This is a genomic window from Chryseobacterium contaminans, assembly GCF_001684955.1.
Classification (GTDB): Bacteria; Bacteroidota; Bacteroidia; order Flavobacteriales; family Weeksellaceae; genus Chryseobacterium; species Chryseobacterium contaminans.
In genome coordinates this window covers 1-57,671 of record NZ_MAYF01000035.1, presented here as the reverse complement: position 1 = coordinate 57,671, position 57,671 = coordinate 1, and the positions used below count along the sequence as shown (strand labels likewise).

The 57,671-nt window shown below is 36.6% G+C and carries 49 protein-coding genes (1 of these 49 running past the window's edge); 17 read left to right on the top strand and 32 right to left on the bottom strand.

Going from position 1 to position 57,671, the window contains the following annotated elements; all coding sequences use genetic code 11:
* Positions 1 to 413 carry the 3' end of a tRNA (adenosine(37)-N6)-dimethylallyltransferase MiaA gene (gene miaA, locus BBH99_RS03660; protein WP_066692116.1) on the top strand. Its footprint begins 502 nt before the window's first position, so 413 of the gene's 915 nt are visible here — the last part of the coding sequence; its start codon lies beyond the left edge, outside the window; the stop codon is at positions 411 to 413.
* A 118-nt stretch (positions 414 to 531) separates the two neighbouring features.
* Here miaA and BBH99_RS22245 read toward each other — a convergent pair whose 3' ends face one another.
* The 5 genes from BBH99_RS22245 to BBH99_RS03640 form a co-directional block, all read right to left on the bottom strand.
* Positions 532 to 708, bottom strand: a complete 177-nt coding sequence (locus BBH99_RS22245; RefSeq protein ID WP_165601874.1) for a bacteriocin-like protein — start codon at positions 706 to 708, stop codon at positions 532 to 534.
* 200 nt (positions 709 to 908) lie between these two features.
* Positions 909 to 2,321, bottom strand: coding sequence for an efflux transporter outer membrane subunit (locus tag BBH99_RS03655; RefSeq protein ID WP_066692109.1), 1,413 nt, complete (start codon positions 2,319 to 2,321; stop codon positions 909 to 911).
* 189 nt (positions 2,322 to 2,510) lie between these two features.
* Positions 2,511 to 5,696: an efflux RND transporter permease subunit gene (locus BBH99_RS03650; RefSeq protein WP_066692107.1), complete on the bottom strand. Its 3,186-nt coding sequence runs from the start codon at positions 5,694 to 5,696 to the stop codon at positions 2,511 to 2,513.
* A 40-nt stretch (positions 5,697 to 5,736) separates the two neighbouring features.
* Positions 5,737 to 6,897 (bottom strand): efflux RND transporter periplasmic adaptor subunit, encoded by a 1,161-nt coding sequence (locus BBH99_RS03645; protein WP_066692105.1) that lies wholly within the window; start codon positions 6,895 to 6,897, stop codon positions 5,737 to 5,739.
* A gap of 368 nt (positions 6,898 to 7,265) precedes the next feature.
* Positions 7,266 to 7,862, bottom strand: coding sequence for a TetR/AcrR family transcriptional regulator (locus tag BBH99_RS03640; RefSeq protein ID WP_066692103.1), 597 nt, complete (start codon positions 7,860 to 7,862; stop codon positions 7,266 to 7,268).
* 291 nt (positions 7,863 to 8,153) lie between these two features.
* On the opposite strand from BBH99_RS03640, the gene BBH99_RS03635 reads away from it, so the two are divergent.
* Positions 8,154 to 8,708, top strand: a complete 555-nt coding sequence (locus tag BBH99_RS03635; protein WP_066692139.1) for a thioredoxin family protein — start codon at positions 8,154 to 8,156, stop codon at positions 8,706 to 8,708.
* 705 nt (positions 8,709 to 9,413) lie between these two features.
* Here the strand turns inward: BBH99_RS03635 and BBH99_RS03630 are convergent.
* Positions 9,414 to 10,277: an AraC family transcriptional regulator gene (locus BBH99_RS03630; RefSeq protein ID WP_066692101.1), complete on the bottom strand. Its 864-nt coding sequence runs from the start codon at positions 10,275 to 10,277 to the stop codon at positions 9,414 to 9,416.
* Between the two features lie 123 nt (positions 10,278 to 10,400).
* Between BBH99_RS03630 and BBH99_RS03625 the strand changes: the two genes are divergently transcribed.
* From BBH99_RS03625 to BBH99_RS03615, 3 genes are read left to right on the top strand one after another with little or no spacing between them, the layout of a single operon-like run.
* Complete coding sequence (locus tag BBH99_RS03625) at positions 10,401 to 11,630, top strand: MFS transporter (RefSeq protein ID WP_066692099.1); 1,230 nt, start codon at positions 10,401 to 10,403, stop codon at positions 11,628 to 11,630.
* Between the two features lie 2 nt (positions 11,631 to 11,632).
* Positions 11,633 to 13,114, top strand: a complete 1,482-nt coding sequence (locus tag BBH99_RS03620) for a trehalase family glycosidase (RefSeq protein WP_066692096.1) — start codon at positions 11,633 to 11,635, stop codon at positions 13,112 to 13,114.
* 23 nt (positions 13,115 to 13,137) lie between these two features.
* Positions 13,138 to 15,576 carry a TonB-dependent receptor gene (locus tag BBH99_RS03615; RefSeq protein WP_066692093.1) on the top strand — a complete coding sequence of 813 codons (2,439 nt, stop codon included), beginning with the start codon at positions 13,138 to 13,140 and terminating at the stop codon, positions 15,574 to 15,576.
* Between the two features lie 330 nt (positions 15,577 to 15,906).
* Here the strand turns inward: BBH99_RS03615 and BBH99_RS03610 are convergent, their stop codons facing one another.
* Positions 15,907 to 16,545 carry an MBL fold metallo-hydrolase gene (locus BBH99_RS03610; protein ID WP_066692136.1) on the bottom strand — a complete coding sequence of 213 codons (639 nt, stop codon included), beginning with the start codon at positions 16,543 to 16,545 and terminating at the stop codon, positions 15,907 to 15,909.
* A 70-nt stretch (positions 16,546 to 16,615) separates the two neighbouring features.
* Between BBH99_RS03610 and BBH99_RS03605 the strand changes: the two genes are divergently transcribed.
* Both BBH99_RS03605 and BBH99_RS03600 read left to right on the top strand, forming a co-directional pair.
* Positions 16,616 to 17,830, top strand: a complete 1,215-nt coding sequence (locus tag BBH99_RS03605) for a type IX secretion system plug protein (RefSeq protein ID WP_066692091.1) — start codon at positions 16,616 to 16,618, stop codon at positions 17,828 to 17,830.
* Between the two features lie 328 nt (positions 17,831 to 18,158).
* The gene (locus tag BBH99_RS03600; RefSeq protein ID WP_066692089.1) at positions 18,159 to 20,114 is read left to right on the top strand and encodes a M4 family metallopeptidase; all 1,956 of its coding nucleotides are present in this window, start codon (positions 18,159 to 18,161) and stop codon (positions 20,112 to 20,114) included.
* Positions 20,115 to 20,189: 75 nt separating this feature from the next.
* Here the strand turns inward: BBH99_RS03600 and hemH are convergent, their stop codons facing one another.
* Genes hemH through BBH99_RS03585 form a run of 3 tightly spaced genes read right to left on the bottom strand, consistent with a single transcriptional unit; the run spans position 20,190 to position 22,657 of the window.
* Complete coding sequence (gene hemH, locus BBH99_RS03595; RefSeq protein WP_066692087.1) at positions 20,190 to 21,224, bottom strand: ferrochelatase; 1,035 nt, start codon at positions 21,222 to 21,224, stop codon at positions 20,190 to 20,192.
* 7 nt (positions 21,225 to 21,231) lie between these two features.
* On the bottom strand, positions 21,232 to 21,768 hold the full coding sequence (locus BBH99_RS03590; protein WP_066692086.1) for an NADPH-dependent FMN reductase: 537 nt from the start codon (positions 21,766 to 21,768) through the stop codon (positions 21,232 to 21,234).
* A 10-nt stretch (positions 21,769 to 21,778) separates the two neighbouring features.
* Complete coding sequence (locus BBH99_RS03585) at positions 21,779 to 22,657, bottom strand: NifU family protein (protein WP_066692084.1); 879 nt, start codon at positions 22,655 to 22,657, stop codon at positions 21,779 to 21,781.
* 167 nt (positions 22,658 to 22,824) lie between these two features.
* On the opposite strand from BBH99_RS03585, the gene BBH99_RS03580 reads away from it, so the two are divergent.
* The gene (locus tag BBH99_RS03580) at positions 22,825 to 23,361 is read left to right on the top strand and encodes a gamma carbonic anhydrase family protein (protein ID WP_045500733.1); all 537 of its coding nucleotides are present in this window, start codon (positions 22,825 to 22,827) and stop codon (positions 23,359 to 23,361) included.
* Between the two features lie 184 nt (positions 23,362 to 23,545).
* Here BBH99_RS03580 and BBH99_RS03575 read toward each other — a convergent pair whose 3' ends face one another.
* Positions 23,546 to 23,998 (bottom strand): hypothetical protein, encoded by a 453-nt coding sequence (locus tag BBH99_RS03575; RefSeq protein WP_066692082.1) that lies wholly within the window; start codon positions 23,996 to 23,998, stop codon positions 23,546 to 23,548.
* Positions 23,999 to 24,080: 82 nt separating this feature from the next.
* Here BBH99_RS03575 and BBH99_RS03570 point away from each other — a divergent pair, with 82 nt between their 5' ends.
* On the top strand, positions 24,081 to 26,207 hold the full coding sequence (locus BBH99_RS03570; protein WP_066692077.1) for a helix-turn-helix domain-containing protein: 2,127 nt from the start codon (positions 24,081 to 24,083) through the stop codon (positions 26,205 to 26,207).
* A 40-nt stretch (positions 26,208 to 26,247) separates the two neighbouring features.
* On the opposite strand, the gene BBH99_RS03565 is transcribed toward BBH99_RS03570, so the two are convergent.
* A complete protein-coding gene (locus BBH99_RS03565; protein ID WP_066692075.1) occupies positions 26,248 to 27,096 on the bottom strand; it encodes a M12 family metallopeptidase in 849 nt (282 codons plus the stop codon).
* 337 nt (positions 27,097 to 27,433) lie between these two features.
* On the opposite strand from BBH99_RS03565, the gene BBH99_RS03560 reads away from it, so the two are divergent.
* The 3 genes from BBH99_RS03560 (at position 27,434) to BBH99_RS03550 (ending at position 30,309) form a co-directional block, all read left to right on the top strand.
* Positions 27,434 to 28,438: an LLM class flavin-dependent oxidoreductase gene (locus tag BBH99_RS03560; protein WP_066692072.1), complete on the top strand. Its 1,005-nt coding sequence runs from the start codon at positions 27,434 to 27,436 to the stop codon at positions 28,436 to 28,438.
* Positions 28,439 to 28,507: 69 nt separating this feature from the next.
* Positions 28,508 to 29,629: a 3,4-dihydroxy-2-butanone-4-phosphate synthase gene (gene ribB, locus BBH99_RS03555; protein WP_066692067.1), complete on the top strand. Its 1,122-nt coding sequence runs from the start codon at positions 28,508 to 28,510 to the stop codon at positions 29,627 to 29,629.
* 98 nt (positions 29,630 to 29,727) lie between these two features.
* A complete protein-coding gene (locus tag BBH99_RS03550; RefSeq protein ID WP_066692066.1) occupies positions 29,728 to 30,309 on the top strand; it encodes a Crp/Fnr family transcriptional regulator in 582 nt (193 codons plus the stop codon).
* Positions 30,310 to 30,402: 93 nt separating this feature from the next.
* Here the strand turns inward: BBH99_RS03550 and fmt are convergent, their stop codons facing one another.
* The 6 genes from fmt to folK all read right to left on the bottom strand — a co-directional run bounded on the left by fmt (position 30,403) and on the right by folK (position 38,243).
* Complete coding sequence (fmt, locus tag BBH99_RS03545) at positions 30,403 to 31,347, bottom strand: methionyl-tRNA formyltransferase (protein ID WP_066692064.1); 945 nt, start codon at positions 31,345 to 31,347, stop codon at positions 30,403 to 30,405.
* 134 nt (positions 31,348 to 31,481) lie between these two features.
* Positions 31,482 to 33,389 carry a RecQ family ATP-dependent DNA helicase gene (locus tag BBH99_RS03540; protein WP_123872978.1) on the bottom strand — a complete coding sequence of 636 codons (1,908 nt, stop codon included), beginning with the start codon at positions 33,387 to 33,389 and terminating at the stop codon, positions 31,482 to 31,484.
* 78 nt (positions 33,390 to 33,467) lie between these two features.
* Positions 33,468 to 34,904: an OmpA family protein gene (locus BBH99_RS03535; RefSeq protein ID WP_066692060.1), complete on the bottom strand. Its 1,437-nt coding sequence runs from the start codon at positions 34,902 to 34,904 to the stop codon at positions 33,468 to 33,470.
* Positions 34,905 to 35,116: 212 nt separating this feature from the next.
* Positions 35,117 to 36,640, bottom strand: a complete 1,524-nt coding sequence (locus tag BBH99_RS03530; protein ID WP_066692059.1) for an OmpA family protein — start codon at positions 36,638 to 36,640, stop codon at positions 35,117 to 35,119.
* Between the two features lie 47 nt (positions 36,641 to 36,687).
* Positions 36,688 to 37,809 (bottom strand): flagellar motor protein MotB, encoded by a 1,122-nt coding sequence (locus tag BBH99_RS03525; protein WP_066692056.1) that lies wholly within the window; start codon positions 37,807 to 37,809, stop codon positions 36,688 to 36,690.
* Positions 37,810 to 37,826: 17 nt separating this feature from the next.
* Positions 37,827 to 38,243, bottom strand: coding sequence for a 2-amino-4-hydroxy-6-hydroxymethyldihydropteridine diphosphokinase (folK, locus tag BBH99_RS03520; RefSeq protein WP_066692054.1), 417 nt, complete (start codon positions 38,241 to 38,243; stop codon positions 37,827 to 37,829).
* Positions 38,244 to 38,263: 20 nt separating this feature from the next.
* On the opposite strand from folK, the gene sppA reads away from it, so the two are divergent.
* The gene (gene sppA, locus BBH99_RS03515; RefSeq protein ID WP_066692053.1) at positions 38,264 to 40,018 is read left to right on the top strand and encodes a signal peptide peptidase SppA; all 1,755 of its coding nucleotides are present in this window, start codon (positions 38,264 to 38,266) and stop codon (positions 40,016 to 40,018) included.
* Positions 40,019 to 40,092: 74 nt separating this feature from the next.
* Here sppA and BBH99_RS03510 read toward each other — a convergent pair whose 3' ends face one another.
* The 7 genes from BBH99_RS03510 to rpmB form a co-directional block, all read right to left on the bottom strand.
* Positions 40,093 to 40,353 (bottom strand): GlsB/YeaQ/YmgE family stress response membrane protein, encoded by a 261-nt coding sequence (locus tag BBH99_RS03510; RefSeq protein ID WP_066692052.1) that lies wholly within the window; start codon positions 40,351 to 40,353, stop codon positions 40,093 to 40,095.
* Between the two features lie 72 nt (positions 40,354 to 40,425).
* Positions 40,426 to 41,379 (bottom strand): signal recognition particle-docking protein FtsY, encoded by a 954-nt coding sequence (gene ftsY, locus BBH99_RS03505; protein ID WP_066692051.1) that lies wholly within the window; start codon positions 41,377 to 41,379, stop codon positions 40,426 to 40,428.
* Between the two features lie 15 nt (positions 41,380 to 41,394).
* Entirely contained in the window at positions 41,395 to 41,574 is a 180-nt protein-coding gene (locus BBH99_RS22885; protein ID WP_262487188.1) for a RidA family protein, read from the bottom strand.
* Positions 41,571 to 41,849: a Rid family hydrolase gene (locus BBH99_RS22880; RefSeq protein ID WP_262487187.1), complete on the bottom strand. Its 279-nt coding sequence runs from the start codon at positions 41,847 to 41,849 to the stop codon at positions 41,571 to 41,573. Before BBH99_RS22880 ends, BBH99_RS22885 begins: the two co-directional genes overlap by 4 nt.
* Positions 41,850 to 41,938: 89 nt before the next feature.
* The gene (locus BBH99_RS03495; RefSeq protein ID WP_065395045.1) at positions 41,939 to 42,088 is read right to left on the bottom strand and encodes a DUF4295 family protein; all 150 of its coding nucleotides are present in this window, start codon (positions 42,086 to 42,088) and stop codon (positions 41,939 to 41,941) included.
* 19 nt (positions 42,089 to 42,107) lie between these two features.
* Positions 42,108 to 42,290, bottom strand: coding sequence for a 50S ribosomal protein L33 (rpmG, locus tag BBH99_RS03490; protein ID WP_027373683.1), 183 nt, complete (start codon positions 42,288 to 42,290; stop codon positions 42,108 to 42,110).
* A 6-nt stretch (positions 42,291 to 42,296) separates the two neighbouring features.
* Complete coding sequence (rpmB, locus tag BBH99_RS03485) at positions 42,297 to 42,539, bottom strand: 50S ribosomal protein L28 (protein WP_002976757.1); 243 nt, start codon at positions 42,537 to 42,539, stop codon at positions 42,297 to 42,299.
* A 240-nt stretch (positions 42,540 to 42,779) separates the two neighbouring features.
* Between rpmB and BBH99_RS03480 the strand changes: the two genes are divergently transcribed.
* Entirely contained in the window at positions 42,780 to 44,492 is a 1,713-nt protein-coding gene (locus BBH99_RS03480) for a T9SS type A sorting domain-containing protein (RefSeq protein ID WP_066692048.1), read from the top strand.
* A 280-nt stretch (positions 44,493 to 44,772) separates the two neighbouring features.
* Here BBH99_RS03480 and lnt read toward each other — a convergent pair whose 3' ends face one another.
* Complete coding sequence (lnt, locus tag BBH99_RS03475) at positions 44,773 to 46,407, bottom strand: apolipoprotein N-acyltransferase (RefSeq protein ID WP_066692046.1); 1,635 nt, start codon at positions 46,405 to 46,407, stop codon at positions 44,773 to 44,775.
* A 55-nt stretch (positions 46,408 to 46,462) separates the two neighbouring features.
* Here lnt and BBH99_RS03470 point away from each other — a divergent pair, with 55 nt between their 5' ends.
* Positions 46,463 to 46,876: a VanZ family protein gene (locus BBH99_RS03470; RefSeq protein ID WP_066692044.1), complete on the top strand. Its 414-nt coding sequence runs from the start codon at positions 46,463 to 46,465 to the stop codon at positions 46,874 to 46,876.
* Here the strand turns inward: BBH99_RS03470 and proC are convergent.
* The 4 genes from proC to BBH99_RS03450 all read right to left on the bottom strand — a co-directional run bounded on the left by proC (position 46,866) and on the right by BBH99_RS03450 (position 50,550).
* Complete coding sequence (proC, locus tag BBH99_RS03465) at positions 46,866 to 47,669, bottom strand: pyrroline-5-carboxylate reductase (RefSeq protein WP_066692042.1); 804 nt, start codon at positions 47,667 to 47,669, stop codon at positions 46,866 to 46,868. The two genes, BBH99_RS03470 and proC, sit on opposite strands and share 11 nt — an antisense overlap.
* A 168-nt stretch (positions 47,670 to 47,837) precedes the next feature.
* Positions 47,838 to 48,851, bottom strand: coding sequence for a UDP-N-acetylmuramate dehydrogenase (murB, locus tag BBH99_RS03460; protein ID WP_066692040.1), 1,014 nt, complete (start codon positions 48,849 to 48,851; stop codon positions 47,838 to 47,840).
* Positions 48,852 to 48,854: 3 nt separating this feature from the next.
* Positions 48,855 to 49,334, bottom strand: coding sequence for a hypothetical protein (locus BBH99_RS03455; RefSeq protein ID WP_066692039.1), 480 nt, complete (start codon positions 49,332 to 49,334; stop codon positions 48,855 to 48,857).
* 10 nt (positions 49,335 to 49,344) lie between these two features.
* The gene (locus BBH99_RS03450; RefSeq protein ID WP_066692038.1) at positions 49,345 to 50,550 is read right to left on the bottom strand and encodes a pyridoxal phosphate-dependent aminotransferase; all 1,206 of its coding nucleotides are present in this window, start codon (positions 50,548 to 50,550) and stop codon (positions 49,345 to 49,347) included.
* A 215-nt stretch (positions 50,551 to 50,765) separates the two neighbouring features.
* Between BBH99_RS03450 and BBH99_RS03445 the strand changes: the two genes are divergently transcribed.
* Positions 50,766 to 52,559 (top strand): T9SS type A sorting domain-containing protein, encoded by a 1,794-nt coding sequence (locus BBH99_RS03445; RefSeq protein ID WP_165601873.1) that lies wholly within the window; start codon positions 50,766 to 50,768, stop codon positions 52,557 to 52,559.
* Positions 52,560 to 52,666: 107 nt separating this feature from the next.
* Positions 52,667 to 53,122 carry a DUF1801 domain-containing protein gene (locus tag BBH99_RS03440; RefSeq protein ID WP_066692035.1) on the top strand — a complete coding sequence of 152 codons (456 nt, stop codon included), beginning with the start codon at positions 52,667 to 52,669 and terminating at the stop codon, positions 53,120 to 53,122.
* Positions 53,123 to 53,301: 179 nt separating this feature from the next.
* Here BBH99_RS03440 and BBH99_RS03435 read toward each other — a convergent pair whose 3' ends face one another.
* Together BBH99_RS03435 and BBH99_RS03430 are read right to left on the bottom strand one after the other, a co-directional pair.
* Positions 53,302 to 54,561 carry a TolC family protein gene (locus BBH99_RS03435; protein ID WP_228390730.1) on the bottom strand — a complete coding sequence of 420 codons (1,260 nt, stop codon included), beginning with the start codon at positions 54,559 to 54,561 and terminating at the stop codon, positions 53,302 to 53,304.
* Entirely contained in the window at positions 54,551 to 57,646 is a 3,096-nt protein-coding gene (locus tag BBH99_RS03430) for an efflux RND transporter permease subunit (RefSeq protein ID WP_066692031.1), read from the bottom strand. Before BBH99_RS03430 ends, BBH99_RS03435 begins: the two co-directional genes overlap by 11 nt.
* Positions 57,647 to 57,671: the final 25 nt, after the last annotated feature.

Sequence of the window (57,671 nt, the reverse complement as noted above, 5' to 3'; positions counted from 1 at the left end):
GGCAAACGGATAAAAAATATTCCGAACAGATTGCTGTTTCTCAGGATTCCAGAGATTTTAATGTGATCAGAATCGGAATTGAAGCTCCAAGAGAAGAATTGTATGACAGAATTAACCGCAGGGTTGATATAATGATGGGAAAAGGGCTTTTGGATGAGGTGAAAGGGTTGGAGAAATTCAAAGGGCTTACGGCATTGAATACGGTTGGTTATGCTGAATTATTCAAATATTTTGATGGAGAATGGGATCTTGATTTTGCTGTTTCTGAAATTAAAAAGAACAGCCGCCGATATGCAAAACGTCAGTTGACATGGTATAGGAAGGCGGGTAATATTCATTATTTGCAATTGGGGTATTCTCAACAGGATTTTGAGGAGTTGCTTCAGTGGATTGCTGAACAGGTTCGGAAATAAATTATTTTAATGATAAATACGCTTTGGACAGGAATTTTCAAAAGGCTTAATATAATTTCCTACGGAATGAAGTAGGAGAATAATTTAATGATCCGGTTGTTCATTCCGTAGGTAGAAATTAATCAGGTATACATCCATAAAGATTACCCGTTCCGTCACAGGTACCTGTCCCATATCCGGATGCGCTTACCCAATCGCAAAATGCTCCTTCTTCTTTTCCTTTACAATTGTTGATAAAACCGCCACCTTTAATGGATTGCAGTTGTACTCTTGAAATTTTTTTTAAGTTTTTCATGTAATAATTTTTTTTGGTTTCCTACTCTATAAGCTTTTCGGAGGCCGCTTCTTTAAAAATAATAATTTTTTTAACATCATCATCACCTGATCTTATTTTTAACTCTGTTATTTTCAGTTAAATATAAAACAGTTCTATAAGGTTTTAATAAAAAATGCGGCTCATAATGAACCGCATCTCAAACAATATAATTTAATTTACTACTTCCAACCGCCGCCCAGCGCTCTGTATAAATCTACAATGCTGCTTAATCTCTGTCTTTTAATGGAAGCAAGATTCAACTCGGCCTGAAGTGAATTTCCCTGTGCAGTAATCACTTCAAGATAATTGGCTGAACCCCCTCTGTAAAGAAGCTGTGCACTTTTAATTCCATCTTTCAATGTAGCAGACTGCTCAGTGGCTTTCTGTTCCTGAATTTTTAAATTCTCATTAGAAACTAAAGCATCAGAAACTTCACCTACAGCATTCAAAACGGATTGACGGAATGCCAATACATTTTTCTCTCTTTGAATTTTAGCCACTTCAAAATCAGTCTTTAATTGTCTTTTCTGGAAAATAGGCTGAGTAATTCCTCCTAAAACAGATCCGAATAATGATGCCGGAATCTGAAACCAGTTATCAAATTTGAAAGAATTCACTCCACCATTCGCTGTAATCTTTAATGCAGGATACATATTGGCTTGTGCAATTCCTACCATCGCATTGGATTCCAGTAAAACCAGTTCCTGCTGGCGTACATCCGGTCTGCGGCTTACCATAGCTGCGGGAAGCCCTGCGATAATATTCTGTGGTAGGGAAGTATCAGACATTTCAAGTGTTCTGTTGATTTTATTAGGCGTTTCACCTATTAGAATACTCAAGGCATTTTCCTGAATAGCAATGTTCTGTTCCAATTGAGATATCAATAGTTCAGTGGCTTGTTTCTGAGCATTTGCCTGTTGTACCCCCAATGAAGTAGCATCTCCACTTTCCCACATTTTTTGGGTAATCATCAAGGTATTGTTGCTTAATTCCAGATTAGATTTTGCAATAGCTAACTGTTTGTCAAGCATCAAAAGATTATAATATCCTTGTGCAATGGCTGCTACAACCTGAGTCTGAATCGCTTTTGAGCCTTCATAGGTCTGTAGGTATTGCATTCTGGAGACTTCCTGTTGGTTTTTGATTTTACCCCAGATATCCGCTTCCCATGATAAATTGAAAGCTGCGTTATAATCTTCAACATGGCTTTGCCCTAAAAACAGGCTTAAGCTTTGCCCGTTCATACTGTTTTTGGAAGGCTTAGAAATTTGAGCTGCAACCCCGAAACCTACATCAGGGTATTGCATATATTTTGCCTGTTTCAGTTTTTCCTGTGAAGAAGCCACTTGTTTTAAGGCAATTTGAAGATCATAATTATTTTTAATTCCTTTTTCAATCAGTCCCTGTAGAATAGGATCGCTGAAAAACTGTTTCCATTCCAGGTTGGCAATGCTTGCCGTATCAGCAGTGGCTGTGTATTGGAATTTTTCCGGTAGCGGAAGGTCCGGCTCCGTGTATGCCAGTTTTGACACACACGAAACAGATCCTAAAGCTATGGCGAATGTTAATATAATATTTTTTAGTCTTTTCATAGTTTTGGTTTAATAGACTTTAATTGAACAATCTTGAGGTTTATTATTTCCCACGGATTACGCAGATTTACACAGATGTTTATGGGTAGGAAACTTATGTGTACTTCTTATGCAGAATGCTTTTAACTTTAAAATTACTTAAGTGTTATTCTAAAATCTTTTGGTTTATAAATCTCCCCGTTGTATCATTTAATTAATCGTTGAAGCTAAAAGTTCTTCTTCCATTTGTTTTTTCAGAAGCCTTTTTTTCTTTTTGCTTGGCATTTTTTCATGCAGATACTGGAAAATGACATACATTACCGGAATAATGAAGATTCCGAACACGACTCCTGTAAGCATTCCTCCCACAGTACTGTAACCAATGGAATGGTTTCCTTTTGCAGAAGCTCCTTGTGTCCAAACCAATGGTAACATCCCTACGATGAAAGCAAAAGAGGTCATAAGGATTGGTCTTAAACGTAATCTTGAAGCCTGAAGAGCAGATTCAATTAAGGATCTTCCTGCTTTTCTTCGCTGAACGGCAAATTCTACGATTAGGATGGCATTTTTAGCCAATAGCCCGACCAGCATGATTAATCCAACCTGTACATAAATGTTATTATCAATTCCAGCCAGTCCAGTGAAGGCAAATACTCCGAATATTCCGGTTGGAATGGTTAAGATAATAGCAAACGGCAGAATATAACTTTCATACTGAGCTGACAATAGAAAATAAACGAATAGGATACTTAAAAGGAAGATGAAGGTGGTTTGTCCTCCGGTTTTAATCTCCTCACGGGTAATTCCTGTCCATTCATAACCATAACCTCTTGGAAGGGATTGTTTAGCAACTTCCTCAACTGCTTTAATCGCGTCTCCGGTACTGTATCCAGGTTTTGGAGTACCATTAATAGTTACAGCGTTGAAAAGGTTGTTTCTGGTTACTGTTTCCGGGCCAAAAGTTCTTTTTAAAGTTACCAATGTCTTCGCAGGAACCATTTCTCCTGATTTATTTTTCACATAAATTCCTTCCAAAGAATTAATATCCGTACGATAAGGAATATCTGCCTGAGCCATTACCCTGTAATACTTTCCAAATCTGTTGAAATCTGAAACAAAGCTACTACCGTAATAAATCTGCATGGTCTGCATTAATTCTGTTACGGAAACTCCTAACTGATTGGCTTTATCAGTATCCACATCAATAGTATACTGTGGGTTTCCAGCTGCATATGTTGTAAATGCAAATGCAATTTCAGGACGTTTCATCAGTTCACCAATGAATTGCTGAGTGGTTGTTCCTAATTGTTCAAAAGAACCGTTGGTTTTATCCTGAAGCATAAATTCAAAACCTGAAACGTTACCAAATCCCTGAATGGTCGGGAAATTAAAGAAGAAAGCATTGGCATCCTTCACCTGGCTTACTTTTCCTGTTAAGGTAGCCGCAATCTGATCCGGATCCTTCATATCTCCACGCTTGTCATAATCTTTAAGCTTAATGAAACCTGCAGAATAAGGAGAAGCATTGGCATTACTGATAAAGTTCATCCCATCAGCTACCCAAAGGTGATTGGTTGCTTTTTCTCCATTAATGATTTTATCAATTTGCTCAGTCGCTCTGTGTGTTCTCTCCAATGAACTTCCCGGAGGAGTATTCACCGCATATAGTACAAATCCCTGATCTTCCGTTGGAATAAATCCTGAAGGAGCCTTTTTAATCATGAAAATACTGGCTGCCGTAATCACAACAAGACCTCCGATGGCTACCCACTTATTTTTGATTAAAAATTTAAGACTGTAAATATATTTCTTGGTCATATTGTTGAAGCTTGCATTAAATGCATTGAAAAATCTTGCTCCAAAACCTTTTTTGTGGCCATGCTCGCCATGTTCTCCCTGAGGATCATTCAGGAAAAGGGCACATAATGCAGGACTTAATGTTAATGCATTAACAGCAGAAATCATAATAGCAATAGCCAGTGTAAAGGCAAACTGTCTGTAGAAAACTCCTGCAGGTCCCTGCATAAATCCAACTGGAATAAATACCGCACACATCACTAATGTAATTGAAATAATTGCACCTGAGATCTCACTCATAGAGTTCATAGTAGCGTGCTCTACAGGCATTCCTGTCTGTTCCATTTTGGAATGGACGGCTTCTACCACCACAATGGCATCATCCACTACAATACCAATAGCCAGTACCAATGCAAATAAAGTAAGCATGTTGATACTGAAGCCAAATAACTGAAGGAAGAAGAACGTACCAATAATGGCTACAGGTACTGCAATCGCAGGGATTAAAGTAGATCTGAAGTCCTGAAGGAAAATAAATACTACGATAAATACCAGAATAAATGCAATTACTAAAGTCTCAACCACCTGATGGATAGAAGCATCAAGGAAATCTTTAGAATTATACATGATAATTGGTTTCACTCCTTTAGGAAGAGTAGTGCTGAACTGGTCTACCTGCTTTTCAATCTCAGTCAGGATTTCATTGGCATTGGAACCAGCTGTCTGTAAAATGGCAAATCCCGAAACCGGTTTTCCATCCACTCTGTTAGCCGCCGTATAAGTATAGGACCCAAATTCTACTCTCGCAACATCTTTTAATCTTAAGAAAGAACCATCGCTGTTTGCTTTGATGGCTATATTCTCATAGTCTTCATTTTTGTTCAGCTTTCCTTTATATTTAAGGATGTATTCGTAAGTTTCCTTACTTCCCTGTCCAAGACGTCCCGGAGCAGCTTCAAGGTTATGGTCTTTAATGGCACCCAGTACTTCTTGTGGAGAAAGATTGTTGGCCGCTAATCGATCCGGTTTCAGCCAGATTCTCATGGAATAATCTCTTGTTCCGAATACCTGGGCCTGTGCAACCCCTGGGATACGCTGGATTTGAGGAATAATATTAATCTTCAGGTAATTCTGTAAGAACAGTTCATCATATTGTTTAGGATCATCACTCGTTAATCCCATAAACATAATCATACTGTTTTGAACTTTCTGGGTAGAGATTCCTGCCTGTACTACTTCCTGAGGAAGTTGGCTCATTGCTTTTGATACACGGTTTTGAACGTTTACCGCAGCATTATCCGGATCAGAACCCTGTTTGAAGAAAACACTCAGGGTCATAGTCCCGTCATTACTGGAGTTGGAAGTCATGTAGGTCATGTTTTCCACTCCATTCACTGCTTCCTCAATAGGGGTAGCTACAGAACGTGCCACTACTTCAGCGTTTGCTCCCGGATAAAAAGCCGTTACCTGAACACTTGGCGGGGCAATATCCGGAAAGAGGGCAATGGGCAGATTAAAGAGAGACAAGGCTCCCAATAATAAGAGTATGATGGAGATGACCGTTGAAAGGACCGGTCTTTCTATAAATTGTTTTAACATAAGAAGTTTATTTTTTTAAGTCTTCTGTTTTTCAGAATATTTACAAAGGTTTTGCTCTCAGTAAACTGTCTGAAGAAATAACTTTAGGTCTGATGGATGCTCCGTCTTTCAGGTTCCCGATTCCGGTATAAACGATTTTTTCTCCCGGTGAAAGCCCCTCAGAAATAAAATAATAACTCTCTGTTTTTCCTGAGATTTTAATAGGTTTTCCGGTTACTTTTTTATCCTTATCCATTACATAGACGTACGTTTTATCCTGAATTTCGAAAGTAGATTCCTGTGGAATAACCACTGCATTTGAAATCAGTTGCGGCATACGTACTCTTCCTGTATTTCCGGTTCTTAAAGCTCCGTTGGCATTAGGAAAAACGGCGCGTACGCTGATGGCTCCGGTTGTTTTGTCAAACTGTCCGTCTACAATACTCAGTCTTCCTTTTTCAGGATAAGTACTGTTATCTGCAATGACAAGATCTACCATTGGCATATTTTTCAGTTTTTCCTCTAAAGTAGCTCCCGGATATTTATTCTGAAAAGCAATAAAATCAAGTTCACTTAAAGAGAAATACGCATAAATTTCACTGATATCTGATAATAAAGTCAATGGATTAGGGTCTGTTCTTGAGATCAGACTTCCTTTTTTAAACGGGATTCTTCCTATATATCCGCTTACCGGTGCTGTAATGGTGGTAAATCCTACATTGATTCTGGCACTTCCTACAGAAGCCCTGGCTTGGGATGCAGCAGCTACAGCAGCTTCATAATTAGCTTTTGCCGTTTTAAGCTGTACATCAGAAACTACTTTTGCAGCTACTAAAGGTTGAAGTCTGTCAACTTCCACTTTTGCTTTCTGTATATTGGCATTGGCTGCCTGAAGATTGGCCTGAGCCATATTCATCTGCTCGCCGTAACTTCTTGAATCTATTTTAAATAAAGGCTGTCCGGCTCTTACATAAGCGCCTTCCTCTACATAAATTCTATCAAGATATCCATCAACCTGAGATCTGATTTCCACATTGTTTTTCCCTTCCAAAGCAGTGGGGAATTCCTGATATGTGGTAGCAGGAGAGGTGATAACGGTATAAACCGGAAGTTCTGGAGCTGGTGGTGCATTATTAGATCCTTCTGCAGCCTTGGTGCAGCTCTGTAAAAGAATTATACTTGAAATAAGTACAATAAACCTTGTTTTTCCAGGTATGTTCATTGTTAATTTAATTTTTTAATGAAGTGTTAGATTGAAGTAATGTTTCTTTTTAATAAATGCTGTTTTTTTTCCTAACAGTGTTAATGATTAGTTCAAAAAAAATTACAGAATTTTTAATGTCCGATCAGATCGATTGTTTCCATAGTTGATTTTTTTAGTGTATTTAAGTATATAAAGATGTGAGGTGTAAATAATGTTAATTTTACTAACGGTGTTAATTTTAAAAGAAAAAATAACTACCTTTAACTAATGAATGAAGTAGAGTTTTGCATAAATAGTTTTTGTTTTTTGCCAGGAATCTACAGTTGAATGATATTAATTCAGTGTTAAATTTCCTAACAGTGTTAATTTTTGTTCAAAAAAATATATTATAAAGACTTAATAAAGGACGAAACTGTTTCATCCAAAGTCGATTTATTCATGGTAGACGGAATATCTCCTGTACGCATCATCATAATGGAAATCATTCCGTGTACAGCGGAAAACAGGGCATGAGACATGTGGCATGCATTATCTGTATTTGAGCCGTTTTTCTCAATAATGTTGTAAGTACATTCGTAAATTAACTCCTGAAATGAGGAGAATTCCTTCTTCATCTGTCCCTTTCCACAACATTGCATTCCCAGGCCAAACATCAGCTGGTAATATTCCTTATTATTAAACGCAAAGCTCCAATAAGCATCTACTAAAGCTACTAACTGTTCTTCAGGAGTATCATGCTGTTGTTGTGCCTTTAATAATTCTATATGTAATTTGTGGAAGCCATCTAATGAGATTTCAAATAGAATAGCCTCCTTATTTTCGAAATAATCGTACACCACCGGTGCGCTGTATTCAATAGCGTCTGCTATTTTACGCATGGAAAGTGATGCCCAGCCCTCAGATTTAGCCAAAGTGAATGCCGCCTGCAAAATACTTGCACGGATGGATTCTTTTTCTCTTTGACGACGTTCATGTAGGCCCATGATATTTTTTCTTAACAGTGTTAGCAAAACTACAAACTTTTCAGGATATCTTCCAAACGTTATTTTTATTTTTCTGGAAAAAGAAACTTACTGAAGTTGGTAAGAAGAGGAAATAGTGATTGTAGGAAAGGGCTGAAGTGTATAATTTGAAAATTATTGTAAAAATTAATGAAGTATATAGCCTTACTCGATAAATACATTGGGAAGAATAACTGCCGCCTTCCAGTTCCCCATCTTCCTTACCAAATAACGAAAGAAATTTCTATCTTTGTGAAACTAAAGAAAAAGGATATGAATACTCCCTCCAATATGTTGGCATTAGGTACAAAAGCTCCGTTTTTTGAGCTTCCAAACCCGTCAAAAACGAATGAACTTCAGTCTTTGGAAGAACTGAAAGGAGAAAAAGGAACACTGGTTATTTTCATGTGCAACCATTGTCCGTTTGTTCTTCATGTTATTGATAAGATCAATGAATTGTATGAAGACTATAATGAAAAAGGAATTGAATTCATTGCGATTAACGCTAATGATATTGAAAAATATCCGGCAGATTCCCCTGAGAAAATGATTGAATTCCAGATCGAAAGAAGATTTGATTTTCCTTATTTATTCGATGAGAGTCAGGCTATTGCAAAAGCTTATGATGCTGCATGTACTCCTGATTTTTATTTCTTTGATGATAAATTGGATCTTATTTACAGAGGTCAGATGGATGATTCAAGACCTGGGAATAATAAAGATGTTACAGGAGAGGACTTAATTATTGCTTTTGAAAATCTTTTAGCCGGGGAACCGCAGGAAGAGATTCAGAGACCAAGCATGGGATGTAATATCAAATGGAAGTAATTCCGGTTACTCATTCTTATTTATATAATATATGGCTGTTCTTTTTTAGAACAGCTTTTTTGTTTCTATAAATCTTCAGTTTTCATAGATTATTTTCTCGCAGATTTAGGGGATTACGCAGATTCTTTTATTGTGGTATTTATACATAAACATCTTTGTAAATCTGCGGAAAAAGTTATCCACAATATGGAATTGTAGAAAAGATTTTTGTGTAATGCTTATAAATTCAATTGGTTGTAAATGTTTCTGTAGAACGGTTTCTTAAAAATAAGTCTAATTTATATTGTAAAAAAGTTATCCACAATATCAGAATGTGAATTGGGAATCTTCTCAGTTTTTTCCAGTGCAGAATATCAGTTTACTTTTTTATTCCTTTAATTTTAATAAGGACTATTGATTTTGATGTTGAATTTTAACTGATCCTTGTCAAGGTTTTAAACCTTGACAAGGATATCAATCGGAAAAACCAGATGAAAAATATTTTAAAAATCATCTGGGCAAATCTGAGTAATCCGTGGGAAAAATAAAATTATATAACTATTGTTTAATATGAAAACCACAAAGTCACAAAAGATTTTAGAATAACACCTAAATGATATTAAAGTTAAAACCATTGAGCATAAGAAGTACACATAAGTTTTTGAAAATTCTTGATTTTCTTATCCGCAAACATCTGCGAAATTTGCGTGATCTGCGGGAGATTTATTACACACTCACCTTATTATGCGCATAATCTTTAATAAATTCTGAAGGCGTCTTACCTGTATACTTTTTAAACATCCTGTTGAAATACGTTACATTATTAAACCCACAATGATAACTGCATTCTGAAATAGATCTATCCTGAGCCATCAATAAACAAGCCTTATTGATCCGATACCGATTTACAAATTCCGTAAAGGTGATCTGCGTAGCTTTTTTAAAAAAATTACAAAAGGCAGGCAAGGTGAGGTTGGCCAGCTTTGCAACATCTTCAATATTGATTTCTTTATCATAATGATGCTCTACATAAGTGAAAATGTTTTCAAGACGGGTTTTGTTTTTTGAAATAATGGTGTAGGGCATAATTTCCTTATTCAAAAGGTCATAATCTTTACATTTAGAAAGCTCGAAGAGAATTTCCAGCAGTAACAAATATCTTTTATAGCCTTCTGACTCCAGCATCAATCTTAATTTCGGGAGTAAGGCTTTTTTTACCTTATGATGAAAATGAATGCCATACTTTGAGAGTTCCAGTAAATTTTTAATAGACCGGGCTTCCACTTCCTGTTGAGGAAACTGGAGAATTTCTTCTTTGAACTGAAGTACGATTTCTTCATGCGGATCAATAGAATTCAGTCCAAATCCTGAATGGGGAATATTGGAACCAATCAAAACGAGATCTCCATGCGTATAATTACTTTTATGATACCCAACATGGCGGGTTCCACTCCCGGAAATGACACATACCAGTTCAATTTCGGGGTGATAATGATACTCCCATTTAAATTCTGAAATAGGGGAGTTATTATGAATCGTTCGGAACGAGCTTTTCTCATTGGGGATTACTCTTTCAAAAGTAACTTTCATTTAATTAATCATATTTAATCACTAAAAATACTAATTATATTAATATTGTTCAAATATTGGTTTATTGTGTTAAATTATTGTGAACAGAAATGCTTCTATCTTAGCCGCAAAGAAATAACCTGAATGAAAAACTTCAACATCAAGGCGGTTCTGTTTTTGAACTATTTTGTTTTCGCAATTCTTCTGAATTCTGTGGGAACTGTTATTTTACAGGTTCAGCAGAACTTTGGCATCTCAAAATCATCTGCCAGTGTATTGGAAGGGTTTAAAGATCTTCCGATTGCCATCTGTTCATTCATTCTGGCATCATTTCTTCCTAAGATAGGAATCAAAAAATCAATGCTGATTGCATTATTTCTGGTGAGTGCAATGTGTTTTATAATGCCGTTTACTAACGATTTTTGGGTATTTAAATTATTGTTTGCCATTGTAGGAGTTTCCTTTGCGTTAATTAAAATTTCTGTTTTCACTTCCATTGGTTTGGTTACAGAAACAGATAAAGAACATTCAAGCTTCATGGGATTTCTGGAAGGTTTTTTTATGATTGGAGTATTGGCAGGGAATGTTTTGTTCAGCTTGTACATTGATGATCATAATCCGAAATCTACCCATTGGCTGAATGTATATTGGGTTCTGGGAGCTCTTTCCTCATTATCTTTCCTGTTTCTATTCTTTTCTAAACTGAATGAAAAAGAGGCAAAAAATGAGAAGACCGATTGGCTGGGAGACCTGAAAAACAGTGCTGGTTTATTCAGTTATAAAAAAGTATTGTGTTTCTTATTGTGTGCATTCTTGTTTGTATTGGTGGAACAAAGTTTTCAGACATGGACTCCCACGTTTTATAAAGAAATTTTAAAAGTGCCTACTTCCATGAGTATCCAGGCAGGAGCTGTTTTAGCGGGGGCTTTTGCATTAGGAAGATTTCTGTCCGGTTTCTTTTCCAGAAAGATAAGTTGGATTTATGTGGTGTCATTCTGCGTTATTGGTTTTGCGGTAAGTTTACTTCTGGTACTTCCATTAACTCATAATATTCATATTGATGCCAGTACAAATTGGTTGAATGCTCCGCTTGTAGTGTATTTATTTCCATTGATGGGAGGTTTGCTGGCTCCAATTTATCCCAGCATCAATTCAGTGATCCTGGCTTCCATTCCTAAATATTTACACAGTGCAATGTCTGGATTGATTGTCGTTTTCTCTGCAATTGGAGGAACAATAGGTTCCATCATTACAGGTTTTGTATTTCAGGAATTCAGTGGGCAGCAGGCATTTTACTTGTCCCTGATTCCCCTTTCGCTGTTAATTACTTCTGCCATTTTTATGAATAAGTTAAAAATCAATCCTAAAAAATAACCATGAACAATCAACTTTATATTAAAGAAATCCAAGCTCTTTTTGATGCAGTACAAAAGAGAGAGATTTTTGAAGATCAGAAAATGATGACGGATGCGGTTCCTTTATTTCCGATTGTGGAGATCAATGCAAAATATGAGCAGGAAAAAGATTCTGAAGGTTTTGACCTGAAAAGTTTTGTGATGGCTCATTTTGATTTTCTTGGAGCAAAAATATCTGTTCAGAGGGAAGATCATCTTCCGATTGAGGAACATATTGAAAAACTTTGGGATGAACTGACACGTACTGCTTATGAGGAAAAAGGGACATTATTAAAACTACCTAAACCTTATATCGTTCCGGGAGGTCGTTTCAATGAGTTTTTTTATTGGGACAGCTATTTTATCATGCTTGGATTACAGGTTTCAGGCCGGGTGGAAATGATGGAAAATATTGTGGAAAACTGTTCTTATCTGATTCAAAATATCGGGTTTGTTCCCAATGCCAGCAGGACGCATTTTTTAAGCCGTTCACAGCCGCCGTATTTCTCATTGATGCTGGAGCTTCTTGTAGAGACAAAAAATGATGAAACTATTTATACGAAATACTATGATACTTTAGAAAAAGAATATGCTTTCTGGATGAATGGGGAAGAAGAAACAGAAAGTGGTTCAGGTTTCAAAAGGGTAGTGAAAACTCAGAATGGAGATCTCCTGAACAGATATTACGACACAGAAAATGAACCTCGTCCTGAAAGCTATCTGATCGATATAGAAGACCAGAAAAAAGCTTCAGGAGAAGAGTTTTACAGAAATATAAGAAGTGCCTGCGAATCCGGCTGGGACTTTTCCAGCAGATGGTTTGCAGACGGAGAACATATCCAGACGATAGAAACCCTGAATCTTGCCGAGGTAGATTTAAACTGTCTTTTATGGCATTTGGAAACCACATTGGCAAAATCATCAGCGCTTCAGGATCTGAAAGGCAAAGAAAATTATTTTACTGAAAGAGCAGCAAAGCGAAGACATATGATTCATAAATACTTCTGGGATGAAAAGACGAAGATTTACAGAGACTATCATATTAAAAAAAACACAAAAACACCGTCTGAACATATTGCTGCTCTTTACCCTTTGTTTCTTGGGATAGCAGATCAGGAGCAAGCTCAGTCAGTATCAGAAACCATTTCTGAAAAGTTTTTATATCCGGGCGGATTGGTGACAACTACCAAAAAATCCGGACAGCAGTGGGATTTACCCAATGCCTGGGCACCCTACCAATGGCTTGGCTTTAAAGCAATGAAAAATTATGGCTTTAATGAACTGGCCGGAAAAATAAAAGATAACTGGTGCTTCAATGTAGAAAGGGTTTACAGGAATACGGGAAAACTGATGGAAAAATACAATGCATTAGATACGGAAACAATAGCAGGAGGCGGGGAATATCCCAATCAGGATGGATTCGGTTGGACGAATGGAGTGTATTTAAAATTACAACAAAATTGAAACTAACAATAAAAAATAAGGCTATGAAAAAAAAATCAATCTTTTTAATCGCCGCAACAGCTACGTTATATTTTAATAATGCTTATGCCCAGGAAACTCCACAGGATTCAGCGAAAGTTTCTTCTATCGATCAGGTTGTTATTACGGGAAACTCTAATCCTAAGAAAAAGATAGAATCCAGTACTGCTATTTCAACCTTCAGTGCTAAGGAAATTCAAAAGCAGAATCCAATCAGTGCTGCAGCATTGCTGCAGAGGGTTCCGGGTTTTGCGGTGGAAACTTCAGGTGGGGAAGTAGGGAATAACCTTTTTGCAAGAGGTATTCCGTCCGCAGGAGCTTATGAATTTGTACAGATTCAGGAAGATGGACTTCCTGTTTTTGAAGATGGAGCACTCCAATTTGCCAATGCAGATAACTTTTTCAGGGTAGATAATACGGTGAGCCGTCTGGAAGCTCTGAGAGGAGGTTCCGGATCTATTTATGCCAATAATTCTCCGGGAGGTCTTATCAACTTCATTACAAAAGAAGGGACCAATGATTTTAAAGGAAGTGCAAAACTGGAAACCGGTACTTACGGGTTAATCCGTACGGATCTTAATGTAGGCGGTGCTTTGGTAAAAGATAAATTATTCTTCAATATTGGCGGTTTCTACAGATCAAATGACGGAATCAGAAAAACAGGATTCAAAGCCAATAACGGCGGACAGATCAGAATGAACCTGAAGTATGTCTTTGATAAAGGTTACGTGAAAGTATATTATAAAAAGCTGGATGACAGAAATACCTTCTTCCTTCCGATTCCTTTAACACAGGATGGCGATAAATTAAAAGGATTTGCAGGTTTTGATCCTAATTATGGAACCTACAGCTACAGAGCGATCAGTCAGTTAAATATTCCACAGGCTGGTGGTGGCTTTTTCAGCAGAAATTTAGAGGATGGAATCCATCCGAAAGTAGATGTGTTGGGAGCAGAATTTAAATATGATTTAGGAGGAAACTTCAGTGTCATCAATAAAACCCGGTATACCAATATTGACATGAACTATACGGGGATTTTCCCGGCTGGAAGTCCTCAGAAGAGTGCTGATTTTGCTAAAAGTTTGGGAATGGCTAATTATCAATATTCATTGGTTAGCAGCGGAGCCGTGGTCAATCCTGAATATGTTCAGAAATTGGGGTTCTGGGCTATCGATAAGCAGATGAATAATTTTGTGAATGATTTGCAGTTCAACTACAAATTTGACAAAGGAAATGTAACGGCTGGATTCTATAAATCAAACTGGAAGTCTCATCAATACTGGAACTGGAGCAATATTCTGACTACTGCTACAGACAGACCTGTGTTGTTAAATCTTGTAGATCCATCTCTTGGTCCAAGTAGTGTAGGATATTCTAAAACGTATAATGGAGTTTTAAATATGTCCAGCTTACTTAGAGATTCACAGATCCAGGGAAGTCTGAATGATTTATATTTAAATCTGGATTATAATGTAACCGATGCATTAAGCTTTAATGGAGGAATCCGTTACAGCCGTGATTATTACAGAGGATATAAAGTAAATACTACTACAGCTAATCTTAATAATTCAGGTTTAACGGTGGATGGAACTCATGGTTTTGATACTACGACTGCAGATGATAATATGAATATTCTAGGGAATCAGTTTACGTATTGGTACTATGACATCAATAAAGTTTCTTATACATTAGCTTCCAACTATAAAATTAATCGTGAAAATGCGGTGTATGCCCGTTTCTCTCACGGTTTCAGATCTCCAAATGAAGAAGCATACTATAATAATATTGGAAAGTTGGATGCTGTAAAGCCTGTATTGACCAATCAATTGGAAGTAGGGTATAAGTATTATTCCCGTACTTTTGATATTGCGGTGATTCCTTTCTATTCTGCCCTTAAAAATCTTTCATTTACTGATGTTTATTCAGACGGAACTTCAGAAAATAAATTTGCCAATACTACCAATTTTGGGGTAGAAATTGAAGGCTATGCCAGATTATTCAATAATATATTTGAAGTTACTTTCAACGGAACCATTCAGAATCCAAAATACAAAGATTTTACAGGAAGAAATGCTGATGGTACTACCTTCGATTATAGTGGAAATGTTGTAAGAAGAATTCCTAAGTTCTACTTTAATATTTCTCCTGCAGTAAATATCACTAAAGAATGGAGAGCTTATGTAAGTATGAATTATTATGGAAAACGTTTCCAGAATGAAGGAAATACAGATGATAATATTCTACCATCTTTCACAGAATTTGGAGCAGGAATGTCTTATCAGCTAGGAAAAATCCGTTTTGCAGTTGACGGAACCAATATCTTTAATACGATCGGAATTACAGAAGGAGATCCAAGATCTCAAACTGTAACAGGTTCTAGTATCAGAATGGCAAGACCTATTATGGGGGCTGCTGCCAGAGCTTCTATCACTTTAGATTTCTAAACTCTATTTCTTTATAACAAGAAACCGTCAGAACTTAGTCCTGGCGGTTTTTATTTTTTTATTTCTCTCGCAGATTCAGCTGATAGCGCAGATTTTTCTTAAACACGAATTATCCTAACCTTCACACAAATAACCACAACCATCTGTGTAAAACCGTGAGATTTGTGTGAAATAAAACTCCTGCACATTTAGTTGATAAAGTAGTTTTTGTCATTCCGGCAGGAATCTAACCTTAGATATTAAACATACTGGGTTTAGATTCTTTCAGAATGACAAAAATGGGTAAAACGCTTACACCCTCAAACTCTCCGACTCTCAAACCCGACTCCTTTACTTGAAAAAAGGATTATACTGCTTTTCAAACCCTATTGAAGTAGGATTTCCGTGACCGGAGAAAACCTGTGTTTCTGGATCTAGGACAAAAAGTTTGGTTTTAATACCGTCAATTAACTGTTCGTAATTTCCTTTGTATAGATCTGTTCTTCCGATGCTGCCTTCAAATAAAACATCGCCGGAGATCATGAATTTCTGGTTTTCATTATGGTAAACAACACTTCCCGGAGAATGTCCCGGAACATGATAGATTTTAAATTTTTCTCCATCCAGTTCAAGTTCCTCTCCTTCGTTTACATATTCAATATCTACTTTTACAGGATCAACAGGGAATCCGAATCTCATTCCGCTTGCCTGAAGCATATCAAGAACTTCCTGATCTTCCTGATGCATATTCACAGGAACTTTAAAAGTATCAAATGCCCATTGAAGCCCCAAAACATGGTCAATATGAGCGTGGGTTAAAAGGATTTTCTGAATCTTCAGTTCTTTTTCTTTGATGAAGTTGTCAATGGCTTTGGTTTCCTGTTCATTCATATTTCCCGGGTCTATTAACCAGGCATTTTTGTTTTCATTATAAAGAATATAGGTGTTTTCACTTGCAAAGTTGCATACGAAGCCTTGAATCTGAAGCATAATCTGAATATTTTTATTCAAAAATACGATATTATTAAGAAAATGGCTATTTTTCGTTATCTTCGTCATAATGAAAACTTTGCGAATACTCTTACTCTCCCTGAGCGGACTGATGTATGGACAAAATATCCAAAGCATCCAGCTGTTTAACCCTCAGACGAATGATGAAACACCGGTCATTAAGTTCGGCGAACAATTGGTGTTAAGTTTTGATGATCTTACCAATGGAAGTGAGATCTACAGATATACCATCAAGCATTATGACCGAAACTGGAACGATGATAACCTTTTCTTTACAGAAATTGCTACTGGAAGTATGAACGGGCTATTGGATAAGTTTCAATATTCATTCAATACTTTGCAGGCGTATACTCATTATAAGCTGACTTTCCCCAATGATAAAATACAACCCAAAATATCAGGAAACTTTGAATTGATCGTTTATAAAGATTCTGCGGATAAACCTCTGTTCAAAAGACGTTTTTATCTTGTAGAAGATGCTGCTACTCTTGGCGTAAATGTTTCAAGGATTGCAGATGCCAAGAATCCCAATATCAATCAAAGAGTAGAAATAAAAGCTTTACCGAAAGGAGGTGATCTTTCTTCTAATGTCAACTCTATGAGCTTGAATGTGATGCAGAATAACAATCCGAATATGGTGATTTCTAACCTGAAACCAAGTACCGTTTTGGGAAATCAGTTACTTTTCCAGCAGATGAATCTTGTATTTCCTGGTGATAATGAGTTCTATTATTTTGATAACAAGAATATGACTATCGCGGCAGATATGGTTCGTGCAGTAGAAGTAAAAGATGATGCCAATCATACGTATTTACATCCGGTTTGGGCGTTTCCTTTAAATTATCAATATCAGCCCGATGTAAACGGAGCGTGGTACTACAGAAGAAATGATCTGGGAAGAGAAAGAGATGCTGAGAGAGAAGCAGATTATTCATGGGTATATTTTTCTCTTGAATCCGATCCGGTAGATAAAGACATTTATATTTTGGGTGGATTCAATGGTTTTAAACCAAGTAAGGAAAATCAGATGCAATACGATGCCACTACAAAGCAATATGTTGCCAAACTATACCTGAAACAAGGATTTTATAACTATGTTCTCGCTACAAAGCAAGGAGATGGTCCTTTAGACTTTGGTGAAGTGAATGGTAATTTCTGGCAGACAGAAAACCTTTATCAGGCATTTCTTTACTATGCTCCTTTCGGTCGGAACTATGATGGTTTGATAGGGTATGGGGAATTCAGAACCCCGGTTAGGAAATAAAAACATCCCCTTATTTTAAAATATTCAAAGGCTGTCTCTATGGAGATGGCCTTATTTTTTTAATAAATCTTTCAAATAAGAAGAATTTTATTCAATAAAATGTGGTACATAATGAAAATATTAATTCACAAAATATTGATTTTTTGTGAATTTAATTCATGAAAAATTTTCAAAATAATAAAATTATTTTTAATTATTTCTCTTTGTTTTAAAATCATTATTGTGGTTTGTTTAATGATTTATATTTTCAATTGAATTTTTTATAATACATATGTTGTTTTATTGTGAAAAATTTTTACCTTCGTTTCACACTTAACAAATATTATTTATGAAAACAAAATTTATTCTGGCAGTAAGCGTTGCGGCCTGCTCATTCGTTTTTGGACAAAACACACCATCAAAAGTAATTCCTGGTAAAAATGGATTACACGCAGACTTCTTAAGATTTGATAAAAATGGACCAACTTTTCAGGGAAATCCGGTTTTACTTGATGAAAGATCCGAGAAACTTTCACCGGGACAAGCCCGTAAATTAGGACTTGAAACTGATAAGCTGGGTTTTGAAACCCACAGATTTCAACAAACAGTAAATGATATTCCGGTAGAATATGGAATGATGGCGGTACAGACAAAAGATGGTAAAATTGTAGGACAGTCCGGAAAATGGATACTTAAAGTTCCATCAGGAGTAGAGAAAAAATCCAATATTTCTGAAAGCATCGCCTTACAAAATGCATTAAACTTTGTGGGTGCAGAACAATATAAGTGGCAAAATAAGGATGAGGAAGATTTTATCAAAAGAGAAACTAATGATCGCAATGCAAGCTTTGCTCCTAAGGGTGAACTCGTGTATTATTCAGATCCAACTGATGAAACGCTTAAGGACCTGAAGTTAGCTTATAAATTTGATATTTATGCGGAGAAGCCTCTAAGCAGACAGTATGTATTTGTAGATGCTAAAAATGGAAAAGTTCTGGGAGTGGATGCCATTATTCATGATGTAAATGCCCCTGGAACAGCCACTACAGGATACAGTGGAAACAGAAATATTGTGGCAGATTCTTATAACGGAAGCTACAGGCTGAGAGAAACGGGTAGAAATGGCGGAACTTCTGTAGAAACTTATAACCTGAAAAAAGGAACCAGCTATGCTTCAGCAGTAGATTTTACAGATACAGATAATGTATGGAATAATGTGAACACCAATAAAGATCAGTATGCTACCGATGCGCATTGGGGAGCAGAAATGACAGTAGATTATCTATACACAAAATTCGGAAGAAAGAGTATTGATAACAATCATTTTGCTATAAAATCATATGTTCATTATTCCACTAATTATTTCAATGCATTTTGGGATGGTTCCAGAATGACTTATGGAGACGGAAGTTCTACTACAAACGGGGGAAAACCTCTAACAGCTATTGATGTTTGCGGGCACGAAATTACCCACGGAATGACCTCTAAAACAGCTAACCTTGTGTATCAAAGAGAACCGGGAGCATTGAATGAAGGTTTCTCTGATATTTTTGGAAATTCAATTGAGCGATGGGCAAGACCTACTCAGGCTAGCTGGACATTAGGTGAAGATTTCAGTTATGTGATCAGAGATATGTCTAACCCTAATGCCTATAGCCAGCCGGATACCTATTTGGGGACTTATTGGAAGACTGCTACTACTTCAGGATGTGCAAGTCCAAGTCAGGCCAATGACTATTGTGGCGTTCATACCAACTCGGGAGTTCTTAATTTCTGGTATTACTTACTGGTAACTGGAGGATCCGGTACTAACGATAATGGTTTCGCTTACAATGTTTCAGGAATAGGACTAGATAAGGCAGCAGCTATTGCCTACAGAACACTGACTACTTATCTGACTTCTACTTCAAATTATGCGAATACAAGAACATATTCTTTACAGGCTGCAACAGATCTTTACGGAGCAGGAAGCAATGAAGTAACACAGGTTACCAATGCATGGAATGCAGTAGGAGTTGGAGGAGGAACTTCTCCGTCAGGCCTTATTGCTGCATCTACTAATGAATCTCCATATGCCATCAGTCCAAATCCGGCAACAGACAGATTTACAGTAGTATTTAATGGAAAAGCGGGGAAAGGAACTGTAGAATTGACGAACCTAACGGGAAGAAAAGAACTTTCTGAAAAAGTTAATCTTATTGATGGTGCCAATAGAGTAGAAATACAATTGCCAGCCAATATACTTCCTGGAGTTTATATTGTAACCGTGAACGGACAAAAAGCCGGAAACTTAATTAAAAAGTAAACTCTCTTTAATATATTTTAAGAGAAAGGCCGCAGAAATTTTTCTGTGGCCTTCTTATATTTTGAATGAATCGTTTTATACCAGATAAAAATCATTCAGTTTTTCTTCACAAAGGATTTTTACGACATCAATCCATCGGTCCTCATCATTCAGACACGGAATATAGTGGAAACTTTCACCACCACCATGCATGAACTGTTCTTTTCCTTCTTCTGAAATTTCTTCCAAGGTTTCAAGACAGTCTGAAACGAAAGCCGGACAAACCACGGCAAGGTTTTTAACACCTTTCTTAGGAATAGTTTCCAATGTTTCATCCGTATATGGTTCAATCCATTTGTCTTTTCCTAATCTGGATTGGAAGGAAACAATTGTTTTTTCCTTTGGAAGCCCCATTTTAGCAATCACAGCTTCAGTAGTTTTATAGCACTGATGTCTGTAGCAATATGCATTGTGGGTGTCTACCTGGCTGTTAATACAATTGGCATCATCAATTTTACAGGTGTTGGAAGGATCTGTTTTGTACAGGTGTCTTTCCGGAACTCCATGATAAGAAAACTGAAGCGCATCAAAATTTTCAGGAAGTTTTTCCTTGATGCTTTCCGCCAGACAGTTAATATAAATATCTCTGTTGTAAAAAGGCTGGATATAATTGATCTTTACCTTTGGAAACTTCTTTTTTCTTACTTCTTCCGCTTTTTCAATAACGGTTTCCGTAGTACTCATGGCATATTGCGGGTACAAAGGAAAAAGAACGATTTCAGAAATCCCCTGATCCACCAATTTCTGGATTCCGGTTTCAATGCTTGGTTCTGCATATCGCATCCCGATTTCTACAGGTACATCTACCAGCTTTTGAAGCTTTTTCTGGATCTTTTCTGTAATGACGATCAATGGTGAACCCTCATCAGTCCATACCGTTTTATAGGCTTCGGCAGATTTGGCAGGCCTTGTTTTAAGGATAATTCCCTGAACAAGCAGTGCCCGAAAGATCCAACGGTAATCAATTACCCTTTCATCCATCAGAAATTCATCAAGATATTCCTTTACATCATTTACTGCCGTAGATCTTGGTGAGCCAAGATTGACTAATAAAATTCCTTTTTTACCCAACGTTTTTTTATTTTAATGATGAAACAGATTGTTCAAAATCTGTTACCAATTCTAATACTTTAGCAAAGGTATTGTTTTCAACCGAGCCATCAGGCTCCAATTTACCCTTTATCCCTTTTATTAATAGCTGATGTTTATCATCAGTTTTTGCTCCAAGTGTCTTTAAAAGCAATAATAATTCTTCATGACCTTTTTCTCCGCTGGCCGAACCTGTGATGAATGCTACAGGCTTATCCAGAAAAACATTCGTGGAAACACACCATTCCAACAGATTTTTTAATCTGCTCGGAATACTGAAAATATATTCCGGCGTAGAAATGATTACACCTGCCGAATTATCAATGTATTCTCTGATCTTTACAATTTCCTCAGGAGTATCCACATCAGTTAATGAAGTGTCAAAATGAGGAAGAACAGAAAGATCATCATATATCCGGAAATGAATATTGGGATTTTTTTCCAATACCTGTTCCATCAGTTTCTGGTTACTGGAATTCTTCGTAGCACTTCCAATAATAATAAGGATCTTCTTTGAAGCGGCCATGAAATACTGATTATCCGTTTACAGCTTCCACTCTTTCTACAAGATCCGGAACGAATTGTTTTAAAATATTTTCGATTCCGTTCTTCAGAGTAGCGGTAGAACTCGGACATCCTGAACAAGCTCCCTGTAAAAGCATTTTAGCTGTTTTGCTGGCTTCATCATATTCCATTAAAGAAATTTTTCCGCCATCATTTTCCACAGCTGGTGCTACATATTCATTTAAGATATCAGAAATTTTCTGCTCATCATCAGTGTACTCTCTGTTGATGATTTTTTCTACAGGATTTTCGTGCTTCTGAGGTTCGATATTGGAAATTTTACCACCGTTCTGAAGATAATCTGCAATAAGAGCACGAACGGTAATCATAACCTGATGCCATTCTACAGAATTGTCTTTCGTAACAGCCACAAAGTTATCAGAAATGAAAACCTCTGTTGCAAATTCGAATTCATTGAAGATAGCCGCTGCTAAAGGAACTTCGGCTGCAGCTTCTTTTGATTTTACTTCTACAAACCCTTCCATAAGCAGTTTGCTGGAAACAAACTTCATTACATTAGGATTAGGAGTCATCTCAGAGTAAATCTGATACATCTCTTTTTTCTTCTGAAGATAGATTCTTGGGTTAGCCAATAATTCATCTTCAATTACATTTTTCAGGCTTTCAGCTACATGTTCCCATTCAATAGTATCCTGTTTGGCTACCGCTACAAAATTAGCCGTAATGAAAATTCTTTCCACAAACGGATAATTGAAAAGCTCCTGTGCCAAAGGGATTTCTGAAATATCTGAGTTTCTGTCCAACTCCAAAGACCCTGGAATCAAGTTGTAATCTGCTACAAATTTCATCACTTTTGGGTTTTCGGTTGGTTCTATAAGTACGGTACGCATTTTTTCGTTAAATTTGAGATACAAAAATACGCATTAGAAGTTAGAAGCTGGAAACTGAGAGTTAGATTTTTGCTATCACTGTAATTTAGAAGTTAGATGCTAAAGACCAGAAGATAAGAAATAATGATTTTCAAACGGGCTTATTTTCAAATATTCAAATTAAAACTATGGCACTTGTAAAAGAACTTTTAGGGAAAATACCACAGATCGGAGAGAATACATTTTTAGCTGAAACCGCTACTATTATCGGAGATGTTACGATGGGAAAAGATTGCAGTGTTTGGTATAATGCTGTAATCAGAGGTGATGTTCATTATATTAAAATGGGAGACAAGGTGAATGTTCAGGATAACGCAATGCTACATTGTACGTATCAGAAACATCCTTTGAATATCGGTAATAATGTTTCTATTGGGCATAATGCTATTGTCCACGGATGTACCATCAAAGATAATGTACTAATCGGAATGGGTGCTATTGTAATGGATGATTGTCTGGTTGAAGAAAACTCAATCGTTGGGGCAGGTTCAGTAGTGACTCAGGGAACCCATATTAAATCCGGGGAAGTCTGGGGTGGAGTTCCTGCTAAAAAGATCAAGGATATCAACGCTCAGTTATTGGAAGGTGAAGTGAACAGAATTGCGGATAATTATGTGAAATATTCATCCTGGTATAAGGAGAATGTGAAGGATTATGAGTTGTAGGCGTGATACGGGGTACGTGTTTTCGTGATGTGTGATGCGGATGTAAAGGTTTGATGGAGATGTTTATCTTTTAAATCCTATGTCTTAACTCTAGTTTATAAAATAACAAAAGCTCTGTCGGAAGACGGAGCTTTGTATATCAAGTCTTAATATCGATTTGATATAGAACCTTTGCTTTTGTTTTTTATTTTGAGTCTGGTGTAATCAGTCTTGCTTCTCCTTTGATACACTTAACATACGCTGGAGGAGGAATCACCATACAGTCAGACATAATATTATATTTTTCGTTAAAAATCCTTACTTTATCCGTATACTCATTGATTCTCGGAAGAATTGAAGTTTCAATTTTTTTAGGATAGGCAATGTATTGCTGAGGTCCGCCACAGGATTTGATGCCCATGGGAGCAAAAGTCCAGTCACTTCCATTGGTACATTCTTCCCCTTTAGCTTCAGATTCAATAGAAGCTTTTAATCTATCCAGTTGTGCTTGCTCATATTTTTGACTGTCTTCATCAGCAGGGCGGTTGGCAATATCTATAGGAAGATTAGTATCAAGGTTCTTCGTAGAATTACAGGAAACCAGGGTAAGAGTAGTACATAATACTATCACAGGAATATGAAGTAAAAATTTTTTCACAATAGACTTTTTTCTTTTTAAGAATTTTCAAAACTTATGCCAAGGTAAGAAAATCAAATTCATTTCCGTATTTTTGACAACGATGAACAATCATTTTTTTGACTTAATAGAGTACACCAACAGAAGTGTTTTTCTGACTGGGAAAGCCGGAACAGGAAAAACAACGTTTCTTAATGATTTTGTAAGACGAACAAAGAAAAAGCATATTGTTGTTGCTCCTACAGGGATTGCGGCAATTAATGCGGGTGGGGTAACCATCCATTCTATGTTCGGATTGCCCTTGCGAACTTTTCTGCCTACAACGGAAAGGATAGATACCAGTTTGGCTAATAATATTGCCGATCTGATGCCACATTTCAAATATCGTAAAGATAAACTCAAGCTTTTAAGAGAAGTTGAAATTATTATTATTGATGAGGTTTCCATGTTAAGAGCTGATGTTCTGGATATGATGGATTTTTCATTAAGGTTTATCAGGAGAAATAATCAACGTTTTGGTGGAGTGCAGATGCTGTTCATCGGGGATTTGTTCCAGTTGCCACCAGTCGTAAGAGATGAGCATATCCTAAAAATGTATTATGATTCCCCTTTCTTTTTCGATAGCCATGCCATTAAGGATATTCCGATTGTAACTATTGAGCTTACCAAAGTTTACCGGCAGTCTGATCAGGAATTTCTGGAAATATTGAATGCAATCCGTGACGGTGATGTAGCCAATATAGATTTCGATCACCTTAACCAAAGATACGATCCGGATTTTGACATGGGTAAAGAATCTTACGTTTATCTGTGTTCTCATAATAAGATGGCAGATGAAATCAATCAGGAGAAACTGAAGGAAATAAAAGTGGATGCAAAAACCTATGAGGCAAAATTAGTCGGTGATTTTAAAGAAAGTCAATTTCCGAATGATCAGTTTCTGGAATTGAAAATAGGAGCCCAGATCATGTTCATCAGAAATGATATTTCCGGAGAGAAGAAATATTTCAATGGAAAACTTGGGGAGATTATTGGGCTGGATGAAGATGAAATCCGTGTTGTGCTGGATGAAAGTGAAAGAGAAATTACTGTAAAAAAGGAAACCTGGGAACAGAAGAAATATTTTCTGGATACTGATAAAACAATCAAAGAAGAAGTATTGGGAAGTTTTGAACAGTTCCCGATCAAATTAGCGTGGGCCGTTACCATTCATAAAAGTCAGGGACTTACTTTTGATAAGGTGATTATTGATGCAGGAAAGAGTTTTACAGCGGGCCAAGTATATGTAGCCTTATCACGTTGCAGAACTTTGGAAGGAATTGTTTTAAAATCAAAAATTACTCCTGAAGTTATCTTTAAAGACAACAGAATCCTGAGTTTCCATAGCGATACAGTTGCTAATGATCATGTAGAAGCTATTCTGAATCAGGAAAAATATGATTACAGCATCAGAAAAGTACTTCGTACAGTTGACTGCATGTGGTTCTTAAATGAAGTGGAAGAATGGAATAAACTGTCAATAGTTACTAAAAATATAGACCATGTTAAAGCTAATCAGCTTTATCTTCAGTTGAAACATGAAGCAACCAACCTTGGCAAAATTTTCGAAAAGCTTGAACGTGTTATCTTTCAGAAAGTCAATAATTTCATTGAGCAGAAAGAAAAATGGTCTGAAATTGAAAGCAAATCCAAAGGAGCTGTTAATTTCTTCTTTACCGAAACCCGAAATAAAATTTTCGACCCTTTGAAAGAATTTTATGCTGAAATTAAAGGGGCGAAGGGATTGAAACAGTACAATGAAGAAGTAAAAAGCTGGCTGGAAGATATTGAAGAATACCTGAACAGTTTAAAGGATATTCATCTGCTTGAGACGAGGCTTTTGGATGAAAAGAATGATAAAGAAGTTAGCATGAAGATTGTTAAAGTTCCTTCTCAGGTTCTGACATTCCAACTTTTTGAGCAGGGAAAAACCATTGGTGAAATTGCATTGGAAAGAGGCCTGGTAAAAGAAACCGTGATTGGCCATCTTGCCAAATTTGCAGAACAGGGGTTGCTGGATATTGCAAGAGTGATTACTTCGGATAAAATTAAAGCATTTGAAGATGAATTTTACAAAAATCCACATGAGACCTTAACGGAATGGAAAAATGCTTTACCGAGTCATTTTGAATTTAACGAGATCAGGATTTTGATCAATCATTACAACTATAAAAAAGAAAAGAATTCCTAGGAATTCTTTTCTTGCTTAAATATGTTAATAGGATTAAAGTCTAAGGATACATCGCATTGATCGTATTGATATCCCCTGTAGTAAATCCTGTTCTGTTGTAGGTAAAGTTAGTGCCATCAGCTCTTTTAATGGTAGGCAATCCATTTTTGGAATAAGAATTTGGCCAATACATCATTACAGAATTAATATTAAATGGACCTATATCTGTTCCCGAAGTATATTTATTAAAATTATAAGCTTGCCCGTCCTGGATGTTGTTCCATTGTATGCTTACATACTGATCTCTGTCTTTACGGGCGTGTTCGTGATAAAGTCCTACAGTATGACCCATCTCATGAATTACTGATCCCACAGAAATATACTGATCCAGAGAAATGGTTTGTTTTCCACCCTGATATCCGATATGTGCCCATCCATCCGATCCATTTGAACTTCCAAAAATAAATTCTACATAATTGGACTGATTGGTGCGCTGAACCCAGCGGACATTCGTCTTGGAATTGTATTCACTAACCGCAGTATTGATCTTGTTGACATTGATAGATCCCATGTTACTTGCAATGGTATAGTAAATGGTGCGGTTGGGCCATCTAGAAAATGTAGCCCCTCCTTTACTGGCTACTCCACCTTCAGTAAGTTGTTTATCGGAAAGGACAATATCCCCCTGGAAAAAATTCATTCCATTTTTCCTTTCGTAGGTGATTTCCTGACCATCCAATTGTCCTTTTTTAAGATTCGCTGTGTTAGCTGCATTAGTTTGAGTTTCGGTTGCCATTTCATCATTATTTTTACTGCAAGATGATAATGCTGTAGCGATTACAAGGCCCATCAGAAAAGCTTTTTTTGTAAAAACTTTTTTGGAAAGCAAGTCATTAACTTTTTTGTTCATAATAAATATTTTTCAAATTGGTATACGAATATAATTATATTTCTCTTTTAAATGAATTATTTTTGATTGAATATTAATAATTATTGTTTATGATTAAATTTTTATCTGTTATTTTAAGTTTATTATCACTTGCTACATCAAATTCTTGTTGTATTCAAACCGTATAAGTAAAACCGGGTGGATAAAATTTCAATACTCATAGTTTTTCCCTGAACTCATCAATAGATCCTATTAATTACAAAAAGTAACTAATGTAGTTCAGATGTTTTAAATTTGTATGGTTTTTAAAACCATTTAAAAAGGAGATTCTATATCACCTTTAAAATAATATCTCAATATGAAAAATTTTGAAATTTCTGTTTTAGACCTTGCGCCGGTAAAGCAGGAAAAAAGCATTCATGATACTTTTCAGGACAGTTTGTCCTTAGCCAATCACGTAGAAAGTTTAGACTATAAAAGATTCTGGCTGGCGGAACATCACAATATGGAAAGTATCGCAAGCTCTGCAACCTCAGTTTTAATTGGCTTTATTGCCAATGGAACAAAAAAAATAAGAGTAGGGTCAGGAGGAATTATGCTTCCCAACCACAGTTCTCTGGTTATTGCAGAACAATTTGGAACACTGGAATCTCTTTTTCCCGGAAGAATTGATTTGGGATTAGGAAGAGCCCCCGGAACAGATGGCTTAACCGCTCAGGCTTTGGGAAGGAATCCTGCCATTATCAATGAGCAGTTTCCAAGACAGATCTTAGAACTTCAAAGGTATTTTTCCAAGGAAAATTCTGATGCTATGGTTCGTGCCATTCCAGGAGAAGGACTGGATATTCCACTTTATATTTTAGGATCGAGTACAGATAGCGCATGGCTGGCCGCTGAACTTGGTTTACCATATGCTTTTGCTGGGCATTTTGCTCCGGAGCAGATGGAAATGGCTTTTAAAATTTACAAGGAACATTTTCAGCCTTCAGAATACTCAGATAAGCCTTATATCATTGCCTGTGTCAATGGAATTGCAGCAGAAACTTCTGAGGAAGCCCATAAAATTTCCACTACTTTATTTCAGGCATTCATTAATATTGTTAGAAATGACAGAAAACCTTTTGCACCGCCGGTGGATGATATGGATGAAATATGGTCACCTATGGAAAAATCTATGGTGTTACAGAAGCTGAGATATACTTTTATCGGCGATCAGGCTGAGATTCAGGAGAAGCTTAAAGACTTCCAGGAAAGGTTCAATGTGGATGAACTGATGATTAATTCTCATATATACGATCATCAGAAAAGGCTAAGATCTTATGAGATCATCAGAGCAGCAGTGAACTCCTTATCCAAAGCGTAATAAACCATTCATATAAATTGGCAGATGCTTATTTTTATGAGTATCTTTGCACACAAATAAAAAGTAAAAATGTCTGATATTAAATTAAATACTATTCCGGAGGCTATTGAAGACCTTAGAAATGGGAAAATAATCATAGTAGTAGATGATGAAGACAGAGAGAATGAAGGCGATTTTCTTTGTGCAGCAGAACTAACAACACCGGAAATTATCAATTTCATGGCGCTTCACGGAAGAGGGCTTATCTGTATGCCACTTCCTGAAAAAAGATGTGATGAGCTTGGCCTTGAAGTAATGGTAAGCAGAAGCAGCGATCCTAAAGAGACTGCTTTCACCGTATCTGTTGACCTTTTAGGAAACGGAACTTCTACAGGGATTTCTGCAGGAGACAGAGCAAAAACCATTTTAGCTTTGATGGACGAAAAATCCAAGCCTACAGATTTCATGAGACCTGGACACATTTTCCCGCTTCGTGCAAGAAAAGGAGGAGTGTTAAAAAGAGCCGGACACACTGAAGCTGCCATTGACCTTACTCATTTGGCAGGATTGAAAGAAGGTGGTGTGATCTGCGAAATCATGAACGAAGACGGAACCATGTCCCGTTTACCTGAACTTCACGCATTTGCTCAAAAGCATGATATGAAGATTGTTTCTATTGAAGATTTGATTCACTATCAGCTTAAAAAAGGAAATCTTGTTGAAAGACTGGAGGAGAAAAAAGTAAAAACACACTATGGTGATTTTGATTTCTATGCCTTCAGAGAGACTTCTAACGATCAGATCCACTTTGCATTAACAAAAGGAGCTTGGACAGTAGATGAACCTGTTTTGGTAAGAGTACAGTCTTCTGATTCTTATTTTGATGTATTGACAAGATTAAACAATGGTGAAAAGCCTTTATTGGAAAAAGTGACCAATATGGTAAATGAAGCCGGAAAAGGAGCCATTATCTTCATCAATAACGTTTCCAATTCTGAAAATACATTAAGAAAACTTCAACAGTTTCTGAACTACCAGGACGGCCAGGAGCAGCATCCTACTTTAGCGTACAATTACAGGGATTATGGTATTGGAACGCAGATCTTAAAGAATTTAGGAATCAATAAGTTTAAAGTAATCACCCAAAACCCTAATATCAAGCCTCAGGTTGGAGGGTATGATGTAGAGGTTACTGAGATGGTTCAGCTATAATAATGAATGGAAAGTGAAATTTTTTCACTTTGAATAACTGTTTATAAAATGAAATAAAAGGTTTAGGATTTTTCTAAACCTTTTTTTATTTTTAAGGCATGACCGAGTCTTTACAAAAACATATCCGGGAGTATGTTGATATTTCAGATGAAAAGCTGGAAAAATATTGCAGTGCCTTTACCTATCGAAGAATAAAAAAGAAAGAGTTTTTATTAATGGAAGGAAGTATTTGTGATTTTGAAGGATTTGTAGTGAATGGCTGCTTTAAGGTTTTCCATACAGATAGAAATGCTGCTGAACAAATTTTATATTTTGCCATTGAAAACTGGTGGATTTCCGATATAGACAGCTTTATTAACAGAATCCCTTCCAAACTTACTATTCAGGCACTCGAAGACAGTGAAATTCTTTTGATTTCAAAAAAGGATAAAGAACAGCTATACCAGGAAATGCCGGAAGTGGAAAGGTTGATGAGGCTCAAGTTTCAGAGTTCAATTATAGCATTACAGCGTAGAATTATTGATAATTTAAGTAAATCTTCAGAAGAACGTTATATTGAATTCCTAAAGAAATATCCCCAAATTGCTCATCGTCTTACCAATATTCAGATTGCAGCTTATTTAGGAGTAACCCCCGAATCACTGAGCAGGGTTCGAAAAAAAATTGTGAAGAAGGTTTAACGAAAATAAAAATGATATTGAATAAAAAAGCCACAACAAAAATATTCCTGTTGTGGCTTTTTATTTATGATTAAAATTCAGTGGTAAGCCAAATTATAATGTTATCTCATCAAAGTTTCTGAAACCATTCAGAAAATCTTTTACCGTCATTCTTTTTTTACCTTCTAACTGAAGTTCCTGTGGGAAATAAACACCATCCTCAGTATAGATTTTAAATTCATTTTTTGAAATATTCAATGTTCCGGCGGGTTTATCATGATTGGAAATTTCAAATTTTCCTCCAAATATTTTTAATCCCTTCTCTTCGGTTCCAATTTTCAGGGTAGTGAATGCTGCAGGGTAAGGTGACATTCCTAAAATGAACTGATGTACTGTTTTAGAAGATGCTTTCCAATTAATTCTGGTATCGTCTTTAAATATTTTATAAGCATTTTTAGGATGTTCTACCTGCGGCTGAGGTTTTTCTTCAATAGCATTGTCAGCCAGTCCGTCCAATGTTTTTACGACTAATTTTGCTCCCATTTCCATCAGTCTGTCATGAAGACTGCCGGCATTTTCATCAGGGAAGATTTCAAGTTCCTCTTGAAGAAGAATATTTCCCTCATCAATCTTTTCATTAATAAAGAAAGTAGTAGCACCTGTTTTTTCCTCACCATTGATAACAGCATAGTTGATAGGTGCTGCACCCCTATAATCAGGAAGAAGGGAAGCGTGAAGATTGAACGTACCCATTTTCGGCATTTCAAAAAGAATTTTCGGCATCATTCTGAAGGCTACCACTACGAAAACATCAGCATCCAGCTTTTTGAGTTCTTCTAAAAACTCAGGATTTCTTAGTTTCTCCGGTTGGAAAACAGGAATATTATGTTCCGAGGCAAATACTTTTACAGGGGATTGATTGATTTTCTGGCCACGTCCGCTTGCCTTATCAGCTACGGTTACAACACCTACAACCTGATGATGAGATTGATGAATAGCCTCCAAAGAAGTTTTTGCAAACTCAGGAGTACCTAAAAAAACGACTTTCAATGATTTCATACTACAAAGATAAGTTTTTGATCTGAGAGTCGGAAGGTGTTTCGTTTGAGGCAGAAGAGTGTTTAGAATAGGATAAGGTAATAAGAATCACATCACATTCTTTTCAGAATATATTTATTGTTACTCATTACTCATTATCCATGATTAAGCGCATAGGTTCTGAAATTTAACATTTTTACCTTTCCGGAGTCCAGCAGGAAAATTAAGTTCTCCAGAATACTTTCTCTGGAATGATAATTTAGCTGCACAGAAAGTTCCTCAATAGTTGCTGATTTTTTCGCCAATACATTGATGATCTGCTGTGAAATGTTTTTTCCAAAAATAGATTGTTTATTTTTCTCACATACAGAGCAGTGGCCACAGTTTTTTGATTTTTTTTCCCCGAAATAAGCCAGAATAAGTTTCATCTTACAATAATCCTTATCTTCAACATAGAACTTCATTTCTTCCCATTTCTGAATTTTATTTCGCTGAATATGTTCAAAAAGCTTCCAATAAGCATTATTAATAGCTCTTTCATCACGAGGTTTCAAGAATTTGATGCTTGATAATGCTCCATCTATATATTCAAGGTAATTCTTCTGTTGAAGCTCTTTTAAACGTTCTTTAATTAAAGGAACACTGACCTCAATTTTGTTGCTGATCTGTTGTTCACTGAACATGACCTTGTGCGTTGTAATTCCGGACATGGTGCGGAGAAGAAGCTCTATGAAATAAGCATCTTTTTGTGGCAGCTGATCTATTTCATCAGATTGAATAAAAAGCTCCAGAGATGATAGGCTCTTATTGTTATTGTAGTAAATGATTTCCTGATTATGCAGGAAGTTAAGCACATTATTGATTTTTGCTTTTGATAAACCGGTGAAATTCTGTATGCCTGTTATATTCAATTGGAATGTTTTCTCAGGCAATTCAAATTCTGCTACCTGAAAAATAGAGTAGAGGTAGCTAATGATCTTTAAAAATTCTGCCTTGTTGGGAGTTTGGTTTTTCAGGATTTGATCAAAATTCAATAATTCCTGTTGGTTCCACAGCATGAATGCAAAACTTTCTTTACCATCTCTTCCGGCTCTTCCTATTTCCTGATAGTAGTTTTCAAGAGAGGCAGCAGGAGAATAGTGGAGTACAAAACGTACATTGTCTTTGTCAATACCCATTCCAAAAGCATTGGTGGAAATTAAGACCTGATTGTCACTATTGTTCCATGTATTTTGTCTTGCATTTTTTTCTTTTGTAGTTAAACCGGCATGGAAATAATCTACATTTTGCAATTGATTCTTCTTTAAGAATTCTGCAAGAAGTTCAGCTTCTTTTCGGGTTCTTACATATACGATTCCTGAATCTGTATTATATTTTAAAATATCCAGAACACGTTGAAACTTATCGGAAACCTCTTCTGTAAATATTTTGATATTATCCCTTTTAAAACTTTTTTGGAAAACAGCCGGATTTCTTAGTTCAAGCTTATTCTTGATCTCTTTCAAAACCTTTGGTGTTGCTGTTGCCGTAAGTGCCAGACAAGGGATTTCAGGATTATTGTTTCTGAAGCTTTTAATGTTTTGATAACTAGGACGAAAGTCCTGTCCCCATTCGGAAATACAGTGCGCCTCATCTACAGCAATGAATGATAACTCAATTTCTTCAATATTTTGAAGGAACTGAATATTGGTTAATCTTTCAGGAGATACATAAAGTAATTTGGTAAGCCCTTCTTTACAGCGGTTGTAAATGGTTTCTGCATCATATTCATCCAATTCAGACGACAAATATTCAGCTTCTATTCCCCGAAGTTTAAGCTGATTTACCTGATCTTTCATTAAAGCCAGTAATGGTGAAATTACCAGACAAGTTCCTTCTTTTAATAAAGCAGGGAGCTGATAACATAAAGATTTTCCGGCACCTGTAGGAAGCAGTACCAGTGTATCTTTTTCATTAATAACAGCATTGATAATTTCTTCCTGAGAATCCCTGAAGCCGGTATGGCCCCAGAAATACTTAAGAGTATCATATTTTAACTTTTGAAAATCCTGCGGAGAAATCATGATGTAAAAATAAGGAAAGTATTATGACAAAAAAAGCCACGCAATGCGTGACTTTTATATAATAAATTAATACGTTTATTATTTAGCTTCGAAGTATACTCTTCTGTTGGCTCTGTTTTTCCATTCAGGGCACTTCGTTGCCGGTTCACACTCAGGGTATTTAAGGTCTTTTTCACCTTTACCTACAGCGTTTAATTTACCAGACTGAACTCCGTTTTTGATTAAGTAATTCTTAACGTTATTTGCTCTTCTCTGAGATAATTTTTGGTTGTAAGCATCTGTACCTCTTGTATCAGTAGCCCCTACAACATTGTAAGAACCGTTTGAAGAATTGATGTAGTTTACCGCATTATTCAGGATAGGAGTATTTGAAGGTAAAATTCTGTCAGAATTTAAATCAAATTCAATTCCTTCTAATTTTGTTTCTGTTTCTACTACTGGTCCTGTAGTGGTAGTAGGGCAGCCGTTGTTTTCAACCGGTCCTGGAACAGTTACACACTTATCGTAAAGATCGATAACACCATCAAGGTCAGTATCAAGAGCAACACCAGCACCGTCCACTCTAGCTCCTGCAGGAGTGTCAAGCTGTCTGTCCCAATCGTCACATACCCCATCGTTATCAGCATCTCCTTTTTTACATACTTCAATATCCTGGTTTTTGTTAGCCAGAACATCAAGTTTGTAATAGATTTCCTGAAGTGGGTCATGCCACATTAAATGAGATTCGTGTTTTCCTAATTTTACAGAAAGACCTAAAGTAGCGTTGAAGAAGTTATCAGATACTTGTGAAGAACGTCTGTTGATTTCACTATAAGGTTCGCCTCCACCATCAAAAGTATCGTCACCTGTCATTACATACATTAATCTACCTTCAAGGTCAATTCTTCTATTAACCTTGAATTTTAAACCTGTACCAGCTTGCATAAACATTGATCCAAGTTTGAATGGTTTGACTTCAGTCATTAGTCTCTGTCCATTGATATCCTTTTGATATGCTCTATAAGCAATAGTACCTACACCAGCATATCCGTGAAGAGCCCATCTGTAAGTAGAATGATTATCAACTCTTCTCAAAAGATTAGAGAAGTTAATATCTCCAAGGACTGAGATTGCATCGTATTGAGTTCTTGCCCCCACAGCTTTTGCGTCGGGTGCTGCATCTTTGGTATTGAACCATCCTTGTCTTGTTTCCCCTCTGTCATATTGTAAATTAATTCCAAAAGCATGGGTGATTGCTTTATCAATACTTACATAAGCGGAATATCCGAAAAGGTTTTTACCATTACCATTTTTAATGGAAGTTAAATCTGCTGATTGCATTAGTGGAACTCCAACCCCTGCAGAGATAGCCCAGTCATTAAATCTTTTAGATTGATTGGTAAATGGGGAAACGTTGGCAGACCCAGACGAGAACGTATTGGGATACTCTCCTTTTGAAACTGCCGTTGAGTCTTGTGCATAGCTGGCACTAGGAATGGCCAATGCTAAAGCAGCAATTGCTAAACTTAATTTCATAGTGTTATTTTTTTAGTTAAGTTATTTTAAATGATTTTTTTACGTTAAAAAGTGATTTTACATTATTTTTTTTCAAAACAATAGTGGTTGTATCTTCGTGATTCTCTACCTATTGCCCGGAAAATGATATAAAGATATGTAAAAAAAACCGTAGTAGAAAAAAAATAAACCGAAAAGAACAATTCTTTTCGGTTTATGTATTGTATAAGAAATTATTTTTTCTTTTTCTTAGCCGGAGCTTTTTTTACTGTTTTTTTTACAGGAGCATCTTCATAGTCCTTCTTTTTAATAGAATTCCATTCAGAACTTTCTATAAATTTTACTGTTACTTTTCTGTCTGCTAATCTTTCAGCATCTGAAGCGGAAGCGGGAATTGTTGCTTCTGCAGAACCTACACCTCTTGATTTTAGTACACTTTCATTTACACCTCTGCTTTCCAGAGCACCTACTACAGCAGCAGCTCTTTCTTTGGATAATCTTAGGTTGTATGCAGCATTTCCTTTAATATCAGTATGCCCTGTTAGTAAATAGTTTCCTCCGTTTTCTTTGATAATTGAAGCAGCAAGGTCTAATTTACTGTTAGATTCTGGTCTGATGGTTGCTTTGTTAAAGTTAAAGTAGATATCCTTAAGGGTTTTTTCTACTTCTACAGCAGTTTGATTATTGTCTTTTTTCACAGGGCAGCCATTGTTTTCAACCGGTCCTGGAACAGTTACACACTTATCGTAAAGATCGATAACACCATCAAGGTCAGTATCAAGAGCAACACCAGCACCGTCCACTCTAGCTCCTGCAGGAGTGTCAAGCTGTCTGTCCCAATCGTCACATACCCCATCGTTATCAGCATCTCCTTTTTTACATACTTCAATATCCTGGTTTTTGTTAGCCAGAACATCAAGTTTGTAATAGATTTCCTGAAGTGGGTCATGCCACATTAAATGAGATTCGTGTTTTCCTAATTTTACAGAAAGACCTAAAGTAGCGTTGAAGAAGTTATCAGATACTTGTGAAGAACGTCTGTTGATTTCACTATAAGGTTCGCCTCCACCATCAAAAGTATCGTCACCTGTCATTACATACATTAATCTACCTTCAAGGTCAATTCTTCTATTAACCTTGAATTTTAAACCTGTACCAGCTTGCATAAACATTGATCCAAGTTTGAATGGTTTGACTTCAGTCATTAGTCTCTGTCCATTGATATCCTTTTGATATGCTCTATAAGCAATAGTACCTACACCAGCATATCCGTGAAGAGCCCATCTGTAAGTAGAATGATTATCAACTCTTCTCAAAAGATTAGAGAAGTTAATATCTCCAAGGACTGAGATTGCATCGTATTGAGTTCTTGCCCCCACAGCTTTTGCGTCGGGTGCTGCATCTTTGGTATTGAACCATCCTTGTCTTGTTTCCCCTCTGTCATATTGTAAATTAATTCCAAAAGCATGGGTGATTGCTTTATCAATACTTACATAAGCGGAATATCCGAAAAGGTTTTTACCATTACCATTTTTAATGGAAGTTAAATCTGCTGATTGCATTAGTGGAACTCCAACCCCTGCAGAGATAGCCCAGTCATTAAATCTTTTAGATTGATTGGTAAATGGGGAAACATTGGCGGAACCAGATGAGAATGTATTGGGATATTCTCCTTTTGAAACAGCCGTTGAGTCTTGTGCATAGCTGGCTGTAGGAACAGCCAATGCTAAAGCAACAATTGCTAAACTTAATTTCATCGTGTATATTTATTTTGTTTTTTTCTGAAAAACAGGTTCTATGTATATTATTTGATTGGACAACCGTTGTTTTCGACAGGCCCAGGAACAGTTACACATTTATCATAAAGGTCAATAACGCCATCAAGATCCATGTCTAGGGCAACACCAGCACCATCTACTCTTGCTCCAGCAGGAGTATCAAGCTGTCTGTCCCAATCGTCACATACCCCATCATTATCAGCATCTCCTTTTTCACAAACTACAAGATCTGTAGTTGCATTTTCTAAAACATTGGTTTTATAATAGGCTTCTTGAAGCGGATCATGCCAAGCTAGATGAGATAAGTGTTTCCCTAGTTTGAAAGAAACTCCTAAAGATACTGTCCAGGCATTGTATGATCTTCTATTGTTAAGTATAGTATATCTATATCCTGATTCTGTTGGTGCTTTAGGATCATAACTAGAATTATTATATCCACTTCCATCAAATGCTTGTTCACCACTGATTAGATACATAGTTCTGGCTTCAACATCAATAAGTGGGGATACATTATACTTCAGTCCTACACCAAACTGATAATATATTGAATTAATATCAAGATTCTGCTTTACGAATAAAGGAGTTCTTTTAGGATTATCACTCCATCTGTTTCGATCATTATCATGTAAAGAAGTTCTATACCCTTGAAGTCCGATGCCTCCATAACCATGCAATGCCCATCTGTATGGAGAATGATTATCAATTCTTCTTAGTAGATTTGAGAAATTGATATCACCCATTAATGCTAATTGATCAAACTGTGTTGTTCCTGTTGCTACTCCAGCAGATATGCCTGGATTTCCCGGAAGTTGACCTGTTTGTTTCGTTTCTCCTCTCGTATACATTAAGCTTAAACCGAATGTATGTGAAATTTGCTTGTCAACACTTACATAAGCATTATAGCCCCAGTTGATCTTATCTTCACGAATAGATTTTAAGGCAGAATGAACCATAAATGCAGGACCTCCTCCAATTGAAATAGACCAATCTCTGAAATGTCTGGCTTTGTTGTTGAAGGGTTGTACGTTGGCAGAGCCAGAAGAAAAGGTATTAGGGTACTCAGTAGAAGAGTTTACTGTAGTACTGCTACTTTGCGCAAAAGCTGCAATTGGCAAGGTTGTAGCCAATAATAATAAACCTAATTTCATACTATATGTTTTATGTTTTAAATAAAATCCTTTAATAATACTCTCGAAAATTCCCTTTCAAAAAGATGTTTTTTATGAGGGATTTCTAATCTTTCTGATCTAAAGTTTAATTCATTATACTTAATGATATCAATATCTATTACCCTGTCTGTGTAACCACCTGATACTTTTGAATCATTAATTCTTCCCATTTCAACTTCAATGTTTTTAATACAATCAAGCAGCTGAATTGGTGAAAGATGCGTGAATATTATTGCTGCAATATTACAAAAAATATTGGAACTGACAAATTCTACAGGGTCAGACATTAAAAATTCGCTTATCTGTGAAATCTGGTTTCCGGCATCCTTTATTTTATTTAAAGCCAGCTCTATATTTTTTTTTTGCTCTCCAAGGTTACTTCCTAGTAACAAAACTACCTTTTGCTGCGACATATTGTAAAATTGATTGATTTATGAGAAGTTTCTTTAAAAATGTTTTGGCAAATATAGTAGCAATAATCATACTTTGTGCTGTATTTTTCGTCTTTTTTATTATGATGCTTGTGTTCAGTTCTATGGGAAGTGACAAGTCTGTGGCGGTGAAAAAGAATTCGGTTCTTACGATTAATTTAAAGACCAATATAATAGACAGCCCTACAGAAGAACAGATGGATTTGTTTGGATTAGGCAGCCAGAATAAAAACGTTCTTTTGTATGATGTACTTGAGGCTATTAATAAAGCTAAAACCGATGACAATATTAAAGGGATCAGCATTGAGACGGACGACCTGAATGCAGGTCTTACCCAAATTGATGATCTTAGAAATGCTATTGAAGATTTCAAAAAAAGCGGAAAATTTGTGTACGCATATGGAAATGGGGTTTCTCAATCTGCTTATTATCTTGGATCAGTAGCAGATCAGTATTATCTTCATCCTGCAGGAGGGATAGAGTTGAAAGGACTTTCCACTGAAGTTACATTCTTTAAAGATTTTGCAGATAAATACGGTATTGGAATAGAGGTAATTCGTCACGGCAAATTCAAATCCGCGGTGGAGCCTTTCTTAAGAAATGATATTTCTCCGGAAAATAAAGAGCAGTTAAGCACATTACTGAATGATCTTTGGAAAAATACATCTTATAAAATGGCTGTTTCAAGAAAAATTGATACTGCCCAATTCAGAATGGTTGTAGACAGCTTATACGGAATGATTCCTGAACAAGGCTTAAAGTATAAACTGGCAGATAAGCTTATCCAAAAATCAGAATACGAAGATATTCTTAAAACGAAACTGAATGTAAAGGATAAAGAAAAACTGAATAAAGTTTCATTAACAAACTATATTAATTCTTTCGCGGATGATGATAAATCAGGAGAAAAGGTAGCTGTATTATATGCATCGGGATCTATAAACAATGGAGATGAGTACAATGATATTCACTCTGAAAAATACGTTAAGTATATTAAAAAGCTTCAGGAAGATGATAAAGTGAAAGCTGTAGTGTTCAGGATTAATTCTCCTGGAGGAAGTGCTAATGCTTCAGATGAAATTTTATTTGAACTGCAAAAACTGAAAAAGAAGAAACCATTGGTAGTATCTTTTGGTGATTATGCGGCATCAGGAGGTTATTATGTAGCAATGGCAGCTGATAAAATATATTCAGAACCTAATACACTTACCGGTTCTATTGGTGTATTCGGAGTAATGCCTTATTATAAAGATATAGCGAATAAGAATGGTATCCGTGCAGATGTTGTAGCTACAAATGCTAACTCAATGTATTACTCAGGTTTAAATGGAGTAACACCTTATGGGGTAAATATGATGACGAGAAGTGTAGAAGGTACATATAAAAGATTTGTGCATTTCGTTACTCAAAACAGAAAGAAAACATTTGAGCAGATTGACAATGTAGGTGGCGGTAGAGTATGGAGCGGTGTTCGTGCGAAAGAAATCGGTTTGGTAGATGAACTGGGAACGCTGAATGATGCTGTGAAGTTTGCTGCACAGAAGGCAGGTGTGAAATCTTACTATGTAGAATCGTATCCAAAGAAAATGACTCCGTTCGAGCAGATCTTTAAAGACCTTAATGAAGAAGAGGTGTCTGCAAGAATTATCAAAAATAAGATTGGAAAATCTAACTATGAAATTCTGCAACAGATTACTGATAAGAAATTACAGTCTGATATAAAAATGGAAATGCCTTACCAGATTAGAATCAACTAACTAAATTATATTTGTACACAAAAATCCCGGATCTGAATTTCAGATCCGGGATTTTATTTTTTATCAGCGTTACATCAGCTTTTTCTTGTAGCCATTCCGTAAATCCAGAGAATAATTAAAGCTCCTCCAATGGCAAGAATCCAGCTTCTTGGATTCCAGAATGAGGTAACATCTCCCCAGTGTAGAACGTAAACTCCTATAGCTCCTCCTACAAATGCTCCCAAGATTCCCAGGATAATGGTGATTAGCCAGCCTCCTCCCTGAGATCCAGGCATGATCATTTTAGCGATTGCACCTGCAATAAGACCGAATAAGATCCATGTTATAATTCCCATAGTTGCAAATTTTTTAATGATTAATATTTAAAATTGATTTGTTTACTAATATAAGGGAAAACATGATATAAATCATCTTTTCTTGAAGAATGAGTCTACAAATTCCGTACCATTGAAAAGTTGCAGATCCTGCATTTTTTCACCTACACCTATATACTTTACCGGAATCTGGAACTGATCAGAGATACCGATTACAACACCTCCTTTTGCGGTTCCGTCTAGTTTTGTTACTGCTAAAGCGTTAACTTCTGTTGCTGCTGTAAATTGTTTTGCCTGTTCAAACGCATTTTGTCCTGTAGATCCATCAAGAACCAGTAAGATTTCATGAGGGGCATCCGGAATTACCTTTTGCATCACTCTTTTAATCTTAGAAAGCTCGTTCATCAGGTTGATCTTGTTATGAAGTCTTCCCGCAGTATCAATGATAACAACATCTGCATTTTGAGCGACAGCACTCTGTACCGTATCAAAAGCTACAGAAGCAGGATCGGAGCCCATTCCTTGTTTTACGATAGGGACATCCACTCTTTCACTCCAGATCGTAAGCTGGTCAACCGCAGCTGCTCTAAAGGTATCAGCCGCTCCAAGAACTACCTTTTTACCTTCGGATTTGAATTGATGAGCCAGTTTTCCAATAGTAGTTGTTTTTCCAACACCATTTACTCCTACCACCATAATAACGTATGGTTTTTTTGAAGTATCTATATTTCCTGTTCCTGCATGAGGGTTTTCAAGCAATAATCCTGAAATTTCCTCACGAAGAATTTTATCAAGTTCGTTTACCCCAACATATTTGTCGCGGGCTACACGATCTTCAATTCTTTCTATGATTTTGATGGTAGTGGAAGCGCCTACGTCAGATGCAATCAGTACTTCTTCCAGATCATCCAGAACTTCATCATCTACTTTGCTTTTACCGACTACGGCCTTCGTCATTTTTTCAAAGAATCCCTGACTGGATTTTTCCAACCCTTTGTCCAGCGTTTCTTTTTCTTCTTTCTTGAAAATATTTTTAAACCAACTCATAGTTTTAGTTTATTCTTATCTTTTGTTTTTAATCATTGCTGTGGCTTCCACTTCTATCAACACATCATTCCTGAAAAGCTTGCTTGCCTCTATAAGGCTGCTTACGGGAGGATTCTGAAGATTAACATATTGATCCCTGACTTTCCTGAAATCCGGGGTTTTAGAAATATCTGTGATGAAGATTCCCAGTTTCACCCTCCATACTCCTTCAGAATATTTTCAATGTTTTTGAAAATCTGATGCGTCTGTTCCTCTACATTGTTTCCCACCAGGTTTCCGTTTGGATCCAAAGGAACCTGACCAGATAATAAAATCATTTTGGAAGAACCGCAATCAATGCTTACTGATTGTGATAATCCCGGGATGTTGAAAACTTTTGGTAAATTTTTATATTCTATAGGATCCATTGTTTTCTGGCTGAATGAAAATTGGAAAATAACTGTACATATTAGAACAAGAATCTTCTTCATATTTCACTGATTAATAATCTGGTGAACAAAGATAACAAAAAAACTACCCAAAATATGAGTAGTTTTTTATATTGTAAATAAAGTATTGATTATTTTTTCAAAAAACCATCTACTTCATCAGCATTCATTACTTTTTCTTCGAAAACGTAAGCTCCTGATTTAGAAGACTTCACCATTTTCACCACTTTGGTCATTTTTTTAGACCCGGTTTGTAGGGTTGCTACTACTTTCTTTGCCATTGTAAATTATATTTATAAATTACTTGATTTCTTTGTGAAGGGTAGATCTCTTAAGAACAGGATTGTATTTTTTCAATTCCAATCTCTCTGTAGTGTTCTTTTTATTTTTTGTAGAAATGTATCTAGACATTCCTGGCATACCGCTTTCTTTGTGCTCTGTACATTCAAGGATTACTTGAACTCTGTTTCCTTTTTTTGCCATGATCTATTAATTCTTTTTAATCAATCCGTTTCTTGTAGCTCTTTCAATAGCTTCCTCGATTCCAATCTTGTTAATCACTCTCAATCCATGAGCTGATACTTTCAGTGTTACGTGCTTATCTTGCTCTGGAAGGTAAAATTTCTTCTCTAATAAGTTAATTTCAAAACGACGCTTCGTTTTGTTATTAGCGTGAGAAACGTTGTTACCAACCATTGCACGCTTTCCTGTTATTTGGCAAATTCTTGACATATCTCGATGTTCTTATTTGTATAATATTTGAGAGTGCAAAATAACAAAGAATTTTTTAGATAGACAAATCTTTTGGAAAATATTTGTAAATAAGTGACTGATTATAAATATTGATTTTTTAAAATATCCGAATTTCCGGGATCTGCCAGTAAATCAGTGCTGATATATTTCATAGAGGCTTTTTTTCAACAAAGGAAATTAATATTCTATCTTTGTTTTTAATTAATCTAAATAAAAATTATGAAGAGAATTTATATTTTATTATCTATGCTGCCTGTTGGTTTATATGCTCAGAATTTTACAGAGATACAGACCGGAATGAATAATTTTTATTTCTCAGCAGTTGATATTGCCGATGTGGATAATAATGGAACATTGGATATTGCAGTTAATGGAGCCATTGATTCAGATGGAGACGGAAGTCCCGATGCTACCTATAATGAAGTATACCGTAATAATGGAACCACTTTACAACCTTATACCGATCTGGGAGGAGATGTAACCCACCTTGGAGATATAAAATTTATTGATTTTAATAATGATGGCTTAATGGATATTATTTCTACAGGTCTGAGTTATTTAGATATTGTGAATTATAAGCATTACAGATTCAAAAACACAGGAGTTGGCTTTGTAAGAGAAGATGAGCTTCCTGGAAAGATATATGGCTCACTGGAGGTTTTTGATTTTAATCATGACGGAAAACAGGATTATGCCATTAATGGAACTCAGTTTGCCCATGGAGGAGGCTTTAGAAATACTGTTGACTTTTATCAAAACACAGGATCGGGTTTTAATATGACTGAAAACTGGGCAGATGGAACTCAAAACGGAAGTTTTAAAGTAGTAGATCTTAATAACGACCACCTTTTGGATCTTGTTATTATAGGCTCAGATATTAACGGAGATCCGGTATCAAAAGTATATATCAATAAGAATGGAACATTGGTTCATACACAGGCTCTGGATTCTTTAATATCTGGAAAACTGGAGGTTGCAGATTTTAATGCGGATGGCTTTCAGGATATTGTAGTGGCTGGTAAAGATGCGAATGATGATCCTTATCTTGCCGTTCTGATGAATGATGGAACAGGAAACTTAGTAGTTCACCAGATTTCATCAGAAATTTCAGATGCGTCCTTAAGTGTTGGGGATCTGAATAATGACGGTTATTATGATTTTATCATTTCCGGTGATGTAAATTATAATGCCGTGGTAAAAACGTATGTATTTAATCCGGCCAATCAGAATTTTTCCGAAGGGACAATAACAGGGTTATATAATCTCGGAGGCCCGGGAATGATACAATTGTTTGATTTTAATAATGATCATCATCTGGATGTTTTACTGGGAGGTTTTGATTGGGCTAATCCGGATATTCCATCTTTAACAAAGGTTTTTAAGAACGATTCTATGGAGCAGAACATGAAACCTTCAGCTCCCACTAATTTAAATCTGAGCAAAAACGGAAGCCGATTTAATTTTACCTGGAGTGGAGCTACGGATGATAAAACTCCAACGAATGCTTTACGTTATGAAATTAAAGTAGGCTCTACCCCAAACTCGCAGGATATTGCCAAATATATTGTTACGACTCCTTCATGGTTCCTGGATCTTGATCCGGCTATTCAGAATGTTTACTGGAGTGTAAGATCCATTGATGCTTCAAAAGTTTATTCTGATGTTTCTACACAGGGGACATTGTCAACAAGAGAGAATGCGATCAATAAAGAAAAAGAACTTGTTATTTATCCAAACCCTACTTATGATAAGGTATATATTAAAGGAGAGAAGGTTTCAGAGGCTGAAATGTATTCAATGGAAGGAAGAAAGCTGAATACAACTTTAACAGCAGATCAGTCTATTGATGTTTCTCATCTTCCAAAAGGAATATATTTATTAAAACTGAAGATAAAAAACGAAATAACCACCAAAAAACTTAGTATTAAGTAACTTCACTGAATCATTATTCTATCTTGAGAGAAACCAGACGTCCAGCTGGTTTTTCTTTTTTTGTTCTGAAAATATGTTGTTAGTATTGTAAAATATTTTATCGCAGAATTCAAGATTATGCAAAGGTTTGTGGCTATTTGGGTGAAGATTAGTATTGTTTGTGTTTAAAAAAAATCTGCGTCATCAGCTCAATCAGTGAGAGTATAATAGCTCTCAGATCTTGCCGATAACGCAGATTATATTGTATAAGTATAAGATCAGTGTGACTGATTCTTAAACACTATGCTTTCTTTATCTTAGACTGAAATCTTTTGATGAGATAGTAGAATAATAAAAACCCTAAAGCGAACATTGAAAATCTTGAAAGAAGATCTCCTGCTCTTGAGTAAAATGTCATCCCTTCATAAAGATTAACCTTTGAAAATAATGCGGTTTTATCTCCATAGAAAGTATCCGCTACCACTTCACCTTTTGCATTAATATGTGCTGAAATCCCACTGTTGGCAGCGCGGGCAATTTCTCTTCTGGTTTCAATAGCTCTTAATTTAGCATAAGATAAAAGTTGTTTGTGTCCTTCAGTAACGCCCCACCAGGAATCATTGGTCATAATCCCCAGGAAGTTGGCTCCTTTTTTTACATAATCTGTAACAAACTCTCCATAAATACTTTCATAACAGATAATAGGTGCCATTTTTCCTTTGTTATAAGGATTGGAAAAGGCCATTCTTTCTTTGTCTGTTCCTAAAGAAGCTACAGTTCCGCCTAAATTAAGCATAGCATTCCCTAAAATTGGTTTTAAAACGCTCATATAAGGGAAGATCTCAACCCCGGGAACGAGTTTCCCTTTATGGTAGATCTGGGTTTTCTGTTGTGGAGCAAGCTGAACAGCAGTGTTGTAACTTGCTACCCAAACTCCCTGATTAATTTCATACGCTTCCTTTGGTAAGGTTTTAGGATCAAAAAATAAACGGTGGGATGAGATTCCTGTTGTAAAAACAGATCCCGGATGTTTAGATAAAAAGTCTTTAACGTTGTTCAACAGTAAACTTTTTTCAATTCCTGTTTCAGAAATAGAACCCCTGCCAGGAAGAGCCGTTTCCGGAGCAATATAATAATCTATTTTTGTGGTTGAATTTTTTTCAGCCAGAGCCAAAAGATCCTGTTCAATCGTTAAGCTGTCTTTTGAATATTTTTCAGCATAAGGATCAAGATCAGGCTGTAGCATCAGTACGTTTACCTGTCCGGATGGCTTTTCATTAAAACTGTTATACTTAATGATGGAAATAATCATCGGAATAGCGATTAAAGCTGCTATAATAGATGAGTTTTTGATCAGGTCTTTTCTTTTTCTTCCTGCCTCCCAGGTTCTGATTGTATAGAATATAAGAACATTAGTTAACAGAATCCAAAAGCTTCCGCCAGTTGCTCCTAAGGTATCATACCATTGAATCAGTTTTGGGTAATCTGAAAATACGTTTCCTAAGTTCAGCCATGGCCAGGTAAGTTCCCATCCTAAATGAAATTTTTCAAAACTCATCCAGATCGCTATTAAGAATCCTAATCCCCAATACGTCCCTTGTGCATTTTTATACCAATGATAGCACTGGAAAACCAGAGAATAAAGGAGAGAGTTTACAAGAACAGGAAACACCACTGCCATTAAAGAGTGGCTTCCATCCGGATTTTTAGAGCCGTACAGCCATCCTGTAGTGACAATATTCCAGATGACAAAGCAAAGATAGGAGAGCCCGAAGACCATCCAGCTTTTTCTTTTATAATCTGAAAATTTTGAAATGCCATGTTCCATCATCAGAAGTGGAACGAGGGCGAAAAAGATAAAAAAAGGAACTCCATAAGTAGGCCAAGAGACCGACAGCAGCATTGCTGAAATAAGTGTTAGCAGAACGTATTTCATTAAATTATTTTAATATACAAATTTAATGTTTTTGAAATGAATATATTAGCATCTGATGATAAAGAAATTATATAAAATTGTTATTGCTCCTTATACCCTGTTTTTGCTGTATCTGATGTTTCTCGGAATGGGCAGATTTCAATATGAAGATAACCTGATTACAGTGGAACCTGTGCTTTCTACCATTAAGTTTATTCAGGGAGCCATGTCATGGAAGGATATTGTTATTATTGTGGTCGGAAATATTGTGATGTTCATTCCTTTCGGCTTTCTGGGGTGGATCTTTCCGGAGCTAAGAGATCTGAAGTCCTTAATTTTTACTTTTATACCGGCTATTACCATTGTGGAAGGGCTGCAATATTTTACAAGAATGGGAATATTTGAGGTAGATGATATCCTCCTCAATACATTTGGGGTATATTTAGGATGGCTGTGTCGTAGATTTTTGGAAAAAAGATTTAGCTGTTGAGCTCTTTTGCTCTTTTTTCGGCATTTAAAATTCCCTGTTTTAAAATTTCCTTGAAACTATTTTCTTCAAAGGTTTTTAGAGCGGCTTCTGTAGTTCCGCCTTTGGAGGCTACATCTTTGATGAGTTCTTCGAGGTTCTTTTCGGAATTATTAATGAGATGATAGGCTCCCAGCATGGTTTGTTTCACGAACAGCTTGGATAGATTTTCTTCAATTCCCATTTCCATTCCTGCCTTAATCATCGCATCGATAATATAGTAGAAATAAGCAGGCCCGCTTCCGGAAAGAGCTGTAACACCATCCAGAAGGTTTTCATCTTCCAGATAAACCGATCTTCCGGTACTGTTTAAAAGCCTTTCAATGTTGATAAGTTGGCTGAAGGAAATGCCGTCTGCTGCAGTATAACCGGTAATTCCCATTCCCAGAAGGGTAGGAGAATTAGGCATAGCTCTTACCACCAGCGGATGGTTTAATGATTTTTGAATTTTTTCAATATTAATTCCGGCCATAATGGATAAAACCATCTGGTTTTCCTTTAAAGTAAATTTGAAATTCTGAGCAACTGTTTGAAAATCCTGTGGTTTTACAGCGATAATAATCAGGTCAGCATCCAGCTCTGTAACTTCTTCAAAAGTGGATGTTTTTGATTTGGGGAATTCTTCTGCTATTTTGGAGATTTTTGTCTGGCTTCGGGTAATCAGATGAAGGTTTTCCGGTTTAATCAGTTCATATTTCAAAAATGATTTTGAAAATGATAGTCCCATATTTCCGGCTCCCAAAATAGCTATTTTCATGTTGGTATGTTTATTTTTAGCTAAAATAAGGATTTTATAAAAGTTGTTGAATATTATTTGGTTAAAAACGCTAAGCCATAAGAAACCCAAAGATTTTTAAATGTGCTTAGCTCCGTCATTAGAAATAAAAAAGGCTGTATTCACATTGAATCAACCTGTATATTTTAATTAAATAATATTCACTTCCCGTTCTAGTTCTATCCCGAATTTTTCTTTTACGGAGTTGATGATTTCAGTGGAAAAATCAAAAATTTCTTTACCGGTTGCTTCTCCGGTCGCGTTGATGATAACCAGTGACTGAAGTTTGTGTGATGCTACATTTCCGATCTGTTTCCCTTTCCATCCGCATTGTTCAATCAGCCATCCGGCAGGAACCTTTACCATATTGCCATTAGGATAGCCTTGGATATTATCGAATTTCTGTTTTAACTCTTCAAACTGAGCTAAAGGGATGGTAGGATTCTTGAAAAAACTTCCCGCATTTCCTATTTGCTTAGGATCTGGTAATTTACTTTGTCTGATGTTGATAACAGCTTGAGAGACATCCTGAATAGAAGGGTTTTTAATTCCGAGGTTTTCAAGTTCAGAGGTAATAGCTCCATATTCTGTTTTGATGTGGTGGTCTTTCTGGGTAAGTTTAAAGGTAACTTCCAGAATAACGTATCTTCCTTTTCCTTCCTGCTTGAAAATAGAGTCTCTGTATCCGAATCTGCATTCCTCAAGACTGAAAGTTTTAAGGTCGAGCGTTTCCAGATCCAATACTTCACAGCTTACAAATACATCTTTAATTTCTGTTCCGTAAGCGCCAATATTCTGCATAGGAGAAGTACCTACATTACCGGGAATTAAAGAAAGATTTTCCAATCCGCCATAATTTTTACGCAGACAGTACATGACGAATTCATGCCAGTTTTCCCCAGCTTTTGCAGTTACCAAAACCTCATTTTCATTGAGATGTTTTTCGGAGATGCCTTTTAAATTAAGCTTAATAGCAAGGCCGTCAAAATCTTTTGTCAGCAGAATATTACTTCCGCCTCCCAAAAATAAAAGAGGAAGATTGTTTTCTTTCGAAAAGGTAAGAGCGCTTTTTAATTCTTCAATGTTGTTTATTTCAACAAAGTATTTTGCGTGAGCATCAACACCAAATGTATTGTAAGGCTTTAAGGAAAAATTTTCTTGCATGTTTTATTGGTATTCTTTTGGAAGAATTTTGTCTAGTTGTTCTTTAAGCTGCTGAAGTTGTTTATAATGTTTCGGATCAGCAAAAGAGTTGACGAAGAAATGAGCTTTCCTGGAAGTACGTATCTGAAAAGTCTCATCAATACCATCTACAGACTGCTGGCTTGGTGAACTTTTTATCTTGTCAAGATCTTTAACATTAATGGAGGAGATGAGCTGCTTCCATGTATCAGGAGTGATGGCTGAAGCCCATTCCTGATGGGTTTTATTGGCAGTGGCTCCTTTTTCTACAAAGACAGAGTCTTTGGTGGCTTTTATAATCCTGTATTCTCCCATTGTGCCGCCTATATGAGATAGCCTTATCAAAGTTATTTCATTGGCAGAAGCCGCAGATTGTTTTGATTTTTTTGAATCACAGGAAAAAAATGCCGACAGCAAAAAGATCGGAAATATGAGTTTCAGATATACATTTTTTGTTGTCGGCATCTTGTATAATTTATAGGCTGAATTCTTCTCTATACTGTTTTAAAGCATCTTTCAGAATTTCAGCACTTCTTTTAAGATCTTCTTCTTTCAGTACGTAAGCAATTCTTACCTGTTTTTTACCTAATTCAGGATCACTGTAGAAACCTCCGGCAGGAGCTACCATGATGGTTTCTTTGTTGTTGGAATATGATTCAAGCAACCATTGTGCAAATTTCTCTGTATCGTCTACAGGAAGTTCTGCCACACAGTAGAAAGCACCTCTTGGTTTAGGACAGATTACTCCCGGAATAGCATTTAAAAGGTCTACTAAAATATTTCTTCTGTGAGTATATTCTTCTCTTACTGCTCTGATGTAAGCCCCGTCATTCTGGTGAGCGGCTGTAGCTGCAATTTGTCCTAAAAGAACAGGGCTTAATCTTGCCTGTGCAAAAAGCATCGCTGCATTACGGATTTTTTGAGAACGGGTAACCATACATCCGATTCTTACCCCGCACATTGAATAACGCTTGGATTCTGAATCAATAACGATGCAGTTTTCTTTTAATTCAGGGAAATCAAGGATAGATATCTGTTGTTTTCCGTCGTATACATATTCTCTGTATACTTCATCAGAGATGATTACGATGTCATATTTTAATGCAATCTCGGCAAGTTTCTGAAGTTCTTCACGAGTGTAAAGATATCCTGTAGGGTTACCTGGATTACAGATAATGATTGCTCTTGTTTTTTCTGTGATCTTTTTTTCAAACTCTTCAATAGGAGGCAGGGCAAAACCTGTATCAATGGTAGACGAAACCGCTACTACATTTACATCGAATGTACTGGTAAACCCATTGTAGTTAGCATAGTAAGGCTCAGGGATAATTACTTCATCTCCTTCATCACATAAAGTTGAGATCGCAAAGTTAAGCGCTTCAGAGCCACCATTGGTAACAATAAAGTTATCAGGTGTCAGATCTGAAAAACCTAAAGAATGGTAATATTCTGTAAGGGCTTTTCTGTAGTCTAAGTTACCTTCAGAAAGTGCATATTCCAATACTTTAAGATCAATGTTCTTTAAAGCATTTAATGCTGTTTCCGGAGTTTCAATATCAGGCTGTCCGATATTAAGGTGGTATACTTTTATTCCTTTTTGTTTTGCTTGTAACGCAAAGGGAACCAGTTTTCTTACCGGCGAAGGCGGCATATGCAGTGCTCTGTTTGAAATATTCGGCATTGTTCAAAAAATTTGTATGACAAAAATAGGATTTAATTTCCCAATAATAAAATTAAGAATAAGAAGAAACGGCTTATTATTCACTTTCAGAGCTGGTAATTTTATAAATAGAATTGCTGATATTAATGTTGTTTTTGAGTTAATGTTGTTTATTTATTAAAAATAAGTATTTTATATTAATATTTTTCTTAATTTACGGCTTAAATATGAATAAAATGACAATAAATTTATTTTTTAGAGCTTTTCCTGCTATTGCTCTTCTTTCAGCATCAGCAATGATGGCTCAAAATTTTCAAAAAATGCCGATTACTTCCGGTTTTACAGCAGATGTAATTGCGAACGGGGAAGGTTCTTCTTCAGTATCTACCACAACAGATGTGGATGGTGTATCTTTTGCTTTTGTAGCGAAGGACTTTAAACTTACATCTGCGAGCCCTGCTCTTACATACGGAATTCCTGCAGATGGTATCATTAATTCAATAGTATCTTCCACACCAGGTCTTAGTTTTCAATTGGGGGATTTAAGTGCCAATAACTCTTTGAAACTGGTGACAACAGGAGATAACGGAACTCTTGTCTTTACTACTCCAATGGCTGCTTTTAAGTTGTATATGCTTTCAACGAGTGGTAGTGGAACTTCTGCAGTGGATGTTACTGTAAATTTTACAGATAATTCAACGCAAACGCTTTCTAATATCAACCTTTCAGACTGGTATGGTGGAAGCAATGCTGCCATTCAGGGAATTGGAAGGATTAACAGAGATAATGATAATTTAGAACCTAACAGCAGTAATCCCAGATTGTATCAGTATGTTTTAAATATTGATGCTGCTAATCAGGCCAAACTAATACAGAGTGTTACGGTTACAAAAAGTTCCGGATCCGGAATTCCTAATATTTTTGCTTTTTCAGCAGATGCTTTTACAGACTGTATTGCTCCTACAACAGATGCGGCAACAGCAATCACGGCCAATACGGCTCAGATTTCATGGTCGGTTCCTGCCAGTAACCAGACTGTAAGTTATGATATTTATTATAGTACCAATCCTGCAGTTCCTGCCAGTAATGTAAATCCTAATTATTCTAATGTTACAGGAACTTCTTATACCCTGAATAATTTATCTCCAAGTACAACGTATAATTATTGGGTAAGAGCCAATTGTAGTACAGCAACAAGTAAGAGTGTATGGTCTCTTGCTAAATCATTTACAACCCAGTGTGGTGCAATAGTGCCTTCCTATACTAATAATTTTAATAGTTTTCCAGGACAATGCTGGGTTCATTATTTAAATGGAGGGGATCCAACTACAGGACCATCAGATACAGTTTATTCTTATTGGGGTTCACGCAGTTTTCTGAATACCCCTGCTAACGGACTTTCAGCCTATATGAATTTATATTCTTCAGACAGAACAGGTTGGCTTAAAACAGTGTCTTTCGATCTGTCGGCAGGTGGTTATAAAGTGAAATTTAAATATGGAGTAACACAATATTATAATGCTGATTCTTCGGGAATGGATAGTGATGATGTCGTTCATTTCCTGGTTTCCAATGATGGCGGAACTACATGGATGATTTTACAAACCTGGGATGCCAATAATACTCCGTCTAATACTGCTAATGAATATACATTTGATCTGGCTAATTTTGTAGGGGCGAATACTGTCTTTGCATTTTATGGAAGTACAGGCTCATTGGATGAAGATATGGATTATAACTTCTATGTGGATGATTTTACGGTTGAAAACGCTCAGTTAAGTACTTCGGAAGTAAATAAACCAGTGAAAAAAGCATCAGTTCATCCGAATCCGTTTAAAGATATTCTGTATATTTCAGATGTAAGAGATGTTAAGTCGGTAGCTATAACGGATACGGCAGGAAGAGTGGTGAAAACAGTTGAAGGTTCTGTGAAAGAACTGGATCTAAGCAGACTGAACTCCGGATTGTACTTTGTTACTCTTTACTTTAAAGACGGATCTCAGTCTACAGTAAAAACAATAAAAAAATAATTTTTTAGTGTAAATAAAGTTGAGCGGCGGTGCATTATTGTATCGCTGCTTTTTTATATCAATGAATAACTATTTTTATTAACTTGACCCTCTAAAACTTACTGAAAATGCAAATTATATCAACATCATTAGAAGATTATCTTTCCAAGATTCCGGAGGAAAGACAAGAGTCTTTTAAAAAGCTTTATAATGTGATTAATAACAATCTGCCTGAAGGTTTTGAAGAAATATCCAATTACGGAATGTTAGGCTGGGTAGTTCCTTTGAAAACTTATCCTGCGGGGTATCATTGTGCGCCCGGAACTCCTTTGCCTTTTATTAATCTGGCCTCCCAAAAGAATTTTATTGCATTGTATCATATGGGATTGTATTCCAGACCGGAATTATTGGAATGGTTTGTAGCAGAATATCCTAAGCATTCCAAGAAAAAACTGGATATGGGAAAATCCTGTGTACGTTTCAGAAAACCAGAAGATATTCCTTTTGAGCTGATTGCAGAACTGAGTCAGAAGATGACGGTCGACGATTGGATTGGGATCTATGAATCTCAGTATAAGAAATAAAAAAGCCCTGAATCATATTGATTCAGGGCTTTTTTAGGTTGGAAGCAGGAAGAGGGAGGATGGAAGTTACTGTTGTACCTCTGAGTTTATCATTTATTATTAAAAGGTCAATTAATGGATATTTTAGTGATTTTATGACGAAGATAAACTTCCTTCTTCCAGCTTCTGGCTTCCCTTCTTTAAAAATCAATATCCCAGATGCCGGCTTTGCGCTCAAGTTCTATTAAAGCAGAAGCATTGTCTGCGAGAAGCTGAAAATAATTCTGACGAAGTTCATTATATGTTCTCTGAGCATTCAGAACTTCCAAAATAGAACTTTCTCCACGCTGATAACTGTAAGTAATTCCCTTGAGGATACTTTCAGCTTCTTTCAGCATTCCGTTGTCAAACTGTTGCAACTGTTTTTGAGCGGAAGTATACTGTTGGTAAGCCTGGGTTACTTCCATTCTGATATTGTTTTCAACCTGTCTGTATTCTGCTTCTGCCTGTGAATAACCCATTTCGGCAATTTTAAGATCTGCATTCCGGCGGTTGGAAAATTTTAAAGGAATACTCATTCCTAATTTTACCGTGTTCACAGCAGGAGAGGGGGCAATTTCATTATTGGCTATGGTGTTGTGCCCGGCTCCGGCGCTTAATCCTAAGTCTATAGCTCGGTTGGCTTTCTCAAGTTTAACACGGCTTGCAGCAGTATTGATATTTTGCCTGGAAGCCAAAAGGTCGGCTCTTTGGTTAAAAGCCTGTGTGATGAGGTCACTCAACGTGAAATTTCTGTTGAAATTATTAAGGTCGCCAGTTACTTCTTTGCCAGTACTGTCACTCCCCATAAAATCGGATAAAGCAGTGATGGATTGTTGTTGAGCGCCTTCCAGCTGGTAGACTTCATTCAATAAAGAAGAAGCCTCCAATCGGCTTTGTTGAGAAGTTACTCTGGAAATATCCCCTAATTTATACCGGATACTGTCAGATTTTGCTAGTTTGAGCATACTTTGATAAGACTCTTTCTGAACATTCAGCAATGCTTTTGATTTTAACGCTTCAACATAACCTAAAGTAGCATCAGCAAGAAGGTTTCTTAGATAATCCTGCAGTTGTAGTTTAGAATATTCAGCTTCGTTCTTCGCGGTTTCTATTCTGGCTTTTCTTTTGCCGCCTAGTTCAAGGGTCCAGCTTACTGCTCCTCCAACCGTATATCCCATATCTTTGGAAATTCCGTTGTTTGAGGTTTCCATTTCAATTTGAGGATCCGGGAAAATTCCTGCGGTGAGGATTGACGCTTCAGCCATGCTTACATTGTATTTTTGGGCAGCAAGACCAAGATTTTTATCCTTCACGTAATTCAGGTATTCATTGAAGTAAATAGGTTCCTGTTCTGTCTGGCCTTTGATGAATATACCTTTAACGGTACATAATACTATGATTAAAAAATTAAATTTCATGAGAGGTTGCATTTTGTTTGTCAAAACGGTATTCAGCTAAATAATAAATGGCAGGAAGCACAAACAGGGTAAGGAATGTGGAAAACATCAATCCATACACAATCACGGTAGCCAAAGGCCTCTGTACATCAGATCCGATTCCTGTTGCCAAAGAGGCTGGTAATAATCCAATGATGGCTACTGATGCGGTCATCAATACTGGTTTGAAACGATCTTTTGCTCCCTGAATAACCGATGCTTTAAGTGGTATTCCGCTTTTTCTTAAGGTATTGATATGGGAAACCATAATTACCCCATTCTGAATAGCTACCCCGAATAAAGCGATAAAACCTACAGCAGATGATACATTAAGTGACATTCCTCTGATATTTAAGGCCAGCATTCCTCCAAATAAAGCCAGTGGAATAATACTCATTAAAACCAATGCCTGTCTGAAAGTTCCGAACGCTCCATACAACAACAGAAACATAACAGCTAATACCAATGGGACAATAACGGCCAGTCTTGAATAAGCCCTGTTTTTATTTTCAAACTGTCCGCCCCATTTGATCTGGTATTTTTCATGATCGTAACGGATGTTTTTTTCAATACTTTTCTGTGCTTCGTTGATGAATGAAGTAAGATCACGGCCTCTCAGATTAAGCTTAACGGTCAGATGCCTTTTGTTCATTTCCCTTGTGATGGTGCTTTCTCCGGTACTTAATTTTACTGTAGCAATCTGTGAAAGCGGAATTTTTGCTCCTGATGAAGAGGTCAGCATCAGATTTCCTATTTTTTCAGGAGTATTTCGACTGCTTTCCACATAGCGGCAGGAAATATCATAAACTTTATTGCCAATAAAGATTTGTGATACTGCTTTTCCTCCAAGTGCAGTTTCAATAAGATCGGTAACATCAGAAACATTCAAGCCATATTGGGCAATTTTATTTCTGTCTGCGATAATCTGCAACTGGGGAAGTGGTGGTTCCTGATCAATGGCAAGATCTGCAGAACCGGGAACTGTTTTTAAGAGAGAAAGAACATTCTCTGCAACCTGTCTTGTTCCGGCAAAATCATCCCCGTAAATTTTTACTACCAACTCACTGTGGGCTCCTGATATTTTATCCATTACTCCATCAATCATAGGTTGGGAGAAACCTACGGTGAAGCCCGGCATTTCTTTATAATCTTCTGCCAGTTCTTTGATGAGGTCTGCTTTTGTCTTACCTGATACCCATTCTTTGTATGGTTTTATCCCTACAGATACTTCAAAGTGAGAAGCAGTCCATGGATCGGTGCCATCATCATTACGTCCTGCCTGTACCATAATGTAAGTTACTTCGGAATGTTTCATTGTTTTCATACGAAGTGAATCACTCATTTCCTGAGCTTTTTTCAGAGAAATTCCGGGTGGAAGCTGTACTTGTAACCAGATAGAACCTTCATCAAGTTCCGGTAGGAAGTCTTTACCCACGCTATAGGAAAGAATTCCGGCTCCAAGTAATACAATTCCTGCGGGAATAAAGATTTTTTTTGGCGCAGACATGATTTTGTCAATTCCCTTTCCATAAGCGTTGCTTACTTTCTCCAGCCATCGGTTATGATAAAGCTTTCTGGGTTTTCTGTAAATCATATAAGCCAATCCGGGAATCAGTAATAATGCGACTGCCAGGGCTCCTAATAATGCGTATCCTACTGTAAATGCCATGGGAGTAAATAATTTTTTTTCAACCCTTTCAAATGCGAACAGAGGCAGGTAAGCCGTAATGATGATAATTCCTGAAAAGAATATCGGTTTCGCAATTTCAGTGGCTTTTTGAATGATTGTTTTCTCTTCCAGTTCTTTGTCCGGATGTTCTTCCCTCTGCCTTAAAATAGCTTCCAGCATTACAATAGAACCATCTACAATAATTCCGAAATCTATGGCTCCCAATGAAAGAAGATTGGCTGGAATATTGGTGAAATGCATTAAAATGAAAGCGATAAGAAGTGAAAAAGGAATAGTAATCGCTGTTAAAAGAGCTCCCCGCCAGCTTCCAAGGAATACAATCAGGATAATAATCACCAACACAATTCCTTCCGTTAAAGTATGGGAAACGGTGTTAAGCGTTGTTTTTACAAGATCAGTTCTGTCCAGATAGGTATGAATTTTTACCCCAGCCGGAAGAATATTTTTGTTGAGCTCATCTACTGCTTCATGTACACCAATCAATACCTGTGACGGGTTTTGTCCTTTTAAAAGTAAAACAATTCCGCCTACACTTTCATTATAGTTTCTGTTTCTGTCTGTAAACCCAAGAATTCCTTTGCGTTCAAGATTTCCATATTTGAGATTTCCGATATCATTTAAAAAAACAGGAACTCCTTTTTCAGTCTTTACAACGGTCTTTCCGAGATCATCAAGATTTTTAATCAATCCAATCCCACGAACTACATACGCAAGATCTCCACGGGGAAGCATGCTCCCGCCTGCGCTGGCATTGTTTTTACTGATGGTTTCAATAACTTCTGCAAGGGAAAGACCATATTGTTCCAGCTTGTTGGGATCGAGTTCTATCTGAAACTGGGTGGTTATTCCACCAAAATTAGTTACATCGGCAATTCCTGAAACCTGTTTTATCCTGGGGATGATAACGAAGTTCTGAAGATCAGTAAGCTCTCTCAGGCTGTGATTATCACTTTCAATCACATACCGGTAGATTTCTCCTATGGGCGAGGTTAAAGGATCTAATCCCGGTTGTGCTCCATAAGGCAGAGACACTTCAGCCAGTCTTTCCTGGATACGCTGCCTAGCCCAATAATCATCAATTCCATCATCAAATACAATGGTAATCATGGAAAGCCCAAATGTACTTTTGCTTCGCATCACATGCATTCCCGGGATCCCGTTAAGAGCTCTTTCCAGCGGAATGGTGATCTGCTGTTCTACTTCTTCGGCAGCTAATCCCTGAACCTGAGTTACTACTTGTGAAGTCGTATCTGCTATATCAGGATAGGCTTCAACGGAAAGCTTAGTCCACGAATAGTAACCAAAAAATCCTAATAATATAAAGAGAGCCAGTATAAGCCATTTTTTCTGTATGGAAACGGTTAATAACTTTTTCATAATCTAACTTTAATGGAAATCTCAG

Excerpts from the sequence above, each read along its gene's own strand:
- BBH99_RS22245 (WP_165601874.1), bottom strand. The coding sequence starts at position 708 with ATGAAAAACTTAAAAAAAATTTCAAGAGTACAACTGCAATCCATTAAA.
- BBH99_RS03655 (WP_066692109.1), bottom strand. The coding sequence starts at position 2,321 with ATGAAAAGACTAAAAAATATTATATTAACATTCGCCATAGCTTTAGGA.
- BBH99_RS03650 (WP_066692107.1), bottom strand. The coding sequence starts at position 5,696 with ATGTTAAAACAATTTATAGAAAGACCGGTCCTTTCAACGGTCATCTCC.
- BBH99_RS03645 (WP_066692105.1), bottom strand. The coding sequence starts at position 6,897 with ATGAACATACCTGGAAAAACAAGGTTTATTGTACTTATTTCAAGTATA.
- BBH99_RS03640 (WP_066692103.1), bottom strand. The coding sequence starts at position 7,862 with ATGGGCCTACATGAACGTCGTCAAAGAGAAAAAGAATCCATCCGTGCA.
- BBH99_RS03635 (WP_066692139.1), top strand. The coding sequence starts at position 8,154 with ATGAATACTCCCTCCAATATGTTGGCATTAGGTACAAAAGCTCCGTTT.
- BBH99_RS03630 (WP_066692101.1), bottom strand. The coding sequence starts at position 10,277 with ATGAAAGTTACTTTTGAAAGAGTAATCCCCAATGAGAAAAGCTCGTTC.
- BBH99_RS03625 (WP_066692099.1), top strand. The coding sequence starts at position 10,401 with ATGAAAAACTTCAACATCAAGGCGGTTCTGTTTTTGAACTATTTTGTT.
- BBH99_RS03620 (WP_066692096.1), top strand. The coding sequence starts at position 11,633 with ATGAACAATCAACTTTATATTAAAGAAATCCAAGCTCTTTTTGATGCA.
- BBH99_RS03615 (WP_066692093.1), top strand. The coding sequence starts at position 13,138 with ATGAAAAAAAAATCAATCTTTTTAATCGCCGCAACAGCTACGTTATAT.
- BBH99_RS03610 (WP_066692136.1), bottom strand. The coding sequence starts at position 16,545 with ATGCTTCAGATTCAAGGCTTCGTATGCAACTTTGCAAGTGAAAACACC.
- BBH99_RS03605 (WP_066692091.1), top strand. The coding sequence starts at position 16,616 with ATGAAAACTTTGCGAATACTCTTACTCTCCCTGAGCGGACTGATGTAT.
- BBH99_RS03600 (WP_066692089.1), top strand. The coding sequence starts at position 18,159 with ATGAAAACAAAATTTATTCTGGCAGTAAGCGTTGCGGCCTGCTCATTC.
- BBH99_RS03590 (WP_066692086.1), bottom strand. The coding sequence starts at position 21,768 with ATGGCCGCTTCAAAGAAGATCCTTATTATTATTGGAAGTGCTACGAAG.
- BBH99_RS03585 (WP_066692084.1), bottom strand. The coding sequence starts at position 22,657 with ATGCGTACCGTACTTATAGAACCAACCGAAAACCCAAAAGTGATGAAA.
- BBH99_RS03580 (WP_045500733.1), top strand. The coding sequence starts at position 22,825 with ATGGCACTTGTAAAAGAACTTTTAGGGAAAATACCACAGATCGGAGAG.
- BBH99_RS03570 (WP_066692077.1), top strand. The coding sequence starts at position 24,081 with ATGAACAATCATTTTTTTGACTTAATAGAGTACACCAACAGAAGTGTT.
- BBH99_RS03565 (WP_066692075.1), bottom strand. The coding sequence starts at position 27,096 with ATGAACAAAAAAGTTAATGACTTGCTTTCCAAAAAAGTTTTTACAAAA.
- BBH99_RS03560 (WP_066692072.1), top strand. The coding sequence starts at position 27,434 with ATGAAAAATTTTGAAATTTCTGTTTTAGACCTTGCGCCGGTAAAGCAG.
- ribB (WP_066692067.1), top strand. The coding sequence starts at position 28,508 with ATGTCTGATATTAAATTAAATACTATTCCGGAGGCTATTGAAGACCTT.
- BBH99_RS03550 (WP_066692066.1), top strand. The coding sequence starts at position 29,728 with ATGACCGAGTCTTTACAAAAACATATCCGGGAGTATGTTGATATTTCA.
- fmt (WP_066692064.1), bottom strand. The coding sequence starts at position 31,347 with ATGAAATCATTGAAAGTCGTTTTTTTAGGTACTCCTGAGTTTGCAAAA.
- BBH99_RS03540 (WP_123872978.1), bottom strand. The coding sequence starts at position 33,389 with ATGATTTCTCCGCAGGATTTTCAAAAGTTAAAATATGATACTCTTAAG.
- BBH99_RS03535 (WP_066692060.1), bottom strand. The coding sequence starts at position 34,904 with ATGAAATTAAGTTTAGCAATTGCTGCTTTAGCATTGGCCATTCCTAGT.
- BBH99_RS03530 (WP_066692059.1), bottom strand. The coding sequence starts at position 36,640 with ATGAAATTAAGTTTAGCAATTGTTGCTTTAGCATTGGCTGTTCCTACA.
- BBH99_RS03525 (WP_066692056.1), bottom strand. The coding sequence starts at position 37,809 with ATGAAATTAGGTTTATTATTATTGGCTACAACCTTGCCAATTGCAGCT.
- folK (WP_066692054.1), bottom strand. The coding sequence starts at position 38,243 with ATGTCGCAGCAAAAGGTAGTTTTGTTACTAGGAAGTAACCTTGGAGAG.
- sppA (WP_066692053.1), top strand. The coding sequence starts at position 38,264 with ATGAGAAGTTTCTTTAAAAATGTTTTGGCAAATATAGTAGCAATAATC.
- BBH99_RS03510 (WP_066692052.1), bottom strand. The coding sequence starts at position 40,353 with ATGGGAATTATAACATGGATCTTATTCGGTCTTATTGCAGGTGCAATC.
- ftsY (WP_066692051.1), bottom strand. The coding sequence starts at position 41,379 with ATGAGTTGGTTTAAAAATATTTTCAAGAAAGAAGAAAAAGAAACGCTG.
- BBH99_RS22880 (WP_262487187.1), bottom strand. The coding sequence starts at position 41,849 with ATGAAGAAGATTCTTGTTCTAATATGTACAGTTATTTTCCAATTTTCA.
- BBH99_RS03495 (WP_065395045.1), bottom strand. The coding sequence starts at position 42,088 with ATGGCAAAGAAAGTAGTAGCAACCCTACAAACCGGGTCTAAAAAAATG.
- rpmG (WP_027373683.1), bottom strand. The coding sequence starts at position 42,290 with ATGGCAAAAAAAGGAAACAGAGTTCAAGTAATCCTTGAATGTACAGAG.
- rpmB (WP_002976757.1), bottom strand. The coding sequence starts at position 42,539 with ATGTCAAGAATTTGCCAAATAACAGGAAAGCGTGCAATGGTTGGTAAC.
- BBH99_RS03480 (WP_066692048.1), top strand. The coding sequence starts at position 42,780 with ATGAAGAGAATTTATATTTTATTATCTATGCTGCCTGTTGGTTTATAT.
- lnt (WP_066692046.1), bottom strand. The coding sequence starts at position 46,407 with ATGAAATACGTTCTGCTAACACTTATTTCAGCAATGCTGCTGTCGGTC.
- BBH99_RS03470 (WP_066692044.1), top strand. The coding sequence starts at position 46,463 with ATGATAAAGAAATTATATAAAATTGTTATTGCTCCTTATACCCTGTTT.
- proC (WP_066692042.1), bottom strand. The coding sequence starts at position 47,669 with ATGAAAATAGCTATTTTGGGAGCCGGAAATATGGGACTATCATTTTCA.
- murB (WP_066692040.1), bottom strand. The coding sequence starts at position 48,851 with ATGCAAGAAAATTTTTCCTTAAAGCCTTACAATACATTTGGTGTTGAT.
- BBH99_RS03455 (WP_066692039.1), bottom strand. The coding sequence starts at position 49,334 with ATGCCGACAACAAAAAATGTATATCTGAAACTCATATTTCCGATCTTT.
- BBH99_RS03450 (WP_066692038.1), bottom strand. The coding sequence starts at position 50,550 with ATGCCGAATATTTCAAACAGAGCACTGCATATGCCGCCTTCGCCGGTA.
- BBH99_RS03445 (WP_165601873.1), top strand. The coding sequence starts at position 50,766 with ATGACAATAAATTTATTTTTTAGAGCTTTTCCTGCTATTGCTCTTCTT.
- BBH99_RS03440 (WP_066692035.1), top strand. The coding sequence starts at position 52,667 with ATGCAAATTATATCAACATCATTAGAAGATTATCTTTCCAAGATTCCG.
- BBH99_RS03435 (WP_228390730.1), bottom strand. The coding sequence starts at position 54,561 with ATGAAATTTAATTTTTTAATCATAGTATTATGTACCGTTAAAGGTATA.
- BBH99_RS03430 (WP_066692031.1), bottom strand. The coding sequence starts at position 57,646 with ATGAAAAAGTTATTAACCGTTTCCATACAGAAAAAATGGCTTATACTG.